Raw genomic sequence first — 57,278 nt, 5'->3', positions numbered from 1 at the left:
GCGGCAATGACCCGGCGATGTTCCAGGTGGCCGGGTTGTCGATTGCCATGGGGCAGGCCGAGGAGGCCGTCAAGCGTCAGGCCAGCGTGGTCACCGGCAGTCATGTCGAGGATGGCGCTGCCGAAGCCTTCGAGCGTTTCATCTTGTCTGCCGGCCTGCGATAGACAGCTACCACAGGCCCTCTGCGTTGTACCTCGATACTGCTGGCCGCCCTTGGCGCCCTGATCGACGGGGCGCCACGACACGACAAGGAGTCGTCCCGTGGCCACGCACGCATCCTCTGCCCTCAATGGGCTCTCGCTGTAGCCGATACCACAAATCAGGCGCCATTTTCTTTCCTGCCCCACGCTGCAAGAAGTGGCAATTGCCGTCTTGCAGCAAAGCTTGGGCAATCAATATCGGTGGTTGGTTATCAACCCGTCTCACCCGGTGCTGATGGAGCCGGTCTACATCTTTGACGGCAAGGCCTTCAAGCTGGCCGGCCACAACAGCCTGACATTGGTCGATGCGTTGATCGAACGATGTGCCACCGGGACATTCGTCGACTATTCCGACGGGACGTTCCTGGCACAAAGTGCGCAGCCGAATTCATCGCTTCCACTGCATGTCAAAAGCAGTGACGTGGAAGCCTTGATCAATGATCGTGGCCCGCAGTTGCTCGAGCGCTATCAAGAGGCATTGGTCAACTATTGGATGGAATCAGGCACCCACGGCACGGCGCGCTTTCTGTGGGGTGATAGGCAACCGTCGCAGTGTCGTGGAGGAGGGTGAAGTGCAAGCCTATGTCGACGTGCTTGAACCCTTTGACCACCGCAGTATCTGGCCTTTCAAGCAGCAAGGTACGCAGGAGGAACCGATGTGGCGGGAAGTGCCTGCACCGCTTGTGAAGGCTGCGGATGAGCTTGCTGCCCATGAGCAACTGGCGAATATCGGCGGTGAAGCCAATCGCTTGTGGCGCGGCGCGGGAAACCAGTTTACCCAGCTCCTCCAGATGGAGGCATTCGCTCGGTTCTCACCACGGCTGGTGCGCAGAGAGTGGTTGAACTATGCGAACAAGATGGTCCGGCAACGAGATTTGCTGATCGATGCACTGAAAGTACCTGCTGCCTCGCCGAAGCATCAGGAACTACTGGAGTTTTTCAAAAACACACCCAGTGCCCTGTATGACGAAGTCATACGCTTTCAGGAGCAGGCGTCGCTGGCCCGTAATCGCATGATCCTTCACGGGGCCCCCACATCGGAGGGCCTTTTGACGTTGTACAAGGCGTGGTTGATCGACGTGGTGGAACTGGACAGCCATGACCCGTTGATTCGCCCATTTGTGGTGCGGGAGCGTTCCTCAGGGCGCGAACTCTGGTTTGCACGTTTTTTCTATGAAGATCAGAGTGCGCGCAACATTGGTTACCACTTTTCCCGAGGACTGCTACTTCGATATGCTGATCGAAATGCCAGCTACCACAAGTTGAAACAACGCACCTCGAACAACCAGCTTCTGATCAATGTTTTACGTTCCAACATTGATCGAGAAGTTGCCGAAACGGTGTTCTTTGGCGAGGACGTCAACCCCGCCGACCAGTAATTACTTCGGCATGGCCCAGGACTGAAGCTGATAGCCACTTTTGTCGAGTTCGGCGCGGGCTTGCAACAGCAGGTCTTCCAGTTGCGCCGGGTCGGTATAGGCGCTGGACGACAGTTGCTTGCTGCCGATACGCGTGTTGGTGCGGTCGATGACGCTCAGGCTGAGGGCGCCATTGCCGTCATGCCAGGCCACGCATTGAAAGGGTTGGAAGGCACGGTCTGCGATCAAAAGAGCTTCGTTGATGCGGAGCGGGGCGTTCATGTGGGTCGTCTCTCTAAATGCCCAATCAAGTGGAGTGCCGTCGGTTGGGCGGGCCGTACGGCGAGTTACTTGTACTGATGCACGATGGCGGGGTACGGGTCACATGTTAGTGTAAGAAAAATCCAACTTTCGTGATGAGTGTCATGTAAGCGGCTGTTTTGAAAGCCCAATGAAAGTTTTCCGGGATGGTAACTTTTTAGCCGTTGGCGTTGGGAGCTGGCTTTTTGCCAACACTTATAGCGAAACGGTACAAGGTGTGCGTCAATATCTTGCTACTGTTGCTATCAGAAGCCACAAACCATTGTTTCTAAATAACTTTAACAATTTTGGCGTCAAGGAATAGTCATGGTTGTTACACCTGTGCAACGTCGCTTGCTGGTGGTTGACCCTTGTGAGGATTGTCATGGGTTGTTGCCCGGTTTACGAACGGCCGGGTGGGAGGTCGACAGCTGTGCCCTGGAAGCCGTCGGAGACCGCTCGTGTGATGTCGGCTTGCTGCGTTTGCAGCCTTATCACCTGGAGCGGCCCGAGGCAGTCAAGGAGCTGATCAGTCGCAGCGGCACTGAATGGATCGCCGTGCTCAGCCAGGACGTGCTGCGCCTGCAAAACGTCGGTGATTTTGTCTGCGAATGGTTTTTCGACTTCCATACCTTGCCTTTCGACGTGGCCCGGGTGCAGGTCACGCTGGGGCGCGCGTTTGGCATGGCGCGGTTGCGTGGTCAGGCCACCACCCCGGTGGACGGGCCTGAACATGAGCTGCTGGGTGACAGCCGTCCCATACGCGAGTTGCGCAAATTGCTCGCCAAGCTGGCGCCCACGGAGTCTCCGGTGCTGATCCGCGGCGATAGCGGCACAGGCAAGGAACTCGCGGCCAAGACCCTGCACCGTCAATCCCAACGCCACGCCAAACCGTTTGTCGCGATAAATTGCGGGGCGATCCCGGAGCACCTGATCCAGTCCGAGTTGTTCGGGCACGAGAAAGGTGCGTTCACCGGCGCCCATCAACGCAAGGTCGGGCGCATCGAAGCGGCGAATGGCGGCACGCTGTTTCTCGATGAGATCGGTGATTTGCCGATGGAGCTGCAAGCCAACCTGCTGCGTTTTCTCCAGGAAAAACAGATCGAACGTGTCGGCGGCAGCCAGCCCATCCCCGTGGATGTGCGGGTCTTGGCCGCGACCCACGTCGACCTGGAGGCGGCGGTGGAGAAGGGCACTTTTCGCGAAGACTTGTATTACCGGCTCAACGTTCTGCAAGTGGTGACCGCGCCGTTGCGCGAGCGCCACGGTGATGTGCCGATGCTGGCCAACCATTTTTCCCGGTTCTACAGCCAGGAAACCGGACGCCGCCCGCGCAGCTTCAGCGAAAACGCATTGGTCGCACTGGGCCAGCACCCATGGCCGGGCAATGTGCGCGAGTTGGCCAACCGCGTGCGACGCGGCCTGGTACTGGCCGAAGGGCGCCAGATCGAAGCCGCTGATCTGGGATTGCAAAGCGAGCAGGCAATTGTTTCACCGATGGCTACACTGGAGGACTACAAGCACCGCGCCGAACATCAGGCGCTGTGCGATGTGCTCAACCGGCACAGCGACAACCTGAGTGTCGCCGCCCGTGTGCTGGGGGTTTCCCGGCCGACGTTCTACCGGTTGCTGCACAAACACCAGATCCGCTAGGGCGGGTAAACGAAAAGCCCCGCAACGACCCTTATCGTTGCGGGGCTTTTTTTGTCGTGAGCGGTCAGAAGTAATACGGGAATTTCAGGCTGAACGTAAAGTCCGGTGCATCATCCGTCATGCCGATCGCCAGGTTCGGCACGATCGTCAGGTTATCCGACGCGGCAATCGTCATCCCCACGTTGAAGTAGCCGGCGTTGGCATCGCTGGACACTACCGACTGCCAGTCTCCACCGTTGGGCTTGAGCCTGCTCTTGCGCTGGATCAGGTCGGAGACCGAGAACGACATACTCATCTTCTCGTTCAACGCAAACGCTACGCCAACCCCGAGCTGGAAGCTGTCGCCAAGGCTGACCTTGCCGCCGACTTTCTGATTGACGTCACTGCTGATGTCGTCAAACGAGCCCTGGAAGTTGTGGGTGTAGGACAACGAGCCAAACAACACGGCTGGGTCGAAGGTCTTGACCAGGGAAATGCCCGGCGTAACCGACCAGACACCGTTACCCGTCGGCAGGTTCTCCGGCACATACAGGTTGTCGTTGTTGGCCGACTTGACCAGCTTGATCCCGAACGGCTCTTTGCCCGTAGGCGCCTTGACCCGCAACGACACCACCGCATCCGGCAGGCTGGGCGTTTCGTCGAGGAATTTGTAGGCCACGCCAAAGTTGACGTCACCGATGGTTGGGTCGCGGGTCACCGACTCTTCCGACGTGGCGGTGGCATTGTTGCCGGCGCCGGCCGACTGATAAGTCGACTCGCGGTACACCACAGGTACGTTTATGTCGAACTGCCAACGGTTGTCGACGTTGTAGCGCCCGGTCAGGTCCAGCGTCCAGTTGTCGGCCTTGATCCGGTCCAGGTTGATATTGCCGAGGAAGATCGAGTCCAGCGCCAGGAAACCGTTGAGGGTCAACTGGCGCGCATCGTAACGTGCATAGGTGACACCGGTTTCAAAGCTGAACTTGCCATTGCCAAAGAAGCCACTGGCTTCGTTGTAGAGGTTGCTCACACTTTGTGCGGGCGCCGAATCGTCCTTGAGCGACTGGCCATAGGAACTGCCACCGCCGCCCGCGCCACCGGATGCGGCTGCCGCGCCCGTGCCTGCCACGGTAGCGCCGCTGGCTTTCTGGAAGTCCGCGGGGGACTTGGCCAGGCGCCTCGGTGCCGGTGTGGCCGGCTGATCCTCCACTTGGCGTACGCGCTGTTCGAGCACGGCCAAGGCTTTTTGTTGCACTTCGTACCGCTGTTTAAGTTGCAGAAGCTCCTGTTTGAGGGTCTCGATATCGGCATCTGGCGCTGCATACAAAACGGATGCGGGCAAGAGCGTACTTAAGCAGACCACCGCACGTAGCGATAACGATCGATGCATGAAAAAGCCGTCCTTTCTGAATGCTAAAGTGTCGAGGGTCAGCGTAGTTCAATAACCGAGCGTGCGTAGGCCTTTGAGTTGTTCAAGATTGCAGTTCAAGGCTGGGTTGTTCAGGCTGTTATTGTTCATCACGACGTTAAGTTGGGTCATGTTATTGACGAAGTTGGTATTGCCGGTCAGTACCGTGCCTTGCAGCACAGTGCCGCCACCAATACTCTGGAGGCTGTTGCCCTGGTTGTGATTGGCCTGGATCGCCATCTGCAAGCCGCCATTGTTGGCCGAGACGCTCACCTGACCGGCTGCACTGGCCCCTGTCACCGTGCCGCCCGCCGCCAGTACTTGCCCGGATTGCGCCATGTTGGCGGGGGCGAAGCCGTTGTCGCTGATAGTGATGCCGACGTTGTTGTAGGCGGTGTTGCCATCACCTGCCGAGCGTACGCTCTGCGTCACGCCTTGGCCGCTGCCCAGGCCAGCGCCGCCGGTTACCGTGCCGGTGCCGGTGTTCTGGTTGGTACCAGTGCCAGACGAGCCAGTGGTTTGCACATAAAATTGCGGGGTAATGGTGGTTTTGTCGATCTGCATGCTGGCCTTGCCGGTGATGGTGTCACCGATGGCGTTGGTCCAGGTGCTGCTCATGACAATGCCAAAGCTGATGATTCGCCCTGGCATCACATAACGGCCGCGAAGTTCGGACATCTCCGAATCCTTGAGTTCAATAGGCTTGAACGCCGATGAAGCATAAGCGGGCATTGAGGCTGCCAGGCACATGACCGTCAGCCAACGGTAAGTGTTCATCTTTTGCTCCTGGAGCGTCCTGCTCCTTATTGCGCTTCGTTAAAAGAAGTCGCTTTGGATGAAACCGAAGTCCATCAGCTCGGCGTCGCCGACAGGCCTGAACTCATTCAACTGGTTCTTGGCGGTCAGCGGCAGGGGCGGGTCGAGCAAGACGTTGGCCTTGTCGTAACCTTCGCCCAGTACGGCGAAGACGATGCCGTTCCAGCCTTTGACGAAGTCGTCGTGTGAGTAGCGTTTGTGGCCCAGTACCGGGTCGCCGATGTAGACCCAGTCCTTGTCGGCCCGCTGCATCACCACAAAGTGCTTGTAGCCACGAATTTCCAGCAGGACCACCACGGGGATCTTCACGGTCACCAGGGTCTCTGGTGCAATTTTGTAGCCCCGCGCACGCATGCCGATGCTTTCGAGGTAGCGCTTCATGTCCAGCATCGAAAAGCCCTGGGTACGGACCAGATCCTGGTCGGCGTTGACCAACATGCCTTTGATGACGTGATCTTCGTCTACGTCGAGCCAATAGCCCTGGCGCAGGATGGTGGCGAGTGCCGCGGCACCGCAGCTGAAATCGGTTTTCTGTTCCACCAGGTTGGCGAACCGGCGCTCACGGATGCTCTCGACCTTCTTGAAGATGACTGCACCGCCAGGCATGGCGGAAATCGCCATGTTGCCTGCCCAGGCCGGGCCGGTGAGCAACATCAGGAGGCTGAGGGTCGCGAGGCGCATGATCGTATGACCTGTTGGACACTGGAATAAAAAAGGGCCTTGTTTCCAAGGCCCCGTTGCATCAGAAGCGCACGCCGCTTTGGCAGACGCTGCAACCTTGGCCAACAGACAGGCTGTTGCTGCCTTGGTTACCCGAACCCGATTGCAGGTTCACACCCACGTTGCCGGAGTTGCGGTTGATCGAGTTGTCGGCACTGGAGTTGTTAGATACGTATTGAGCCTTGTTGCCCCAACCGTACCCGTGGCTGGTAGCGGCAGCATTCAGGTAGTTGTTGCCGAGCGAGTTTTGCTCGGTGTTGGCAGCTGCAGCGATGTTTTTGCCATCAGCCGTGGTGATTGCCAGGTTGTTTTTGCCTTGGTTGCCTTGGCCGGACTGACCGTTGTAGCCCACGTTGCCGGAGTTATGGTTAACGGCGTTGTCCAGCGAGGTGTTGTTTTGCGTGCCTTTGTTGACGAAGTTGTTCAACCCGCTGTTTTGGTTCACATCGACTACAGCGAACACGGTGGCAAAGTCGCCTTTGGCACTGGAGATCGCGCCAGAGTTGTCTGCTTGGTTGCCGCTGCCAGCCTGGACGTTAACCCCGGTGTTACCGCTGTTGTCGTTTACCGAGTTATCGGCAGAGGCGTTGTTTTCGGTCTTGGTGTCGTCAAACTTGTTACCGATGCTGTTTTGCACATCGGTCACCACGGAGGCAACCACGCCAGTGGGTTGCGGAGCTGGGTGCCAGCCACCACCACCTGCTTGAGCAGCTGCTGCCATCAGTGCGGCGAGAGCGAAAACCATTGGTTTCAGAGCCATTTGAGGTTTCATGGTGTTTCTCCTTGCTTCTAATTAGTTGGTTAAGTGTTGGTACGGTCTAACTAGTGCTATCAAGCAGTTACTTGATAGTGATGCCCAGGGTGTTAGCCACTCGGTTCCCCACCCCGGCACTCTGGTTCACCTGTATCACTCCTCGGCTGCCGGTGAAGGCCTGGTCGCTTGTCACGACCTGGCGGCTGCCAGTGGTGGGGGTGAGCCCTGAGTCGGTCGCCAGCGTCGTGGTGTTCTGTTGCACCAGGACGCTGTCGTCGATGCTTTGCGGGGCAGGGTTTACGCTGATCCGCACGGCATTGACTTGTTGGTTATTGGCCCCGGCCGACTGGTTGACGCCCAGTACACCGTTGCCGTTGGTAAAAGAGTTGCCCTGAATCGCCGCCTTGGCGTTCGTGGACGGGTCAACACTGCCATCCATTCTCTGGATATTGAGTGTGCTGGCCTGGCCACCGAGCGTGATCGCCCGGTTGTTGGCCTGTTGCTGCTGATTACCGGCCGCTTGGTTGACCGATAAATTGCCGGTGTAGTCAGTGCCGCTGTTGTTGATCACGGCGCTGTTGTCGGCCATGGCGCAGGCACTGCCCAGCAGCGCGAGAAGGAGCAGGGAACGGTTCATTGTTTGCCCCCCAGCATGTTGCCGAGATTGTTCAAGGGCGCCATGCCGCGCTGGATCGAATCGCTGATCTGCCCGCCCATGCTGCTGCCCGAGCCGTGGCCGGAGGAAGCGCCGGCGCCGAGGGTGGACATGCTGTTCTGCGTCGCACTGACACCGGAGAAATTGCCGGTTGGCTGCAGTGCCGTGCGAGTGATGCCCAAGCCGCTGTTGACGCCGCCAAAGTCACGGTCAGTCAATTCGCCGGACATGGCGTTCAGAATGTCTTTGCTGGGATTGGCATTCGCCGTGTTGGGATAAGGATCGGGCCCGAAGGACGCGCGGCCATACATGTGCGCCTGGACATCGCGGCCGGTCACGATCACACCGTCACCCGCATAGCTCGGAACACTGATACCAACGCTGAGTACGCAGCTGATCAGCAGAACGTTCATCGAACCTTGAGTGAATGTGATCACGGCGATATTCCTTGTTCTTCGCGCTGACCCTAAACAGCGCTGTAAGGGATAGAGCAGAAGGCGTGCCGCTTTTTAATTGTTGTTGTTATTCAATGGCTTGCGTATTTCACGCAGCAAAGTGCTATCGGCGCTGTTTCACGGATGAGACACCTGCCCGCCAGGTGCCCACCGCCGGCCACACCGTAAACGTTTCACCCAGCTGTATCAGCGCTGTAACAGCACACATGACAAAACCGTGAATCCGCGCTGCATGGGCGGTTCAGGGCAGGGAGGTGTTTCAAAAATGGACACTGCAGACGCAAGGGCGCCCGGTCCTGCAGGCAGGGCTCAGCCTTTCGGCGCTTTACGCGGGATGGAATTGAGTACGGGATTGCCGTCCTGGTTCTGGGTCAGGTAGACCGGCAGGACCTTGGGCAGCGAGGGGATGAGATTGTTGACTTCATTGATGTTGTAGATACCGCCGATGCGGATCGCGCCAGTGTTGGCATCGGCCAGCATCACCGCCTTGTTGAGGTAGCGGTTGATCAGCGGCAACGCGTCGGCCAACGCCAGGTTGTCGAGCACCAGCTTGCCCTGGCGCCAGGCCAGGGCCGTGTCATTGGCGTTGAACGCCTGGACCTGCGGTGTCGCGTCGCCCAGGCGATAACTGGCCTGCATGCCCGGCGTCAGCGGTACGCTGCCGTGCACCTGATCGCTGGCGATCTGTACCGAGCCTTCGAGTAGCATCACCCGCACCTGATCTTCGTACTTCCAGACGTTGAACTGCGTGCCGGTTACGCGTACCTGACCTTCGCCAGCGCGTACGATGAATGGATGGGTGCTGTCATGGCTGACCTTGAAAAACGCCTCGCCTTTTTTCAGGACGACCCGGCGCTGATCCTTGTAATTGCTGAAGACCAGCTCGGTGCCCAGGTTCAACTCCACCTGGCTGCCGTCACCCAAGGTCACTTGGCGCAAGCCGGTGGACGCCTCGAAGCGTTCGTAGGAACTCGGCAGCCAGCCGGCTTCCCAGCCGGTGAACGCCGCCACGGGCAGCGCCGCCAGGCAGATTGCCGCGGCTATCGCGTACTGGCGCAGACGCCTGCGGGGCTTGAACGGCACTACCGCTGCCAAGGCTTCGTTGCGCGGCAGGTGGTCGGCAACGTCCCAGATCTCCAGCATGGCCGCGTATTCAAAGGCGTGCAGCGGATCAGCATCGTGCCACTGTTCAAAAGCCTGACGCTCGGCGGGCGTGCAATCGTGCGCGTGCAAACGCATGCACCAATGCGCGGCGGCGTCGGTGATCGCGTCATATTCGGCTTCTGAAAGAGACTTTTCTGTCATTTAAACGTCCTGATTTCCCACATTCTAACCTCCCAGGCATGGGCCGAGAACTGCCATCATGGTGATTGCACGCCAATTGGAACTTATTCTCGTTTGTGGCTGCCTAAAAATCTCAGGACATTCTTACAATGGAGAACGAATATGCTGAAGAAAACCTTAGTCGCCCTGTGTGCAACCTCCGCGCTGCTCAGCGCTGGCGCCGCCTTGGCGGACAAGCCGGGGGCGGGCTGGATCCCGATTGAAAAGGCGATCGAAGTCGCCAAGACAAAGGCCGGTTATATCGAGGTCTATGCGGCCGAAGCCGATGACAATGGCTACTGGGAAGTCAAAGGCCGCAAATCCGATGGCACCGTCTATGAAGCGCGCATCGATGGCGCCTCCGGCAATATCCTGCGCGACCAGAAAGACTGACGCCCTCCAGGGGGCCGTTTCAGGCCCCCTGATCCAACTCGCGCCCCAAGTGACTGATCAGGTACGTCAGCGAATCGGCATTGGCCAGGATCGTATCGATACGCTTGTCCGCGTCACTCATGAAGATATGCCGCGCATCATCCAGCGTCTTCGCGCCGGTCAGTTTGAACACCCGGTCGCGCCCGTGCACCCCGCCAAATCGACCCAGGTCTTCCCAGCGTTGCGACAGACTGTCCCAGGTCTTGAATAACAGGCTCGCTGGCGTCAGCGTCGACAAGGCGGTGGTGCGCAAGTCCGACAGGTCGGTGTACAGCAACTGGCCGTGCAGGGTACCGACGTTGATCAGGTCGTGGAACGGACGCATGCTGTCCAGGTAGGCCAGGTCTTCGGTGTTGCATTTGAAGTGCGAGATCTCATGCATGATGATCGTCGCGCGGGCGTGGGCAGAGATGTTGAATGGTGTTTTCAAGCGGTTCTCATACACGTCCATCTGCGGGTCGAAAAAGCGATCCAGCAGGTAGATTTTTTTCTGCACATCATCTGGCAGGGTGAATGCGTAGGTGTCCCGTGGGCTCCAGCGTGCGGTGCCGGTGACAAATCGACCTGAGTCGAGGTTGGTCAGGGTCGGGTCTACCAGCGCATCGAGTATCTCGTCCACGCGCTGCTCGATTTTTTGCAGTTGCGAGGGGCTGAAGCTCAGCACCCCGAACATCTCGGTCAGGAACAAGCCGACGCGCGAGCCCGGTTTAGGGTCCGTGGCGAACTGCACGATATTGCGCTTGCAGGTCACCGCGTAATACGTCGCGACGTTGAGGCCTTCGTTGATGCACTGGGCCTTCCACGGCGAGAGCGCGGTGATGGCCGGTAGCCCGACGGCCTCGATATTGATGGCATCGCGCTCAGCCGAACGGGTTTGCCTGCGGCCGATGTAACGCGACAACGTCGGGCCGAGGCGTGGATGGTGTTGGGATAGGTCGAACACCCATTCACCTCGTGCGTTGCGTTCGACATACGGGCCTATTTCTTCGTCGAGGACAATCCGCCAACGCGCGCCGGCTTTCGTCACCGGGTACACCTTGCCCGCCACTGGTACGTAGGTTCGCTTGCTCACAGGGTGCGAGTACGGTTGCTGCGGGGCGCGACGTTGCAGGTCTATCAGTGAAATATCGACATTTTCAAAGTGCCGCAATCGGGTGCGCAAAGGGTCGGTGATGTCCAGGGTCTCCAGGGTGGTTGCTGCGCCAGGGCCGGCTTCATCCGGCATCTCGGGCGCGGGGCCGGCGGGAGTATGGCGTGGCTTGAACGGCTGGTCGAGGCGACTGCGCAGTGAGGCCAGGGTCGCCACGCCCTGGATGAAGGGTCTCATGCCTTCGGCCCAGCGTTGGTTTTGCAAGCTTTCCGCTGACGCCTTGAACAGCTTGTAGCTGCGCCACACCGCAAGCGGGTACTGAAGCTTGCCGCTGATAAATTGCAGGGCCATGGGTATACCCTTGCCGAACAGGCTGGTGACAGCGTCCCAGGCACTCTTGCCGTTGGGGTCAAATTGGCTGCCAAGCATTCTTGCCAGCTGTTGCGTGTTGTCATCGAACAGCAGCGGCAGCAGGTTGCCGCGCACCGGCGACGAGGCCAGGCCCAGATCGCTGGAAGGGCTGCGCGCGTGCGCCTGCATCAAATGCCGATAGGTGGCGCGCTGGGGATCGTCCAGTTGGCGAATTACCCAGTCCTGCAAAGGTCCCGGACGGTTGAGTTGGTCGAGCAGGTCCTCCTCGCGGGGGAACTCTGTCAATGTCTGCGTCGGGCAGTAGGGGGCGTACAGCACCTGGGGCCCGGAGGCCCCGGTGTGTGGGCCGATCAGGTAAATGCCCCGGGCCCTGGCCGGCGTCGCGCCAGGCGTGGCCACCAGTTCCAGTGGCCGAATCATCGCGGTCACCCCGCTGACACTCGCCCGTGCTATGGCATCCGGCATATCAAAGACCTGTTGCACAAAGCTCCAGGCCGTCGCACTCAAGCGTTCTTCGAGTTTTTCTTCGTGGGCATGGCTCAACAGCTGCCACGGTAGCTGCTGGCAGAACAACGCTTTGCGCTTACGGGCATCTTCGGTGTCTGCGCTCAGGTGGGTATCGAGCAAGGCGCGGTAAGTCTTGGCGATGTCCAACTGGCGAATCAACTGCACCAGCGCCGCACCGTCCAGGGTCGGGGGCAGGGGTGTACGGGTGCGCGAAAACGGTTTGAGCGTGTCGGCCAGCAGGTTTGGCAGATGGCGTTGGGCAAAATCGGTGAGGCTCTGGCTATGGCCGTTGAGCATGACTCGCGTGGGGATCAGGATGTCATCCGGGTCCAGCCCGAAGCCGTCAAACCGAGCGTTGAGCAGGGCGCGCAAGGCGCTGGCGACGTGGTCGCGCAGGGGCGGCAGGGCGTGCAGGTAATCCCGGTCATCGGGGGCACTGAGGCGGTATTGCTCAAGCAGCTCGGCATGCCGCAGTTGCTCCTGGGCTGACGCCATGCCCAGCCAGACGGGCAATGCTTGTTGCAGAACCATCGCACGGGCGATGTCGGTGGCGCGGCCCAGGTTGGAAGGTGCTGCACGCAGCATTTGGTTGTCCAGGCAGTCCTGTAACTGTCGGGGCCCCAGCGGCGCGGCGAGCCAGTAGTCGATGGCGTTGAGGCTGTAATCGAGGTAGCTCTGCTGGCGATTGTCCAGGAAGTGTTCGTCGATACGTTGCAGCGGGCCGAGCTGGAAGGTTTGATGAGGCCAGCGCAGGCCGATCGGCAGGTTATCCAGCAGCATCAAACGGTCATCGGCGGTTGACAGGCGCACCGCGAGACTGTCGCGCAGGGCCTGCACCGATACGAACGCTTCATGTCCCAGTTGCGGGGTCCAGAGCACGGCTTGCCCCGAATGGTCCGGGTCCAGGCCACCGCGTTCCGTGAGTACAAAGCAGTTGGCCAGGGCGTGCGCACGCTCGTCGGTGCCGACCTTGAGGGTCAAGCCAAACGCATCCGGCAGAAAGCCCTTGAGGCCGTGCCGTTTGACGCGGGTCATGCTATCGGGGCGCAACACCGTGTCGACAATCGCCTGGCTCGCCGGGCTCAGGGTTTTGTTCAGCAGCCGCAGCTCGGCTTCACTGCGCAAGCCCAGCATCAGCGCGTCGTTCAAGGCATCCTGATGGCTTCGCAGGAACAGGCGCGGCAGCATGCGGATGTCGTGATTGCTGAACGGCGCCAGGGTCTGTTCGATCACCGCATTGAAGGTTGTACCGTTCAAGCTGTTCCAGCGGCTGGAGAAGCCGGCGCGGTGTTTGCCATAGAACCCTAACTGCGGCGTCTCTTCCACAGGTGGGGCTGCATGACTCAAACGCTGGATAAAGTGATCGACCATGCTCACAGAGGTCAGGGGCTTGCGGTCTTCCTTTTGCCGGGCTTCGGTGGCGTAGGTGTTCACGTAGACGTCATCGGCGTGCAAGGCCAGCGAGCGCTCGTCTAACTCTTTGTCCAACGCCTGTGTCGCCAGCGTGCGTAACGTGGGGTGCTCGCGCCGGCGCATCGCCAGTGCCGCGTCGGCGGCGCGCAAAGTGAGCAACTGTTGTTTGGCACGTTCGGCTTGCACCGTGGAAGGGCGGCCGTTGTCGCTGGAGACAGGATGTGCGCTCCAGCGTCCCTGCGCGTCCAGCGCCAGCAAGCGACTGTCGAGCATGTGGCGCAGGTCCAGCGCACAGTCGAGCAACGCCGCCAGGTCCACCGCCCCTTCACTGCGTCGATATACCGCGAGGGCGTGCTCCAGGTTGCTCAATTGTTTGGCGGCGATGTCCTGAACCATTTCGCCGAACACGTCTGCGAGTACCGGCACGCCGCTGATCTGCACTTGATCCATGCCGATGTACACGCTGCGTTCGTCCAGCGACAGAAAGTTGAGCAGTTCATCCTGATGCCCGGCGGCCTTGAGCATCTCGAGCAGCGTATCGTTGAGGTCGGCGAGGTCCTTGAGCAGCTGCAACCCGCGCGACTGGGTGTACAGGTAGGCGTGGGTGTCATTGATCAACAACGTGGCAGCCAGTTCCACGTAATGTTGATAAGGCGCGTGGATCTTCACCTTGTCGATGTTCAGGTGTGCGTGCCAGGCGCTGCGTTCAGCCTGGTCCGGAAGAAAGGTGGCGAGCAGTTGGTGGCTTTCCTCGGCCGACAGGATGCCGTTCTGGCGCTTGAGCAGCAGGTCGACGCGGAACTTGTCACTCATCACCTGGGCAAACAGCCCCAGCCGTGAGCGGCCGCCGCCGATGTCTTCATTCCACCACGTCAGCAACAGGCTGCTCAGCAGTTTGGACAGAATCCCGGCGGTTTGTTCGATCAGGCTTTCCCACTGCCGCTGATCGGCTGCCAGCTGCGCGGCGGTGAAGGCGCGAGTGTCATGCCGTGGGTTGGTGAATGTGCGCGTTTGGCTGCCGGGCCACGCCTGCTTGAGGTAGAACTGCAACAACACCTCACTCAAAGGGACAGAACTGGTCCACTGCGAAGCGTCTTGGTGGCGTGTGTTGACGCGTGTATCGCGCTGATCCAGGCCGGAGAAGTACGAGCGCGCCATGATGCCGAGCAGCGTATCGAGCATCCATGACAGGGTTGGCGTGGTGCGCAATTGCGCCAGCATGTCCTGCGCATTCTGATGCTGGCAGGCCTGCAGGGTATGCTCCTGATCCTGCATGACGGCGCCGTCGATGATCGAAGATGTCAGGGTGCAGGGCTGGTCTGGGGTGAATTTGGCACGCTGAGATATTGATAAAAAAATAATTAAATCAGTACGTTGGCTTTGTATATTGATGCGTTTGTTTAACTCTGCAAGTAGCTCGTCGCGGCTGTCGAACACCTCAATCCCACCATAGGGCGTGTACAGCAATGCCTTCTGGCCATCGGGGCTGGGGCTCATGATGAATGCCCCGGCCAGTGGGAGCGCGGGCTGGTCCTTCATGCTGACCTGCAATTTCTCCACTTGCATGGGGTACTTGCGCAGTTCGGTGTTCTGGCGGGCGTGATCGGTGGCGTAGTACAGCGTGTGCAGCCAGTCGAGGTCGTTGAGTGTCAAACCCAGGGCTTGTTCGCGCTCGGTTGGCTGTTTCCTCCTGACTGGCTGCAGGAACTCGTTGAAAAAATAGGGTGGGGTTACGCGCGCCATCGTTTGCTCCGTGTCGGTCAGCGTCTGGAGCGGCAGGGTAGGAGCCTCGGCTTGGCATACGGCGGTAGATAACTGCTGCAAATCCCGATGGGTTATCAAACGGCGATTGACAGCCTGTGCTGTCGGCGTTGTTTAATCCCAGGCCTGGGTTTCCAGTCTTGTCGCCCCTTCCAATCATAAAATCGGAGCTACAGATGTCTGCGCAGTCCTCGCAACTTGGCAGTTCCCATGCTCGTATCCGCTTCACCGACCTGGTGGCACTGCTGCAACGCATTTTCGAACGCCATGGCACCTCGCCCCACGTGGCGGCCGTGCTGGCGCACAACTGCGCGATGGCCGAGCGCGACGGCGCGCACAGCCACGGCATTTTCCGTATCCCCGGCTACCTCAGTACCCTGGCCAGCGGCTGGGTGAACGGCAAGGCCGAGCCCGTCGTTACCGATGTGGCCTCGGGGTTTGTCAGGGTCGACGCCGGCAACGGGTTTGCCCAGCCGGCGCTGGAAGCGGCGAGGGCACTGCTGGTGGCGAAGGCCCGCAGTGCCGGGATCGCGTTGCTGGCGATTCATAACTCCCATCACTTTGCGGCCTTGTGGCCGGACGTCGAACCGTTCGCCGAAGAAGGCCTGGTGGCATTGAGCGTGGTCAACAGCATGACCTGCGTGGTGCCCCACGGCGCCGACCGTCCGCTGTTCGGCACCAACCCCATCGCCTTTGCCGCGCCGCGTGCCGACGGTCTGCCGATTGTGTTCGACCTGGCCACCAGTGCGATCGCCCATGGCGACGTGCAGATCGCCGCACGCAAGGGCGAACGCCTGCCGCCGGGCATGGGCGTGGATGGCCTTGGCCAGCCGACCCAGGACCCCAGAGCCATTCTTGAAGGGGGCGCCTTGCTGCCGTTCGGTGGCCACAAGGGCTCGGCGTTGTCGATGATGGTGGAGTTGCTCGCGGCAGCGTTGACCGGCGGCAATTTTTCCTTCGAGTTCGATTGGTCCGATCACCCCGGCGCACGTACGCCCTGGACCGGCCAACTGTTGATCGTGATCGATCCGAGCAAAACCAGCGGCCAGGCGTTCGCCGAGCGCAGCCAGGAACTGGTGCGGCAGATGCATGCGGCGGGGTTGCGGCGGTTGCCGGGGGATCGGCGCCATCGCACGCGGGCGAAGTCGCTGGAGCAGGGGATCGAGATCGAGGCGCAGCAATTGCACGAGTTGCAGGCGCTGGCCGAAGCGTGAAAGCGGGCTGCGCCAGTGGCGCAGCCCGGCGTACTCAGTTGCGGCGACCGAGCAACAGGCCGACCACCAGGCCAAAGCCTGCGGAAATGGCCACGGTCTGCCAAGGGTGGCCACCGATGTAGGTTTCGGTGGCATCGACCACCGGCTTGCTGCGTTCACGCACGCTGGACACCGAGTCCAGCGCCTGCTTGAGCTTGATGGCAACCTGCTCGCGCAGGGTTTCGCCTTCTTCGCCCACCAGGGATGCGCTGCTTTTGAGCAGTTTGTCCGATTCTTCGATCAGCGCGGTCAGTTCGCTGAAGGCTTGGTCCTTGATTTGGTCTTCGACGGCTTGGGCAGCGGTTTTGCGGGCCATTGTGTGACTCCTTGCGAGTGAATGTGACAGTGAACAATGGAGTATCGGGCGGCGGCAAAAGTTGCGTTTTTTTTGCCGCCGCCGGGTCTTGGGCAAAATCCGAATCAGGAAATTTGGACCTACAGTGTAAGATGTCGCCTATTTGTGCAGCAGGTATTTCAACATGAGCTTCAATCTGGCCAACAAGACCCTCGCCGAACGTGCCGAGCTGGAAGATGAAAAGTCGCGCCTCTACGACCTGTGGCAAACCAACCTGGGCAAGGCCAAGGGCGAAGCGGCGCGCTTGTTCGGCGAGCGTGCCAAGCGCAAGGGTAAATGGGCCGAGTGGGTCCGCGCCGAACTCGACGGCATGTCGCCGCCGGAGTTTTCCAACATGGTGCGCAGTGAGGTCAACAAGTTGATGGCAGCGGCTAAATAAAGCTCGCCACGATCGCTTCACGCACTTTCAGTAACATCGGATCCAGCTGTGCCTGGGTGCGCCAGCCCAGTTCCACCGGGTAGCGCGGCAACGCCAGCGGGCACGGCAGCATACGCAGGCCGCTCATCTGCGCGATGGCCTGCGCCGCATGCCCCGGAATGGTCGCTACCGCCTGGCTGCCCTTGAGCAGAAACGGCAGCGCGGCAAAGTGGCTGGTGGACGCACACACCTGGCGGCTCAAACCCTGGGCCGCCAAGCCCTCGTCGGTAATCCCGATAAACCCGCCGGATGACACCAGCACATGCTCGCGGCTGACGAACTCGTCCAGGCTGATGTCCGCCTGGTCCGAGTCCAGCAGGCAGCGGTAATCACCTTCTCCCAACACCTGGCGGCTCAGCCTGCCCTGGGCAAAGCCGCCCGCCGTGATCGCCAGGTCCAGGCTGCGGTCGAGCAGGGCGCCGGCGACGATCTGGCTGTGGGTCTGACGGAAAATCACCCGCAGTTTCGGCGCCCGTTGTGCGATGGCTTGTATCAGCCGGCGGCCGTAAGCGATTTCGAAGTCATCGGACAAACCCAGCACCACCGAGCGCCCCTGATATTGCTGGTTATCCGGGTTGACCATGGCCAGGCTTTGCCGGCAGCGTTCCAGGGCCTCGCTGATCAGCGGTTTCAGTTGATTGGCGCGCAAGGTCGGCGCCAACCCACGGCCGGTGCGCACGAATAACTGATCCTCATACACCTCACGCAAGCGCCGCAGCCCGGCGCTGACGGCCGATTGCGTGACGCCCAGGCGCAATGCCGCACGGCTGGCGCTGGATTCGTCGTACAGGGCTTCGAAGGTTTTCAGTAGGTTCAGATCGACCTTGGCGATATTCATTTGGCTCATATCATTCAGCAGTGAACTGGGCTTTATTCATGATCGAGGCTGGCGGGAGAATGGGCAACCCCATTTTCCGGAGTGATCGTGATGCCTGTTTCGACTGTAGCTGCTTTGCAAATCGGTTCTTTGCCCGGCGGCAAGGCTGACACCCTTGCGCAAATCCTCGGTTACGAGGACGAGATCCAGCGCAGTGGCGCGCAACTGGTGGTGATGCCCGAGGCGTTGCTCGGTGGCTATCCCAAGGGCGAAAGCTTCGGCACGCAATTGGGCTACCGGCTGCCGGAGGGGCGCGAGGCCTTTGCGCGCTATTTTGCCAATGCCATCGACGTGCCCGGCGCCGAGACTGACGCGCTGGCGGGCTTGTCGGCGCGTACCGGCGCCAGCCTGGTCCTTGGTGTGATCGAGCGCAGTGGCAATACCCTGTATTGCACCGTGTTGTACTTCGAACCGGCAGGCGGCCTGGTGGCCAAGCACCGCAAGCTGATGCCCACCGGCACCGAGCGGTTGATCTGGGGCAAGGGCGATGGCTCGACGTTACCCGTGATCGACACGGCGGTCGGACGTGTTGGCGGTGCGGTGTGCTGGGAAAACATGATGCCGCTGCTGCGCACGGCGATGTACGCCAAGGGCGTGGAGGTGTGGTGCGCACCGACGGTGGACGAGCGTGAGATGTGGCAGGTCAGCATGCGTCATGTCGCCCATGAGGGACGCTGCTTTGTGGTCAGTGCGTGTCAGGTGCAGGCATCGCCCGAGGCGTTAGGTGTGCAGATCGCCAACTGGCCGGCGCAGCGGCCGTTGATTGCCGGTGGCAGCGTGATTGTCGGGCCGATGGGGGATGTGCTGGCAGGGCCATTGCTGGGCGAGGCGGGGTTGCTCACGGCGCAGATCGATACCGATGAGCTGGTGCGTGCGCGGTATGACTACGACGTGGTGGGGCACTATGCCCGCCCGGACGTGTTCGAGTTGGTCGTGGATGAACGGGCCAGGCCGGGGGTGCGCTTTATCACTGACTGACATGCACCCGCTGAAAACCTGTAGTGAGCGGGCTTGCCCCGCGCTGGGGGGCGAAGCCGCCCCAAATCCAGACGCCTCGGTCTTTCTGATATACCGCGGCGGACCGTTTGGGGCGGCCCCCCAGCGCGGGCAAGCCCGCTCACTACAGGTCCAGGGTTCCGCGGTCAACGAAGCGCATGGTGCCAAACAGCCCGCCCGCCAGCTTGCCCCGCAGCACGTAGGGCAGGTTGTTCAAACTCTGGGTCTGGCTCAGGCCCAGGGTCTGGCGCAACACCGAGAACGCCGAAACACTCACCGGCACCTTCAGCACCGTCTCGGAAAAGCGTGGGATGCTCCCGGCCTGATCGCTCACTCCCGATGCCAACGGGTGGCCATTGACTTCCAGGTCCAGGGCCACGCCGTTGTAGTCGATCGCCGTTTCATTGGGGTTCTGCACCCGCAGCTTCACCAAGAACCGCACTTCCAGCTCCTGGCTTTGCAGCGGTTCGATGCCCACCACGTTGATGGTCACCGGGTCACGGTGCGGGAACAGCGCGCAGGCGCTCAAGGTCAGCAGCATTAGCGTTACAACCATGAGCTTGCGCATGCAAAGGTGCTCCTATTTAGTGACGTCCGGGTCTTGCATTACCTTGAGGGTAGAGGACTCCGGATCAAATTCATCTTCTTCCAGCTCTATGAACTCTTCCGGCAGGAAAATGTTCAGCACGATTGCACAGAACGCACCCACGGTAATCGGCGATTCGAAGATGTTGTGCAGCGCCTTGGGCAGGTCGCGCAGCACTTCCGGTACGGCGGCGACGCCCAGGCCCATGCCGAGGGAGATCGCCACGATCAGCACGTTGCGGCGGTGCAGCCCGGCTTCGGCGAGGATCTTGATGCCGGCCACGGCCACAGTGCCAAACATGATCAGGGTGGCGCCGCCCAGAACCGGCTTGGGCATCAGCTGCAGCACCGCGCCGATCATCGGGAACAGCCCCAACAGCACCAGCAGGCCGGCGATAAAGTACGCCACGTAGCGGCTGGCCACGCCGGTCAACTGGATCACGCCGTTGTTCTGGGCAAAGGTCACCATTGGCAGGCTGTTGAAGGTCGCGGCCATCGCCGAGTTGAGACCGTCGGCCAGCAGGCCCGATTTGATGCGCTTGATGTACAGCGGGCCCTTGACCGGCTGTTGGGAAATCATCGAGTTGGCCGTCAGGTCGCCGGCCGCTTCCAACGGCGAAATCAGGAAGATCACCGCCACCGGGATAAACGCCACCCAGTCGAACGAGAAGCCGTATTTGAACGGCACCGGCACGCTGATCAACGGCACCTGGGGCAGCGCCGCCAGGTCCACGCGGCCCATCATCCAGGCCACCACGAAGCCCAGGGTCAGGCCGATGACGATGGAACCCAGGCGCAGGAACGGATTGCTGAAGCGGTTGAGGACCACAATGGTCAGCAGCACCAGTGCCGCCAGGCCCATGTTGCCGGCGGCGCCCAGGTCCGGGGCGCCAAAACCGCCGGCCATGTCGGTGACCGCTACCTTGATCAGCGACAACCCCATCAAGGTAATGATGGTGCCGGTGACCACCGGGGTGATCAATTTGCGCAGTTTGCCGATGAACTGGCTGAGCACCACTTCGATAAACGCCGCAAAAAAGCAGATGCCGAAGATTGTCGACAGAATCTCATCGGTGCCGCCGCCCCGGGCCTTGACCATGAACCCCGCACTGAGGATCACGCTGATAAACGAGAAACTGGTGCCTTGCAGGCACAGTAAGCCGGAGCCGATGGGGCCGAACTTGCGCGCCTGCACAAAGGTGCCAAGGCCCGACACGAACAACGCCATGCTCACGAGATAGGGCACTTCGCTTTCCAGGCCCAGTACGCCGCCGACAATCAGGGTGGGCGTGATGATCCCGACAAAACTCGCCAACACGTGCTGCAGTGCGGCAAAAATCGCGGCAGTGAAGTGCGGACGGTCTTCGAGGCCGTAGATCAGGTCGGATTTATAGCGGGGGCGCGGGGCTTGAGCGTCAGACAAAATGATGGCTCGGGTCAGAAAATGGAGGCGCAGGATGCCAGAAACTGCCCAACGCCAGAAGTGTAAAAAAATATTTATAAAGACCCTGCATATAACGCGGTTGCTTGCCGATAACGTGGATAGGCCCACCTATCAATTACAACAGTGGTGACCAAGGTCTGAGCAGCGCGTTGTCGCTGACGGATCGTTTCGCGGCAGGGACGCGCGCAAACATTCCATCTGAGAGCATCCTCTATGTCACTTCGCCAACTGAACATTGCCCCTCGCGCGTTTCTCGGTTTCGCCTTTATTGCGTTGTTAGTGATCCTATTGGGGGTGTTCGCGGTCAACCGCATGACGCAGATCCGCCAGTCCTCGGTGGACATGAGCGCCAACCAACTGCCCAGCGTGACGTACCTGGGCAACATCACCGAAAACGTGTTGCGTTTGCGCATCCTGTCATTTCGCGTATTGGTCAACCGCGAGCCGGCCAGCCTGCAGGAAGCGGAAACCCGCATGGCGGCACTGGCCGACAAGGTAAAAACCGCCCAGGCGGGTTATGCGGCGCTGCCTGCCAGCGCAGATGAGGCCGCGCTGTACAAGACCTTTGTGACCACCCTGGACAACTACAGCAAGGCCCAGGCCGACATGCTGGCCTTGTCGCGACAGGGCCAGGTCGAGGAAATGCGCGCCCTGATCAACACGCGGATCAAGGAAGGCACCGACCAGATGGGCGAGCAGTTGAACAAGCTCATCGCGATGAACGCGGCGAATGCCAAGCAAGCCGACGCGGATGCCGGGCAGAGTTACCAAGGCGCAATCATGGGGGTGATTGTGGTCGCGGTCGCCGCCGCGCTGCTCACTGTACTGCTGGCCTGGCTATTGACCCGTAGCATCGTCACGCCGCTGCGCAAGGCTGTGGAAGTGGCCGAGACCATCGCCGCCGGCAATCTCAGCAAAACCATCGAGGACGACGGCAAGGACGAACCGGCCCGGCTGCTCAGCGCCCTGGCGACGATGCAGGCCAACCTGCGCCAGACCATCCAGCACATCGCCGGTTCGGCCACGCAGTTGGCGTCTGCCGCTGAAGAGCTGAGCGCGGTCACCGAAGAAGCCTCCAAAGGCCTGCAACAACAAAACAACGAAATCGATCAGGCCGCTACGGCGGTCAACGAGATGACGGCGGCCGTGGAAGAGGTGGCGCGTAATGCGGTGTCCACGTCCGAAGCATCCGGCCAGTCCAACCAGGCGGCGCGGGCAGGCCGCGACCGTGTGGTGGAAACCGTCGAGGCGATCCAGACCATGACCCACGACGTGCAAAACACGGCCGTATTGATCGAAGGCCTGGCGACCCAGGGCCGGGACATCGGCAAAGTGCTCGACGTGATCCGCGCCATTGCCGAGCAGACCAACCTGCTGGCGCTCAATGCCGCCATCGAGGCCGCCCGTGCCGGTGAGGCCGGACGCGGTTTTGCCGTAGTGGCGGACGAAGTGCGCGCCCTGGCCCATCGCACTGCGCAGTCGACCCAGGAAATTGAGAAGATGGTCGCCGGCATCCAGAACGGCACAGGTGAAGCGGTGCAATCGATGCAGCAAAGTAACCAGCGCACGCAAAACACCCTGGAAATGGCCCGCGCCGCCGGTGTGGCGCTGGAGCAGATTACCCAGTCCATCAGCCTGATCAACGAACGCAATCTGGTGATCGCCAGCGCTTCGGAAGAACAGGCGCAGGTGTCCCGTGAGGTGGACCGCAACCTGGTGAACATCCGCGACCTGGCAACCCAGTCGGCAGCGGGCGCCAACCAGACCAGCGCGGCCAGCCATGAGCTGTCGCGCCTGGCGGTGGATTTGAATGGGATGGTGGCCAGGTTCGTTATCTGACTTGGCGTGAAATGAGATCAATAGGGTGGGAGTGGGCTTGTGTGGGAGCGGGCTCCCACATGGGTTTTGTAGGGTGCGAGGGGTTACTGTCTCCAGGCGGCTGAGTTCACCAGATTTTTTGGCTTTTCACCCGCCAATGCCTGCAGCAGATTATCCACCGCACACTTGGCCATCGCCTCCCGCGTCTCATGGGTCGCCGAGCCGATATGCGGGGTTGCCACCACATTGTTCAGGCGCAGCAACGGTGAGTCGTGACTCAGCGGCTCACGCTCAAACACATCCAACCCCGCCGCGCGAATCGTGCGTTGTTGCAACGCCTGCACCAGCGCCGCTTCGTCCACCACCTTGCCCCGCGAGATGTTGATAAAGATCGTGTCCGGGCCCATCAAGGCGAACTCCTCGGCGCCGATCAGCTTTTCGGTTTCAGCGGTGAGCGGCAATGTCAGGCAGACAAAGTCGGCTTGCTGCAACAGGTCCTGCAAGCTGCGGTACTGCGCGCCAAACCGTGCTTCCACCAGCGGCTTGGGCGAATGGCTGTGATAGAGCACTGGCATGCCAAAGCCGAAGTGCCCGCGCTGGGCCAAGGCTTCACCGATGCGCCCCATGCCAATGATGCCCAGGGTCTTGCCGTGCACGTCGCTGCCAAAGTGCGCCGGGCCGATGTTCTTGTGCCACTGCCCGGCGCGCACCATGTCGGCCAGTTCGACCACGCGCCGGGCGGTGGCGAGGATCAGCGCGAAGCCGGTGTCGGCGGTGGTTTCGGTGAGCACGTCGGGGGTGTTGCTGAGCAGGATGCCGCGCGCGGTCAGGTAGTCGATGTCGTAGTTGTCGACCCCCACGGACACGCTCGCCACCGCTTCCAGGTACGGCGCGAGGTCCAGCAGTTGCGCGTCCAGGCGCAGGCTGGCACCGAGCAGGCCGTGGGCGGTCGGCAGGGCGTCGCGCAGCTTGGCCAAGCCCGGTTCGTCGAGGGCGTCGATCAACGTGACCTCGGCCTGTTCATGCAGGCGCGCCATCAGCGGCGCGGAGAGTTTTTTGTACAGCACAACGGACTTTTTCATGCGGTCTTTACCTTCAAATCCAGGGTTGGCGCCGGCACGCGATCGCTGGCGCCGGGCTTGAGGAAAATCGTCAGCACCACCGACAGCAGCAACGCACCGCTCATCAGCAGGTACGAGGCACCGGGCGAGCCGGTGCTGCTATTGAGGTAACCCACCAGGTACGAACCGCCGAACGAGCCAAGGGCGCCCATGCTGTTGATCAGCGCCATGGCGCCCCCGGCGACGTTGGCCGGCAGGATCTCCGGAACGATGGCGAAAAACGGCCCATACGGCGCGTACATGCAGGCCCCGGCGATCACTAGCAAGGTGTAGGACCACCAGAAATGTTCGGCGCCGAGCACGTAGGACGCGTAGAACGCGATGGACGCGATCAGCAGCGGCGGCCAGACGAAGCGTTTGCGTTTTTGCAGCTTGTCCGAGCCCCAGGACACCACGAGCATGCCAATCACCGCTGCCAGATAAGGCAGCGCCGACAGCCAGCCGGCCTCGACCATGTCCATCTGCAAACCGGCCTTGAGGATTGACGGCAGCCACAGCACAAAACCGTACACGCCAATGCTCCAGCAAAAGAACTGCAGCGCGAGGATGATCACCTTCGGCGAGCGGAACGCCTCGGCGTAATTCTTCACCGCCTTGATGCCCACCTGTTCGGCGGCGAGGGCGCTTTGCAGGCTGTGTTTTTCGCTGTCGCTCAGCCATTTCGCATCGTTTGGTCGCTCATCGGCCAGGCGCCACCAGATAAATGCCCACAACACGGCGGGCAGGCCTTCGATGATAAACATCCAGCGCCAGCTGAAATGCTGCACCAGGTAGCCCGACACCACCGACATCCACAGCATGGTCACCGGGTTGCCAAGGATCAGGAAGGTGTTGGCCCGCGAGCGTTCGGCACGGGTAAACCAGTGGCACAGGTACACCAGCATCGCCGGCATCACTGCCGCTTCGACCACGCCGAGGGTGAAGCGGATCACGATCAGCATGTAGGCGTTGGACACCACGCCGGTCAGGGTGGCCAGGCCGCCCCAGAGGATCAGGCTGACAAAAATCAGTTTTTTGACGCTGCGTTTTTGCGCATAGATCGCCCCTGGCACCTGGAAGAAAAAGTAGCCGAGGAAAAACAATGCACCCAGCAGCGAGGACATGCCCGGCGTGATCATCAGGTCTTCGGCCATCCCGGAGGCAGCGGCGAAGCCGTAGTTGGCGCGGTCCAGGTAGGCCAGGCTGTAGGTGATAAAAACGATGGGCATGATGTACCACCAACGGCGGGTGGCGAGTTTCACGGTTTCCATGGGGTTGCTCCTGAGCTTGTTGTAGTTGTGGCAACAGGTTGTGGGTCAAGCAACGGATTTGACGGTTAACTCTTCACGGGTGGGCAAACCCTCCATGTCACCGCGACTCTGTACGGCCCGGCTGCCGATCCAGTTGCCGCGCTGCACTGCCTCGGGGAAGCTGAGGTTTTCCAGCAGGGCGCTGATCATGCCGACGGCAAAACCATCGCCGGCGCCGACGGTGTCGACCACTTTTTCCACGGGTACGGCGGTGACAAAGCCCTGGTCCAGGTGGGTGCGGTAGTAGGCGCCGTCCGCACCGAGCTTGATCGCCACGGCTTCGGCGCCCCGGTCGAGGTAGAACGCGGCGATGTCGGCCGGGTCGTCGAAACCGCTGAGCAGGCGGCCTTCGCCCAGGCCCGGCAAGACCCAGTCGGCCAGGCCGGCGAGGGCATTGATTTCACGGATCATCGTCTGCTGGTTGGGCCACAGCGACGGGCGCAGGTTGGGGTCGAACGACACGCTGCGCCCGGCTTTGCGCATCTGTGTCATCAACTCGACGGACAACTCGCGGGTGGCCTCGGACAACGCCGGCGGAATTCCCGTGGCGTGCAGATGGCGGGCGTTGAGCAAGCCAGGGCTCATCGCCGCGAGCGACAGGTGACTGGCCGCCGAGCCTTTGCGGAAATACTCCACCTGGGGATCGGCACCGGCTTCTTCGCGGGACTTGAACTGAAAGCCGGTCGGATGCAGGGGATCGACGGCCACGTGCCGGCAATCCAGCCCTTCGTGTTTCAACGTATCGACCACAAAGCGGCCAAGGCAATCGTTGCCCACCCGACTCAGCCACGCCACCTTGAAACCCAGGCGCGACAGACCGATGGCGACGTTGCTGTCGGCCCCGGCGATGCGTTTATGAAACTGCGCCACTTGGGCCAGGTCGCCGGTCTGCTCGGCGACAAACATCGCCATGGTTTCGCCAAAAGACAGAATATCGATCTCAGACATGGGCGTTCTCCACGCGAGGTTGGCCCAGCAGGGCGAGGGTGGCGACCTGGTGTGCGGTAACCGCGATCAGGTCGTCGCCTTGCAGCGGGAATTCCACTGCCCGGGCAATTCCTTGGGTCATGTGCTTGAGCAGTTGTTCCCACAGTTGCAGGTCGGTGGCGCCGGGTGGCAGGGCCACGAGTTTGCCGTCCGGGCGGCGCGCCACCGCTTTGCAGTGCAGGTAATCCACATGTCGCCCGAGCAGGCGCGCGGCAGTCAGGGCAGATTGGTCCTGCCACTGCCAGTTGCCGATATCGAAGGTCATCTTGACCGGCAGGCCGAGGCGTTCGACTTCGGTGAAAAAGCGTTGCATCGGCTCGATACGCCCGCCGTGCAGGGTCTGGTCGTTTTCCACCAGCAACTGCACCGGGTGGCGGCTGAGCAGGGCGTGCAGGCTTTCGAGGTCGTTGGTGTCGGTGAAGTAGCCGAGGGAGACTTTCAGCCAGCGCGCACCGAAGGCCTGGGCACGGTCGAGGGTGGCGGCGAGTTCGGCGTTGGGCTGGGCGCGGCCGGCGACCCACAGCTCCAGCGGCGATGAAAACACCGATTCCAAATCGTGTTGCGCCGCGGCCTGAGCCAACTCGGCGGGGTGTTCGTGCGTCAGTAATTCCTCACGCCATTCGATGCGTTGTGCACCGGCAGAGGCGAGCAATTCGACGAAACTCAATTGGCCTTGCTCACGGACCCGGTCGGCGCCGTAGCTGGAGAGGCTGATGGAAACGGGGTATTTATGCATTGTTGTTTACCTCTGAAACCGGTTTCATTTTTATTCACAAAACAAACTGCAGGAGCCGGCAAGCCGGCTCCTACGAGGGGCGGGTCGAGCCTCGAATGATGAGTTGGGGCAGGAAACCCAGGGTGCGCGTGGGATCGGTATCACCGCGCAGGCGCTTGAGCAAGCAGTCGAATGCGCTGGCGCCGATGGCCTCGGTGGGTTGGGCGAGGGCAGTGATGCCGTTGCCGACCAAGGGATACCAGTCCAGGTCATCCAGGGCGATCAGGCCGACGTCGCCGAACAGGTCACAACCTAGTTGCTTGAGCGCACGGGTGCAGGCCAGCGCGGCAACACCGTTGGCACAAAACAGCGCTTTGGGGCCGGGCTTGGCGAGGAAGGTTTGCAGGTTGGCGTGCAGTTTGTCGTCCAGTTCCAGCACCGCGCCGTTCAAGTCGGGACGGGCCGCGATCTCGGCCTTGAAGCTTTCCAATCGCTCCAGCCGCGAGCTGGTGCCGTCGGTGGCTTCACTCACCAGCAACAGATCGCGGTAACCCTGTTGTTGCAGGTGCTCAATGGCCATGCGCACCGCCGCCGGGTTGTCCAACCCGACCAGGTCGCTGTGCAACGGCGCGACCTTGCGGTCTACCAGCACCAGGGGCATTTCCCGTTGCAGTTCCAGCAATTGGTCAAGGTGATGGCCGAGGGTGTTCACGATCAGCCCTTCGATGTTGTACGAACGCAGCGCGGCCAGGTGTTGGCGCTCCTGCTCGTCATCGCGGTCGGTGTTGCACACCACCAGGCTGTAGCCGTGCTGGCGGCAGGCGGTTTCGACGCCATGCATCACGGCAATGGAATAGGGGTTGCGGATGTCGGCGACGAGCATGCCGATCAGGCGTGTGCGCCCACGTTTGAGGCCACGGGCCATCTGGTTGGGGCGGTAGCCGAGTTGCTCGATGGCTTGCTCGATACGCAACGCGATAGCGTCGGAGAGCAGGGCGCGGTCGTCGCCGATGAAGCGCGAGACACTGGCTTTGGACACGCCGGCGTGTTGGGCCACATCTAGCATGGTCACGCGGCTGCGCTGAGCGGCGGAAAATGAAGTCACGGTTGCGCCTTTCTTATTCGATTTGGGATACGACTGAAACCGGTTTCAGAAAACACCAGTCCGCAGGCATCGTCAAGCAAATATTCGCCCAGCCCGCCAATGAAGTGGCGGGTGAAAACGACGAACGGAGTGTGAACCTGTTAGTTCTGACAGTAGTTGCAGACAGGTGAATGGAGTTCAATCGACCTCGTAAAACGTTTATTCGAATCGCCTGAGAGTCAGGCGTGTTTGTATTCTGGGAGGCCTTTATGAACACTGTAGGTTCTGGGCAGTCAAGGGCGAGTGGACCCTCGGGGCCGGCTGGGCCGCTCATTCTGGACGCAGCGGATTTCGTCGACGCGGAGTCGGATGGCTTGATACCCGCCCGATTTTACTTCGCGGACCTTGAGGTCGATCTTCCAACACCCTGGGCGTTTTTACCGACTCCGGGCCGCGACCAGTATGTGGTGTTCGAGTGGGCTGTGCGAGGTGCCCGACCTACTGATGCACCGCCTATTTTGTTGCCAAATCCGCTGACCGCTGCGGATTTTCCTCTGCGTGTGCAAATACCGCAGGCTTTTTTGTTGAGCAGCGCAATTGTTGATGTTCGGTATCGCGTGCATAACCGTACGCCGGACGGCCCGAGTTTTGATATTTCCAGCATCGTAACCATCCGAATCGATCGTGATGCACCAGGTAGCGGAGCGTTGCTACCTCCGGCCATTTATCCTAGAGACCCGATTACCACCTCCTATCTGGACGCCAATCCCCTGGTGCCCATGGAAATTCCAGATGGGTATCTGGACCGTGAGGTGGGCGACGTAGTGCTACTTTATTTTTCTGATATGAATCTGCTGCCAACCGGTGCTCCGACGCTTGTCTCCCCCCCGCTTAGCAGTGCCACTGGCCGGATATTCGTTGATGTGCCCCGCGAGGTTTTCCGCAGTTTTCCAGGGGCTTTGTTCCTCTTCTGTTTCTATCGTCTGATGGACCGCGCGGGCAATGTCAATCCGTTGTTCTCGCAGGTGGCCCGAGTAAGGCTAGAGACGGATCTTCCTGCGCCAATCTACACGCGGCCCAGTTTCCCTCAATCTGAGTCGCATCCAAATCGATATATGACCTGCAGTACTACGCCTGCGATTTGGTTTTATGTCGAAGTGTTCATTCCACCTGATCCAAACCTGCAGGATGGGGACCTGGTTACGTTGCGGTTCCAGGGTTATGGCCAATACCCTGATGTCAACCCGGACCCTTCTGTCGTTGAGACCTTGACGCATTTTTGGGACGGTGTTGCGGATGCCTTGGGGTACAACTTCAGGATTACAGACGTCGAGCGGGTGATCCGACCCTTGAAGAAAAATGCGGGCGGCGAGGCAAGCTATACGGTGTCCAGATTGGGCGTGCCGATGGGTCGTTCTGCTTCCCGGTTCGTGCAGTTCGATCGGGTTGTGCCGACCTCGCCAATACCACCAGATCCTATCTACTGCTGGCTTGGCGGTAATGGTCCTGAACCCTAGGCTCTGCTGTTCTCCCCCTTGAGCGCTTAAGCACTGGGCGCTCGAGGGGGGAGTGTGTAACGAATTTTTCACCAGCGTTGTTTGGCCGAAAGTCAGTCGGACGGAAGGGGCGTGCCCGGGTTTTGGTCTGCCGGTTGTAATGCTCTGGCGGGGCGCGGACCTGTTCTGACGGCTTAGGCGGAGATATGCGGTATCTACATCAACAGCAAGGAGAGTTTGAAATGAGCAGCAATCCGAATACCTCTGCACCAGCGCCGCTCGTCATCAATGCACCCACGATCGCCGAAGCACTGGATGATGCCACTGGTCTTATTCCGGCGATCGTTGCGCCGGTCGGGATAACCGTGGAACTGAGCACTGGGGGGATTTCACGGCCAACCGATTGGATGAGCATCGAAATTCGCGATGTCGCGGCGACGCCGCCCACCTGGAGCACGCTGGTGGCGCCCTTCCAGATCAACACCAATCCAGTTCCAGCCATTATCGACCGGTTTGTTGCTGCGCCAGTGCCTGAATTTCGACACGGCTTTTATGAACTCAAAAACACTCAGTACCGTAACGCGGCAGGGGGTATCCCTGGACCTGCCTTTGATGAATCCAACCCCGGCGCATTCCGTGTCGATACCATTGCGCCGTATGCCGTAGCGACCTCGCGCGAACAACCGACAGTCCCGACGTTCAACAATGTGGCGCCGGGGGAGGTTATCGATAATGCGTTTCTGATCCGTGAAGGCGGTGTGGAAATTGGTATCCCTGCGAATACCTTTGGTCCGCAGCCAGGACGCTATGAAGCGGGAGATATGATTAACGTTTATTTCAGCCCGGTCATGGACCCCCGACCAGAGTATTTAGTAAGCGGTCCCGGCGTGCCGATGTTGCCAACCGGCGCCACCTTCTTCCTGTCAGCCGCGCAAATAGTGTTAAGCGGTTTGTACTATATTTTCTACACCATCACGGATCGGGCGGGGAATGTCAGTCGTCCATCTTTTGTTGATTTTCGCACCGTTTCCTTGTTGGCCGACCCCGTGCCGTTGGCGCCTGTACTTCCGCTTGCGCCTGACGATATTGGCGGTGCGGATGATTTGCTCGATATTCCAGATTTTCTGGCAGGCATTGAGCTGCATATTGAGGAGTACCTGAATTTTGCCACCGGGCTGGACCAGTTCGAGTGGCAATGGCAGGCGCAACCCTTTGGCCCGCAATCCCCTCCGCTCGTTGACTTTGACGTAATCTTCGACAACATGAATGATGCGATCCGGGCCGCCTACACTGCGACCCTGGGCCCGCAGACGGTGATGGTACGTTATCGGATCGAACGCAATGGCCTATTCTTCCCATCTCCAGACAAATCAGTGCGCCTCGATTTGTCAGTAGAGGGGCCAGTGTTGCCGATTACGCTTCCGCCAGGCAGCGAAAATCCGGGGCTTGAGCTGGCTCGGGTGTTTGGCGCGGTCACGGCCACCGAGCTGAATACTTTGCGGATTGCCGACGCTGATCAGCCTGTGACCATCAGGATTGAGCTCTGGAATATTCCCGCTCTGCCTCATCCATTGAATGACATTTATCTGTTATGGGGTGTCACCAAAGAACGCGTGGGTCCTTTCAATATCGGAGCAACTGCCCCCGGCACCGACTTTGTATTCACCATTCCATGGGATGTAGTCGCCCGACACGGCAACGGCCCGCAACCTGTCAGCTACGTTGTTACCGGCCCCGGTACCACCAATGAGAACCCATCGGGTGTCACCACAGTCAACGTGATTGACGCCGTAACGGTGGTATTGCCGCCTGCACAGTTCTTGCGCCTTGATGGTCTGGGCGAATGGTCTTGTGCGTCGTTGCTGACCCGTATGCCCGGTTCGCCACCGGTTCTCTATGGGGAGTTGTTCATTCCAGGGGACCCGAGGCTGGTGGCAGGCAATACCGTGGATGTCACGATCACGATCACTAACGATTTCCCAGGGTTGCCATCAGGGCCATTCATGCTTTCGATTACGACGCCACCATTGACTCCCGCACAGGTGACCAGTGGTTTTAACGTTGAAGTGACGTACCGACCCTTCCTGGCACAGGTGCCGTTCGGGCCTTGTGAGGTGACTTACTCCACGATCACATCGACGGGAGCAACCGGTCACGGTGAATTGGCCGATGTGTACACCGGCTTCTCCAACCCTGACTCTTTCTGCGATCGGGAGCCCTTTGTACCCACACCTTGAAATGCGTTGAAAACTGATAGCACAAAAGGGAAGCCCGGCTTCCCTTTTGTGCATCTTTCCGTTGCTGTTTCAGGCTCTTTGCTCGTTTCGCTATCGCTCAATTGATATGTAGCGCTGACTGTTCAGATTAATCCTACATCAAAGGGTACGTTCACTACGTAATCTCTGCGCCGCACAGGTAAGGCTCCATTCCTAGGGAACGAGTCATACCGTTTTAGAGGCTCTATCCCAGAGAGTGAACCACCATGTCTACGTTAGTTAATTTTGAACTCAAGCCACTGAACAAGATGATGAAACTTCCTGCGGTTGCTTTTTTAATGTTTGCAGCCTCTCAAACAACTGTTGAAGCCGGTCAATTGGTCGGTGAGTCAAAAGTTATTGATTCCAGTGAATTGAAGAATGATTGGCAATTGGATAAGAAATCCGATCTGACGCTTAACGGCGCACGGGCCGGTAATATCCTGGTCAACGATTCAGAACTTACTGTCAATGCGGGCAGCCAGGTCGATGACATTCGTGCAACCCAAGGCTCCACCGTCAGGATCAATGACGCTACGGTTGAATCCAACCACTCGACGTTTGGCGCCGTTCGCCTGGATGACAGTTCTGCTCTTATTCAAGGCAGCACCATCACCAGTAACACAACTGTTGGCCTGCAAGCTTTCCAGAATTTCAACTCGGAAAAAGGCGGTGTTGCTGAGGTCTATAACAGTACCATCCGTGGTCTTCTTGGCGGCGCCATGGCGTATGGGAACAGTGAATTGCACTTCAAGCAGAACACGTTGGTGGAAGGTACGGGCGCCGACAGCTACGGCGTATTGCTTGACGGCGCGACGGCCACGGCCAGCCAAAGTACCATCGTGGGTGGCAAGAATGGCGTGGTATTCAGCAATGATTTCGGTAAAGGTGATATCGGCAAACTGGCGCTGGACAACTCCCATGTCGAAGGTCGTACGGGTTCTGCCCTTGTCGTCAATGGTTATCCTGGCGAGGCTATGAACGTTGAGATCGACGTGCGCAACGGCTCGACCCTGACCGGTGGCAACGGTACGTTGCTGGAAGTCAACGGTGGTGCAACGGCCAGCATGAACGTCGATCACAGTCGCTTGAACGGCAACGTGATTGTCGAGAATGGCAGCACTGCGCACTTGAACCTGCAGAACAATGCGGGTCTCACTGGCCAACTGAAGAATGTCACCAGCCTGAACGTTGGCGACGCGTCGTTCTGGGAGTTGACCGGCGACAGCCAGGTCGGCGCCTTGAGCCTGGCGGGTGGTACGGTGAAATTTGGCGACACCAACGCCTTCTATCAATTGGACCTGGACAGCCTGGAAGGCAATGGCACCTTTGTCATGGGCACTGATTTTGCCCGTGGCGTTACGGATTTCCTGAACATCGAAGGCGAGGCCAAGGGCAACCACAGCCTGTTGCTCGCAGCCAGCGGTGCAGAACCGGTGAAGCCTGAAGAGATCCGCGTGGTACACACCGGAGGTGGTGACGCCAACTTCTCCCTGGTGGGCGACGTGGTCGACGTAGGTGCTTATTCCTACGGGCTGAAGAAGGAAGGCACCGATTGGTTCCTTGACCCAAACAATCGTGTGATCAGCCCTGGTACTCGCTCGGTGCTGGCGCTGTTCAACACCGCACCGACCGTGTGGTATGGCGAGGCCACTTCACTGCGTACGCGTATGGGTGAATTGCGATTTGAGCCAGGTCAGGCGGGTGTTTGGATTCGTGGTTATGGCAATAAATACAAGGTGGCCGAGAGCACGGGCGTGGGCTACGACCAAACCCAGCAGGGCTTTACTCTGGGTGCCGACACGCCGCTGGCCGATAGCCAGTGGTTGGTAGGTGTGATGGCTGGCCACAGTTCGTCCGACCTGAACCTCAAACGCGGCACTTCCGGTAACGTGAAGAGCTACTACCTGGGGGCATATGCCACCTGGCTGGATGATGAAAGCGGCCTGTATTTCGACGCAGTTGCCAAGGTCAACCGCTTCCACAACGAGTCCAAGGTCGGTTTGAGCGACGGCACCTCGTCCAAGGGCAAGTACAACAACACCGGTGGTGGTTTGTCGGCCGAGTTCGGTCGCAACATCAAGCTGGATGATGGCTTCTTTGTCGAGCCGTATGCCCAAATGTCGACCGTGGTGATCCAGGGCGCCAACTACAACTTGGATAATGGCCTCAAAGCCGAGGGCGAGCGTACTCGCTCAATCATGGCCAAGGCCGGTGCAACGGTTGGGCGTGATATTCAACTCGACAGTGGCAGCGTGGTCCAGCCTTACTTGCGCGCGGCGATGGTGCACGAGTTTGCCAACAACAATAAGGTGTCGGTGAACAATAATGTGTTCAACAACGACCTGTCAGGTTCGCGTGCTGAGTTCGGTGCGGGTGTTGCGGTGAAGCTGTCGAAGAACCTGCAACTGCATGCCGATCTTGAACACAGCAGCGGCGGCAAGGTCGAGCAGCCTTGGGGTGCCAACGTAGGCGTACGTTATATGTGGTAAGCGCCGGTCAATGAAAAACGCCCGTATCGCAAGATACGGGCGTTTTTTTGTGCCCGCAGAAGGGTCAACTGCTCAGATCGAAATCTACATCCAAAACGAAAGCGTTACCGCTGGGGTTGGTGTCAGTGGTACCTCTCAACTGGCCACTGATTTTAATGATGCCTGCACTCAAGCTCAGGATGGTCAATGTTCCGGCGATGCAAGTTACCGTGTAATGTTCCGTGGGCGACTTGACCGCATACCATACTTTGACCTCGGTAAACTCCTGCTTGGACAAGTCGATAACGCTGCCTGTGCGAACATTGTCGGGCAGTTGGATATGTATTTCCTTAATGGTTACGGAGTTGTCCGCATGTCGTGCGTCAATGCTGTAGGTTGCCCGCTCGAAGTTATGTTTTAGTGTCAGTGTCTGAAAAATAACGGGTGACAAATTGATCTTTGCATCGAATTGCCCGGTGGCCATAAGGCGCTTTGGACGTAACAGCTTTTGTTGTGCGGGCGTTAAAGCTTGCTGTTGTGCGGACATGATAGCTTCTCCATCGCTGATGAATGTGCGTGTAACAGAGGTGTCAGCGGCTCTGTCATGAAGCATGAGATAGGAGAGTGTAGGCGCTGTAAACTGTCAACACTAACAGTATACGAATGCAACAGTGTATGAGCGCCTGAGAGTTCAACGACTCTTTGCTACAGAAGTACGTGTTAGCGGCTGCCTGCTGTTAAGGGATACATCTAAGTGGTGACGTTTTAATCAGCTTTTGTACTAATGGACTGTGCGTCAAGTGACAGCGCTGAACCAGACCGTGCCGCTTTTGCGGCGAATGTGCATTAATGGCTAGGGACGCTGTGCGACTCAGCCAAACAGCCCCGCCGCGATATTGATCGAGAAACCGAGGATCGCGGTGTTGAACAGAAACCCGATCAACGACTGCCCCAGCACTACCTTGCGCATGCCCCGCGTGGCCACACCCACATCCGAAGTTTGCACCGCCACGCCGATGGTGAACGAGAAGTACAGGAAGTCCCAGTAATTGGGCGTCGTCAGGCCTTCGGCAAAACGTAGCGCCGGTTCCTTGCCGTCCCAGGTGTAATACAGGCGGGCGTAATGCACGCTGAAAATCACCCCGATCAGCAACCACGAACCCATGACCGTCAAGCCAGTAAAACCGTAATGCAGCAGACGTTCGGTGGTGGCCAGGTCCTTGCTGCCGACCAGTTCGAAAGTGATGGTCGCCAGGCTAGCGATAGCGGCAATGCACACCGTGAACAGCACCAGCCCGGCGTTTTCATCTTCGATTTCGGCGATGCGTTTGACGTCCGGGGCCTTGGCGCGGATGGTCAGCCACAGCATCAGTATCAGGTAGGTCCAGACACCGGCGTTCCAGCCGATGAGGGTTTTGCTGATGAGGCTGCCGGCGGGGACCAGGATGCCGACGGCAAGGCCGAGCAGGGCGGCGGCGGAGAGGCGAGGGTGGGTGCGGGCGAGGAAGGGCATAGGGACTCACAGCTGACGGCGTGTGAGCAGACTGTACAGGAACGAGAATGCGGTAACTAACCCCCTGTGGGAGCGGGCTTGCTCGCGAAGGAGGTGTGTCAGTCAACTCATTCATTGGCTGACCCACCGCCTTCGCGAGCAAGCCCGCTCCCACACAAGCCAGCTCCCACAAGGGGAGCTGCGGTGTTGGGGCTATCGAGGCTTTTTCTTCACGAGTTTCATGACCACCACAAAGAACACCGGCACAAACACCACCGCCAGCGTCGCCGTGATCATCCCGCCAATCACCCCCGTACCAATCGCCTGCTGGCTCGCGGAGCTGGCCCCGGTGGCAATCGCCAGCGGCACCACGCCAAGGATGAACGCCAGCGAGGTCATGATGATCGGCCGCAAACGCAGGCGCGCGGCCTTCAATGTCGCGCTGATCAAGTCTTCACCTTGGTCGTACAAGTCCTTGGCAAACTCGATGATCAAAATCGCGTTCTTCGCCGACAGGCCGATGATGGTGATCAAGCCCACTTTGAAAAACACATCGTTGGGCATGCCGCGCAAGGTCACTGCCAACACCGCGCCAAGCACGCCCAGCGGCACCACCAGCAGCACCGACGTTGGAATCGACCAGCTTTCATACAGCGCCGCCAGGCACAAGAACACGATCAACAACGACAGGCCCAACAGCAACGGTGCCTGGGCGCCGGACAAACGTTCCTGCAACGACAGCCCGGTCCATTCCTGACCCAGGCCAGCGGGCAACTGGCTGACCAGTCGCTGGATTTCATCCATCGCTTCGCCCGTACTGTGCCCTGGCGCCGCTTCACCGCTGATCGCAATTGCCGGGTAGCCGTTATACCGCGTCAACTGCGCCGGGCCTTGGGTCCACTTGGCTTCGACAAATGCCGACAGCGGTACCATCTTGCCGGCGTTGTTGCGCACGTGGATCTTCATCACGTCTGCCACCTGGCTGCGCTGGTCGCCTTCGGCCTGCACCACCACGCGCTGCATGCGGCCCTGGTTGGGGAAGTCGTTGATATAGGCCGAGCCGATCGCCGACGACAACACATTGCCCACGTCCGCAAAGGACACGCCCAACGCATTGGCTTGCTTGCGGTCCACCACCAGTTGCACCTGCGGCGCCTCGGCCAGGGCGCTTTCGCGCACGTTGGCGAGGATCGGGCTTTTCTCGGCGGCCGCCAGCAACTCGGTACGCGCCGCCATCAAGGCCGCATGGCCGACGCCACCACGGTCCTGCAAGCGGAATTCGAACCCGCTCGACGTACCCAGCCCATCCACCGGCGGCGGCAGGATCGCGTAGGCAATCGCATCCTTAAGTTCGCTGAAGGCCATGTTGGCGCGGTCGGCAATCGACGCCGCGGAGTCGTCGCTGCCGCGCTCGGACCAATCCTTGAGCGTGGTAAACGCCAGCGCCGCGTTCTGCCCCGAACCGGAGAAACTGAAGCCCATGATCATGGTGGTATCGCCCACCCCAGGCTCGCCGGTGTTATGCGCTTCGATCTGCTCGGCCACCTGCACCGTGCGGTTCTTGCTCGCGCCGGGCGGCAGCTGGATGTCGGTGATGGTGTAGCCCTGGTCCTCCACCGGCAGGAACGAGGAGGGCAGGCGCATAAACATCAGCCCCAGGCCCACCAGTAGCACGGCATAGATCAACAGGTAGCGGCCGCTGCGTTTGAGGGCATAGGCCACCCAGCCTTCGTAGCGGTCGGTGAGCTGTTCAAAACGCCGGTTGAACCAGCCGAAAAAGCCGCCCTTGGCGTGGTGTTCATCCTTGGCAATCGGTTTGAGCAAGGTGGCGCACAGCGCCGGCGTCAAGGTCAGGGCGAGGAACGCCGAGAACAGGATCGAGGTGGCCATCGACAGCGAGAACTGCTGATAGATCACCCCCACCGAACCGGCCATGAACGCCATCGGCAGGAACACCGCCACCAGCACCAGGGTGATGCCGACAATGGCCCCGGTGATCTGGCCCATGGCTTTACGCGTGGCTTCCTTGGGCGACAGGCCTTCGGTGACCATGATCCGCTCGACGTTCTCCACCACCACGATTGCATCGTCCACCAGGATGCCGATCGCTAGCACCATGCCAAACATGGTCAGCACGTTGATCGAGAACCCCAGCAGCAACATGGTGGCAAAGGTGCCCATCAACGCAATCGGCACCACCAGTGTCGGGATCAGCGTGTAGCGCACGTTCTGCAAGAACAGGAACATCACCGCAAACACCAGCGCCATGGCCTCGAGCAAGGTGTAGACCACCTTGGTGATCGAGACTTTGACGAACGGCGAGGTGTCGTACGGAATCTTGTACTCCACGTTCGCCGGGAAGTAGCGCGACAGCTCATCCATCTTTGCCCGCACCAGGGTCGCGGTGTTCAACGCGTTGGCGCCCGGCGCCAGTTGCACGCTGACGGCGGTGGACGGCTTGCCGTTCAGGCGCGTGGAGAACTGGTATTCCTGGCTGCCGATTTCCACCCGCGCCACATCGCCGATGCGCACGGTAGAGCCGTCGGGGTTGGCCTTGAGCACGATGTCGGCGAATTCTGCCGGTGTCGACAGCTGGCCCTTGACCAGGATCGCAGCCGTGATTTCCTGGGTGTTTGTCCCCGGCAGATCACCGATGCTGCCCGCTGAAACCTGGGCGTTCTGCGCGCTGATCGCCGCATTCACATCGGCGGGCGTGAGGTTGAAACCGATCAGCTTCTGCGGGTCGACCCAGATGCGCATCGCGCGTTCGGCACCGTACAGCTGGGCCTTGCCCACACCGTCCAGGCGCTTGAGCTCGTTCATCACGTTGCGCGCCAGGTAATCGCTGAGCGCCACGTCATCAAGCTTGCCGTCGTTAGACGTGAGGGTCACCAACAGCAGGAAGCCGGCGGAGACTTTCTCCACCTGCAAACCCTGCTGGGTCACGGCTTGCGGCAAGCGCGGCTCTACCGCTTTGAGGCGGTTTTGCACATCGACCTGGGCCATTTCCGGGTTGGTGCCCGGCTGGAAGGTGGCGGTGATGGTGGCCGAACCGAGGCTGCTCTGGGACTCGAAATACAGCAGGTGATCGGCGCCGTTGAGCTCCTGCTCGATCAGGCTGACCACGCTTTGATCCAGGGTCTGCGCCGAGGCGCCGGGGTACACCGCGTAGATTTCCACCTTGGGCGGCGCGACGTTGGGGTACTGCGCCACCGGCAACTGCGGGATCGCCAGCAAACCGGCGAGCAGGATGAACAGGGCGACCACCCAGGCGAAGATCGGGCGGTCAATAAAGAACTGCGGCATGTCGGATTATTCCTTTGCGAGCTGGCCGGAGGTTGGGCTGTCGTCCACCTCGACTTTTTCCCCGGGGCGGGCGTGTTGCAGGCCTTCGACGATGATGCGGTCACCGGGCTTGAGGCCGTGGCTGACCACCCAGCGATCGTTGATCACCGCACCCAGCTCCACGGGTTGCTGGCTGACGGTCTGCTCGGCGTCCAATAGCAACACCATGGGGATGCCTGCGCTGTCACGGGTGATGGCGCGTTGCGGAACGCTGATGCCTTGGCTGTCGACGGCCTGCTCCAGGCGCACCCGCACAAAGCTGCCGGGCAACAGGTCGAGGTCCGGGTTGGGGAACTCGCTGCGCAGGATGATCTGGCCGGTGCCGGGGTCGACGCTGATCTCGGCGAACAGCAACTTGCCTGGCAACGGGTAGAGGCTGCCATCGTCCTGGACCAGCGTGGCCTTGGCCTGGTCCTGGCCAACCTGCTTCAAGCTGCCGGCACGGAAGGCGCGGCGCAGATCATTCAGCTCACGGGTGGATTGGGTCAGGTCGGCGTGGATCGGGTCCAACTGCTGGATGATCGCCAGCGGCGTGGCTTCGTTCTGGCCCACCAGGGCGCCTTCGGTGACCAGCGCCCGGCCGATACGCCCGGAAATCGGCGCGGTCACGGTGGCGTAGCCCAGGTTCAACCTGGCGCGCTCGACGGCGGCCTTGTTGGCGGCGACTTCGGCGTTGGTCTGGCGCACGGCGGCGCGGGCGTTGTCGTAGTCCTGGCCGCTGATGGCGTTGCCTTCCACCAATTGGCTGTAGCGCTGCTCCTGCAGGCGCGCCTTGAAGGCGTCTGCCTCGGCCTTGCTCAAGTTGGCCAGGGCACTGTCGAGGTCGGCCTTGAACGGGGCCGGGTCGATACGGAACAGCACGTCGCCCTGTTTGACGTCATGGCCTTCCTTGAACACCCGCTGCATCACCACGCCGGCGACCCGTGCGCGCACTTCAGCGATGCGCGGCGCGGCAATGCGCCCGCTCAGCTCGCTGCTGATCGACAGGGGCTTGGCTTCCAGGGTTTCGATGCGCACTTTGGCCAGGGGCATTTGCGGCGCTTGGGCGCCAGAGTCGCCACACGCGCTCAGGGCCAGGGTGAGGGCCAGCAGGCAAAATGGCGCAAACAGATTCTTCGACATGCTCTTATCCCAATAATGAGAGGTGCATCCTAAGGTCACGGGTGGGGGAGTGCTGTGAAGCTATGTAGGGGGTGTGTGAAGAAATGTAAGGTGCCGCCCATAGTCGGCAGAGGACGTATATCCTTGCACAATCCTGCAAACACCAAAGATCGAATAATGTGGGAGCGGGCTTGCTCGCGAATGCGGTGGGTCAGTCACCTGATGAGTTGGCTGGCCCACCGCATTCGCGAGCAAGCCCGCTCCCACATTGGATTTGTGTATGACTTTTAACCGTATCTACTGGAAACACCATGCCCAACATCCTCCTGGTGGAAGACGACGCCGCACTTTCCGAGCTGATTGCCAGCTACCTGGAACGCAATGGCTACCACGTCAGTGTGCTCAGCCGTGGCGATCATGTCCGTGAACGCGCACGCCTGAACCCGCCGGACCTGGTGATCCTCGACCTGATGCTGCCCGGCCTCGACGGCCTGCAAGTGTGCCGCCTGCTGCGCGCCGACTCGGCGGGCCTGCCGATCCTGATGCTGACCGCCCGCGACGACAGCCACGATCAGGTGCTGGGCCTGGAAATGGGCGCCGACGACTACGTCACCAAACCCTGCGAACCTCGCGTGCTGCTGGCCCGCGTGCGCACCTTGCTGCGCCGCAGCAGCCTGTCCGAGCCGCAGGTGGCCAACGACCAGATCATCATGGGCAACCTGTGCATCGATCTGTCGGAGCGCACCGTGACCTGGCGCGAACAGGTGGTGGAGCTGTCCAGCGGCGAATACAACCTGCTGGTGGTGCTGGCCCGGCATGCCGGTGAAGTGCTCAGCCGCGACCAGATCCTGCAACGCCTGCGCGGCATCGAGTTCAACGGCACCGACCGCTCGGTGGACGTGGCTATCTCCAAGCTGCGCCGCAAGTTCGACGACCACGCCGGCGAAGCCCGCAAGATCAAGACGGTGTGGGGCAAGGGCTACCTGTTCAGCCGTTCCGAGTGGGAATGCTAAGCGATGTTTCGTGTACTCCTCAGGCTGTACCTGATCATCATCGTCACCTACAGCGCAGCGACGTTCCTGATTCCCAAGCTGGTGATCCAACTGTTCGAACACCGCTACATGGACTACAACGTCGAGCAGTCGCGGGGCATGCAGAAGCTGATCGTCAAGCAATACCTGCGCGCGCCGGTGGAGCGCTGGTCCCAGGTCACTGAACACCTCAACGCCGATTTCGCGCCGCTCAAAGTGCAATTGCTGTTGCGCCAGGACGCCAGCTACACACCAGAAGAAGAGCAACAACTGGCGGCCGGCAAACCGGTGATCCGCCTGGGCGAATGGGGTTGGATGGAGGACATCAGTTCGCCGATCAACCAACAGTTCGTGGTCAAGCTGACCATCCCGCCCGACCCACTGGACATGAACCTGCTGTATTGGTCGATGAACGTGCTGATCGGCGCCGCGCTGCTGGCGTGCCTGCTGGTCTGGCTGCGCCCGCACTGGCGAGACCTGGAGCGCCTGAAAAGCACTGCCGCACAACTGGGGCGGGGCAATTTGGCGGAGCGTACGCGGATTCCATCAAGCTCCAACATCGGCAGCCTCGCGGCGGTGTTCGACACCATGGCCGATGACATCGAGCACCTGCTCAACCAGCAACGCGATTTGCTCAACGCCGTCTCCCATGAACTGCGCACACCGCTTACGCGCCTGGATTTCGGCCTGGCCCTAGCGCTGTCCGATGACTTGCCCGAGGCCAGCCGCGCACGCCTGCAAAGCCTGGTGGCGCATATCCGCGAGCTGGATGAACTGGTGCTGGAACTGCTTTCCTACAGCCGCCTGCAAAACCCGGCGCAGTTGCCGGAGCGGGTCGACGTGGTGCTCGATGAGTTTATCGACAGCGTGCTCGGCAGCGTCGATGACGAACTGGAGAATCCCGACATCGTCATCGATGTGGCCCTGGACTGCGCCGTCGAACGCTTCAACCTCGACCCGCGTCTCACCGCCCGCGTGCTGCAAAACCTGCTGCGCAACGCCACGCGCTACTGCGATGGACGCATTCAAGTGGGGGTCAAGGTCGGGGCCGACGGCTGCGAGATCTGGGTCGACGACGATGGCATCGGCATCCCGCTGGACCAGCGTGAGCGTATCTTCGAGCCGTTCTACCGCCTCGACCGCAGCCGCGACCGCGCCACCGGCGGTTTCGGCCTGGGGTTGGCGATCAGCCGACGCGCCATGGAGGCCCAAGGCGGTACATTGATCGCCCAGGCCTCGCCGCTGGGCGGCGCGCGCTTTCGCCTGTGGTTGCCCAGCGTGCCTTGACCCCACGATCCCCCAAGGGCTGAACCAGCAGGGCGGTGGGATGCAGGGGGTAAAAACACAAAATGATCTAAAGTCAGATCATATTGATATAAGTCGTTATAAGAAAAATCGCTATCCTGCCGCCAGAAATTTATATGGCCGCAGGTAGCTGTAATGGATGTGGGTAATTTTGGTTTTGTCGTTGCCGGCCTGATCGTGGGTTTTATCGTGGGCATGACCGGTGTGGGCGGGGGCTCGTTGATGACCCCGATCCTGTTGTGGTTCGGCATCAACCCGGCCACCGCCGTGGGCACCGACCTGTTGTACGCGGCAATCACCAAGTCCGGTGGCGTGCTGGTGCATGGCAAGAACAAGAACATCGACTGGACCATCACCGGCTGGCTGACCCTGGGCAGCGTGCCCGCGGTGTTGCTGACCCTGTGGTTCCTCGCCAGCCTGCACACCGACCCCAGTTCGATGAACGCGGTGATCAAGCAGGCCCTCGGCGTGGTGCTGCTGCTGACCGCCCTGGCGATCCTGTTCAAGAGGCAGCTGTTGGCCTTCGCCCAGCGCCATGCCGGCGACAGCTACCACATGAGCCCGCGCAACCTGAACCTGTTGACGGTGGTTACCGGGGCTATCCTGGGCACCATGGTCGCGCTGACGTCCATCGGCGCTGGCGCCCTCGGCACCGTGGCGCTGTTTATCCTCTATCCGTTCCTTGCCACGCGGCGCCTGGTCGGCACCGAGATCGCCCACGCCGTGCCGCTGACGCTGGTCGCGGGCCTGGGCCACGCCAGCATGGGCAACATGGATTGGCACTTACTGGGCTTCCTGTTGATGGGTTCGCTGCCGGGGATCTACATCGGCAGCCATATGACCGGCAAACTCCCGGACGGCGTACTGCGCCCGTGCCTGGCGGTGATGCTGATGGCCATCGGCTACAAACTCGCCTTCTAAGACCGTACGCCATTGAACCTGTGGGGCGGGCTTGTGTGGGAGCCCGCTCCCACAGGTTTCACCGAGGCTGGCCTCAGGCTCTCGCCGGCCCGTTGCCGATCTGCCACACAAACGGCGGCTCAGTTCCATTGATCTGCCAATCCCCGACAATCCGCGCCTTGTAGATCACCGGATTGTGCGACGACACTGTGCGCGCATTGCGCCAATGCCGATCCAGGGCCTTGCCCTGGCGGACATCCGATGCCCCCAGTGCATTGAATAATTGGCTGGTGGCGCGCTGGATCAAGTCCGACACCACCACCTGCGCGGTCGCCGATTCAATCTCGGCCGCCACATTGGCTTCGCGCTCCACCGCAGCATCCCCGCCAAACCGCGCCACATAGGCCCGTTGTGCCGGTAGCGTGGCCTTCAACGCGCTGGCCTCGGCGGCGTAGACCAGTGCTGCGACTTCGCCCACCACTTGTTGGATCTGCGCATCCCCGCTGACATGGGGCGCGTTGCCATGGCTGTAGATGCGCTTGCGGCTGCGCACCTGCTCGGCCACGTCAACCAGCGCGGCACGGCCGATCCCGGCCAGGCTGGCTAAGAGGACAAGCTGATAGAACGCGGTCTGGTATTTGAAGCGCGTGGCAAAGTCGATGACGTTTTCAGCCTCTACCACCGCATCGGTAAACCGCGAGGTGCCGCTGCCGGTGGTGCGCTGACCAAAGCCGTCCCAGTCATCGCTGTGCTCCACGCCGGGCTGGCGTGCGCGGGTGGCGGCGATCACATCGCCACCGGTGTCGCTGCGCTGGGCATACACGTCGATCCAGTCGGCGAAAATGCTGCCGGTGCTGTAGAACTTTTCACCGTTGAGTTTCCACTGGTCGCCGTCAGGGCTGACCTGGGTCACCACATCACCAATGGCGACGTTGCCGATTTCGGTCCAGGCGCAGCCAACGATATCGCCGTCGACAAAACGCTTGAACCATAGGTCGCGACCGGCACTCGGCGGCGCGTTGAGGCGGTCTTCGGCAAATGCGAAGTGCCCGCGCAGGGCCTGGGGCACGTTGGAATCGGCGGCGGCCAGTTCGATCAACAGTTCAAACAGCTGCGGCAGGGACGCGCCGCCGCCGCCGTATTCCACTGGCACGCGTACTGCGCCGAAACCCGCCTCCTTGAGCCATTGGATCGGCTCATGGGGCAGGGTGCGGGCCTGTTCGCGCTGCACGGCGCCTGCGGCGATACGCGCGAAGATCGGCCGGAAGCGGGCGGCCAGCGTGGGGTAATCGACGCCGGTGGACAGCGGGTTGATGACGTGGTGTTCGGTCATGGCAAGGGTTCCTGGGCTGTGATCAATGCAAGGGCGATTGCACAGTCCGTGCCGGGTGCGCGGGCCCGTGTTTGCGGGGGCAAGGCCGCCGTGACTGTTGCCCTGGCAACAGCGAATCGACAAACCGGCGTAATCCAGTGCAGTGACGGTTTGGCCCGCCAAGCGCCGCAACCCCCTTGCCACGGGCGTTTGCCCCGGCTGGCACGCTTGCTGCTCAAGCCTTGGGTACATCCCATTTGTACGAGGTAGTGTTCGATGAGTCAGAAGCCTGTGAAATTTGCCTACTGGGTGCCCAACGTCAGCGGCGGGTTGGTGGTCAGCAAGATCGAGCAACGCACCCACTGGGGCATCGACTACAACCGCAAACTGGCGCAGCTGGCGGAAGCGGCCGGCTTTGAATATGGCTTGACCCAGATCCGCTTTACCGCCGGCTACGGTGCTGAGAACCAGCATGAATCCGTGGCGTTCAGCCATGCGCTGCTGGCAGCGACCACCACCCTCAAAGTGATCGCCGCGATCCTGCCCGGCCCGTGGCAACCGGCGTTGGCGGCCAAGCAACTGGCGACCATCGACCAGCTCACCAACGGCCGTATCGCGGTCAATATCGTCAGCGGCTGGTTCAAGGGCGAGTTCCAGGCTATTGGCGAACACTGGCTGGAGCACGATGAGCGTTATCGCCGCTCCGAAGAATTTATCCGCGCGCTCAAGGGCATCTGGACCGAGGACGATTTCACCTTTAAAGGCGATTTCTACCGTTTCAACAACTACACGCTCAAACCAAAACCGTTGGGCCAGCCGGAAGTGTTCCAGGGCGGCAGCTCACGGGCTGCGCGGGACATGGCGGCGCGGGTGTCGGACTGGTATTTCACCAATGGCAACACCCCGCAGGGCATCAAGGCCCAGGTCGATGACATCCGCGCCAAGGCGGCGGCGAATAACCATTCGGTCAAAATCGGCGTGAACGCCTTTGTGATCGCCCGCGACACCGAAGAAGAAGCCCGCGCCGTGCTCGCCGAGATCATCGACAAGGCCGACCCGGAAGCGGTGAATGCCTTTGGCGACGCGGCCAGGCAGGCGGGCAAGGCGTCGCCGGAAGGCGAGGGCAATTGGGCCAAGTCCAGCTTTGAGGACCTGGTGCAGTACAACGACGGCTTCAAGACAAACCTGATCGGCACCCCGCAGCAGATTGCCGAACGCATCGTCGCGCTCAAGGCCGTGGGGGTGGATTTGGTGCTCGCCGGGTTCCTGCACTTCCAGGAAGAGGTCGAATACTTCGGCAAGCGCGTGTTGCCGCTGGTGCGTGAGCTGGAAGCCAACGCCGCGATCAATGTAGTGAGCGAGCTTGCAGTGTAAGGACTTCGAAGCCGTCCGCCGTGACGGCCACGGTGTGTTCCCATTGCGCCGACAGGCTGTTGTCCTTGGTCACTACCGTCCAGCCATCCTTGAGGCTGCGTGTCTTGGCGCCGCCCTGGTTGAGCATCGGCTCCACGGTAAACACCATGCCTTCGCGCAGTTCCAGCCCGGTGCCGGGGCGGCCGAAGTGCAGAACCTGCGGTTCTTCATGCATCTGCCGGCCGATGCCGTGCCCGCAGTATTCGCGCACCACGCTGTAGCCATTGGCCTGGGCGTGGCTCTGGATCGCGTGGCCGATGTCGCCCAGGCGCGCGCCAGGCTTGACCTGGCGGATGCCGGCCCACATCGCTTCGAAGGTCTGCTCGACCAGGCGCCGGGCCTTGGGGGCGACGCTGCCAATCATGTACATCTTGCTGGAATCGGCGATGTAGCCGCCTTTTTCCAGGGTGATGTCGATATTGATGATGTCGCCGTCCTTCAACACGGCTTTGGCGCTGGGCATGCCGTGGCACACCACTTCGTTGATCGAGGTGTTGATCGAGAACGGATAGTCATATTGGCCGAGGCTGGCCGGGCGGGCCTGCAGGTCGTTGCGGATGAAGGCTTCGACGGCGGCATCCAGCTCCAGGGTGGAGCGGCCAGCGGCGACAAAACCGTCGAGCATGTCGAACACTTGCGCCAGCAGGCGCCCGGATTCACGCATCACAGCCAGTTGTGCGGCGGTCTTGATCATCAACTGCGCCCCCGGATCAGGTCGGGTTTATCCAGCAGCAGCTTGTTGATCAGCGCGTTGTAGGGCAGGTCGGGATTGAGTTCGGCGAGCAGGCCGATCTTGATCCAGAACTCGGCCTGGGCGTTGATGGAGCGATCCATCGCGGCGCTGGCCACGCGCAGTTGTTCGTGCAGTTGGTCGGTGATCTTGACGATGCCCATGGGGTTCACTGTGATTGAGTAATATACAAAGCGTATACGTTTCGTATGTTGTGAGTAAACCTTTTGTTGACTCATCCGGCGCCGGCGGTTAATTTCAGGGCATGACCTATCAAGCCTTCCGTACCCAGCCGAGCATGATTATTACCGCCATTCCTCATTTGGCGGGATAGCGCACGGCTGTACCCAAACCCGCCCTAGAGGCGGGTTTTGTTTATCCGTCTCCAGGGCCTTCGACACAACGCCAGGAGACCCCCATGAGCACCTTGCTTGAGCACTATGTGAAAAAGATCCTCGCCGCCCCGGTGTACGACCTGGCGGTGCGCACGCCCCTGCAAGCGGCGCCGGCCTTGTCGGCGTTGCTCGGCAATACCCTGCTGCTCAAGCGCGAAGACCTGCAGCCGACGTTTTCCTTCAAGATCCGCGGCGCCTACAACAAACTGGTGCAGCTCAGTGACGAGCAAAAGGCCCGGGGCGTGGTGACTGCGTCGGCGGGCAACCATGCCCAGGGCGTGGCACTGGCGGCGCGGGAGTTGGGGATCGCGGCGCGTATCGTGATGCCGGCCACCACGCCGGAACTGAAGGTGCTCGGCGTACGCTCCCGGGGGGCCGAAGCGGTGCTGCACGGCACGAGTTTCCCGTTGGCCCTGGCCCATGCGTTGCAACTGGCCGAAGCGTCGGGGTGCACCTTTGTTTCGCCGTTCGATGATCCGGATGTGATTGCCGGCCAGGGTACGGTCGCCATGGAAATCCTGCGCCAGCAGCAAGGTCCGTTGGACGCGATCTTCGTGCCGGTGGGCGGTGGCGGGCTGATCGCCGGGATCGCGGCCTACGTCAAATACCTGCGCCCCGAGGTGCGCATCATCGGCGTTGAGCCCGAAGGTTCCAGTTGCCTGCTGGCGGCCCTGCGCGCGGGTGAGCGGGTGGTGTTGCCCGGTGTCGACGGTTTTGCCGACGGCACGGCGGTGGCGCAGGTCGGCGCCTATGGTTTTGAAATCTGCCAGGACTGGGTGGACGAGGTCATCACCGTCAGCAATGACCAACTGTGCAGCGCCATCAAGCTGATCTACGACGACACGCGCTCGATCACCGAACCGTCGGGGGCATTGGCCGTGGCAGGCATTTGCCAGTACGTCGCGCGCAGCGGCGTCCGTGGGCAGACCTTGGTGGCGGTGAATTCCGGGGCGAATATCAACTTCGATAGTTTGCGACATGTTGCAGAAAGAGTGGCTGCGCAAGCTGTGGCTTGAATCGGGGCGCCGGGTTAAACGTTTAATCGCGGCGGTTCGACGATGTTTTAAACGGCACCGTCCAACTTATATAACCGTGCTGCGCGCTTATGAGGAAAGGTTACAACAAGGTCGGATTTTGCCGAGTAGGCTTATTGACTGTAAACGTCTGCCAGGGTCGGCAAGACGCGGCAGGCCAGTGCCTGCCGGACTCACAACAATCGATTGGCAGTCTCATGAAAGGAGAGGTTGACCATGCTTTCGGAATTGGAACTTCGCAGCATCATTGAAACGAGTTTCCTGCCCAAACGGTGCGAATGCACCAAAGCCGAAGATGCTTCGCTGACGATCAAGGTCTATGACGACCGCGACCGTGACCGGGTGGATTTGGAAGTCAAAGGCATCAACGCCGACAAGCTCGACAGCAGTCGCGCCATTTGCAGCCTGATCACCGGGTTGCGCGAAGACCTCAAGCACAGCCACGCACCCACCCTGCAACGGGTGGCAGCGCGCGGCTACTGATCAGGCTGTGGTTTGAGGGTGAATCACCGAGGATCTATGGGCCTGGATAAACGCCAGGCCCAGCACGATTTCTGTCACCACTGCCAGCAGGATACCCGGGCCGGCATTGCCATTGATCCACTCACTCAGGCCCAAGGCGGCCAGCACAAAGCAGCCGCAGATAAAACCGGTGGTGATGGCGCGGCGTGTGTCGGACGCAGGTGCGTGACGGACGCGGTAAAACATGATGCCAAGGGCCAGGAACAGCGCGGCGTTACGCCGGCAGACCAGCCCCGTGGCACTTGAATACTCGACGTTCCACAACCACAGCAGCCAGTCGGGGCGCAGGCCCCACGTCAATGCAAGGGCGAAGCAGAGCAGGGCGGTAAACAGGGCGAGCGTATGAAAGCGCAGCGGCATGATGAGTCCTTTCGGCCGTGGGGGCAGCGCGCAAGGATAACCTGTCGGCACAGCTAACGCCGCCCTTTGTCAGCACGCTGTTCAATTCTGGGACATGCAGGCATCGGAGAGTTTTTTGTAGCTCACATATTGCTCTGTGCCGGCCTTGTCCAGGAACTTGATATTGGCCTTGATCACCTTGCATTCGCTGGTCTGCGGTTCGTTCATCGAAATGACTTTCTGCACATCCATGGGCATGCCGTAGCGATACGGCACGGGTTCGGCATCGGCGTGTGCCACGCCCGACACGGCGGCCAGCGTGAGGCTAAGGGCGATCAGCAGGGATTGGCTTTTCATGACAGTTCTCCAACAGCAGTTCATTGGCCCATCGAGCTGATGGGCGGACGAGCTCACTGTTGGCCCCAAGCATTAACCATGGATTAATGCCGGGGGTTACTGACAAAAGCTTCATGTTTAAAAAGCGATTACCTACATGATCGCCGACTTTGTCCTACATTTTCGTGGTATTTAGCCCAGTTGATGACGGTAAGGCAGGTCCGGACCGGTCTTGGTGCAGGTCATCGCCGCAGCCCGGATGGCAAAGCCCAGCATGCTATCGATCTGCTCGCGGGACAGCTGTTGCAGGCCCTCTACCGAGTCCATCCCATGCTCGGTCAGCCAAGTGATCAGCGCCGCCTGGAAAGTATCCCCGGCCCCGACGGTGTCGGCCATCACCACCTTGACCGCAGGGGCGGACCAATGGCCGTGCTGGCGGCTGAACACGCTGGCGCCGTCGCCACCGCGGGTCAGGAATACCAGTTGGCAACGGTGTTGCAGCCAGCCTTGCAGGACGCTCTCCGGCGACTGGTCTGGGTAAAGCAGGTGCAGGTCTTCGTCGCTGACCTTGATCAGGTCCGCATGCTGCACCAGCTCGGCGATGCGTGCGCGCCACAGCTGGATGTCCGGCTGCGGGTTGAGGCGTACGTTGGGGTCGAGGCTGATCAGGCGCTTGCCGCTTTCGCGGCGGACCAGGCTGAGCAAAGTGTCGCCAACCGGCTGCACCACCAGGGAGTAGGAGCCGATATGCAGGCCACGGATGTCAGCGCCGAGTGGCGGTAGATGGTGGGCCTCCAGCAGGCGGTCGGCGCAGCCCTCGCCACGGAAGTTGTACTGCGGCGAACCATCGGTGCCCACCGCGACCATCGACAACGTGGTCGGCGCGGCAAACTGCACCAGGAACTGCTCGCTCACACCTTCATCCCTGAGCACCTGCACCAGGCGCCTGCCGAGGAAGTCGCTCGACACGCCGCCCAACAATCCCGACTCGACCCCCAGCCGACGCAAACCCACCGCCACGTTGAACGGTGAACCGCCGGCAATCGCCTTGTAATTGACCTTGGACGCCTGCCCACTGGCATCTTCCTCGCTGAAAAAATCGAACAGCGCTTCACCACACACCAGATACATAGTCGTTCGCTCTTAAAGGGTTGCCACGAGCTGCTGGTAGCGCTCGTAAGCCTGTTGATAGGCGCTCACATTGGCCGGTACCGGCACGGTACGGCTGGCCGGGTCGATACTGACGCATCTGTCGCACAGGCTGGCCAGGGATTCGCCGGACTGGCACCAGGCTGCCTGGATCGCCGCGCCCAGGGCGGCGGCTTCGCTTTGTTCGGTACAGATCACCTCGGTGTGCATGATGTCGGCGACTATCTGCCGCCACAACGGGCTTTTCGAACCACCGCCGATCAAGCGGATGCTCTGGCTTTGCAGGCCGGTCTGGCGCAGCAGGTCGAGGCCGTAGCGCAGGCCGAACGTGGTGCCCTCGACCACCGCGCGGCACAGGTTGGCGCGGCTCAGGTTACTCATGGTCAAGCCGTGCAGGCTGCCGCTGGCATGGGGCAGGGCGGGCACGCGCTCGCCGTTGAGGAACGGCAGCATGCTCACGCCATCGGCACCAATCGGTGCCTCGGCTACCTGGGCGTTGAAGGCGGCGAGGTCAAGCTCGAACAGCTCGCGGATCGCCCCGGTGGCATTGGTCAGGTTCATCGTGCAGATCAGCGGCAGCCAGCCGCCGCTGGAGGAACAGAAGGTCGCGACCGAGGCCTGGGGACTCACGTTGGGCTGATCGGCAAAGGCGTAGACCGTGCCCGAAGAACCTAGGCTCATGGTGATTACGCCAGGGGCGATATTGCCGGTGCCGATGGCGCCCATCATGTTGTCGCCGCCGCCGCTGGACACGATGGCGCTGGGGTTGATACCCAGGCGTTCGGCGATGTGCGGCAGGATCGTACCGACGCTCTGGTCGGCCTTGATCAGTTGCGGCAACGCGTTGACCAGGCGCCCGCTGGGGTCGATATGCTGGAGCAGCGCCACATCCCATGCGCGGCTGCGCACGTTGAAATAACCGGTACCCGATGCATCGCCGTATTCCGCGACGGCGCGCCCGGTGAGCCAGTAGTTGAGGTAGTCGTGGGGCAGCAGGATGTGGGCGATGCGCGCGAACAGGTCGGGGTGTTGCTCGCGGGTCCAGAGCAGTTTGGACACGGTGTAGCCCGGCGCGATCGCCACGCCGAGCCGTTCCAGCGAGCCGCTTTCGCCGCCCAGGTGCTGCAACAGGCGGTCGTTTTGCGCGCTGGTTTCGGTGTCGCACCACAGCTTGGCCGGGCGCAGGACCTGGCCCTGCTCGTCGAGCAACACCAGGCCGTGCTGTTGCCCGGAAACGCCGATGCCGAGGATGGCCTGGCCGTCCACGCCGGCCTGTTGCAAGGCACGGTGGGTAGCCTCGGTAAAGGCGTCGAGCCACTCCTGGGTGTGCTGTTCACGGCGACCATTGGCGCCGCTGATCAGGGTGTGGGCCGCCGCGCCGAGGCCCAGCACTTTGCCGCTGGTGGCGTCGAGGACGATGGCCTTGGTGCCTTGGGTGCCGCAGTCGATGCCGAGGAACAGGTTTTGCTGGGTCATGATGATTTGCTCAGCAGTTTTATTGTTTGGAGTGTTAACCCGCTGCCACATTTTTTAATTCGGTTTCTTCTGGAGTTGCTTCAGTGTTGCAGTCACGCCATTGTCGCGCAGGCTCGCATAACACTTCTCGAACGCTGCCACAAACTCAGGCGAGTTGGGAATAGTCGTACCGAAAATCTCCTCCACTCCCAACAACCGTTGGCTGATCAACGCCTCGTCACGCACCAGCCCCTGGCAAAACTGCGCACGCGGGTCCGGGATCTTGTAGCTCGCGCCATTTTCATCCACGCCCTTCAAATACAAGGCCCAGGCGGCAACCACCAGCGCCGCACGTTCCGTCTCGCGGCCATCGGCGATCAAGCGGTTGATGGTCGGCACGGTGAACTTGGGAAACTTCGACGACCCATCGGAACACACGCGTTCCAACTGGTCGGCAATCGCCTGGTTGGAGAAGCGGTCCACCAGGGTCTGCTTGTACTGCGTAAGGTCGATGCCGGGCACCGGCGCCAGGTTGGGCGTGACGTCCAGGTCCATGTAGGCGCGCATGTAGGCGACAAACAGCGGGTCATTCATGGTCTCGTGCACAAACCGGTAACCCTTGAGAAACCCCAGGTACGTGAGGGCCAGGTGGCTGCCGTTGAGCAGGCCGATCTTCATCTCTTCGTAGGGCGTGACGTCATGGGTGAACTGCACGCCGACCTTTTCCCAGGCCGGGCGGCCGTTGACGAACTTGTCTTCCAGCACCCACTGCACAAACGGCTCGCACACCACCGGCCAGGCATCGTCGATGCCGTGTTCATCGTGCAATTGCAGACGGTGGGTGGCGCTGGTCATCGGCGTGATGCGGTCGACCATGGCATTGGGGAAGCTCACATTGGCGGCGATCCAGTCACGCAGCTCGGCGTTGTGCAACGCGGCGAACGCCAGCAGCGCCTTGCGCGTGACGGCGCCGTTGTGCGGCAGGTTATCGCAGGACATCACGGTAAATGCCGGGATGCCGGCGGCGCGGCGTTGGGTCAGGGCCGCGCAGAGAAAGCCGAACACGGTCGTCGGCGCCTTGGGATGCGCCAGGTCATGTCTGATCTGCGGCAGGTGGGCCATGAACTCGCCGTTGCTGTCATCGATGCAGTAGCCGCCTTCGGTGATGGTCAACGAGACGATGCGGATCTCGGGGCTGGCGAGCTTGTCGATCAGCGCCTGGGCGCCGTCTTCGGCCAGCAGCATGTGGCTGAGGGAGCCGATCACGCGCACTTGGGTGTCGTCGCTGTCGCCCAGTTCATACAGGGTGAACAGGTAGTCCTGGCCGGCGAGGTCGTCGCGGGCCTTGCGGTCCTCGGCACGCAGGCCGACGCCGCAGATGCTCCAGTCCAGGCCTTCGCCGGTATTCATCAGCGCATCGGTGTAATACGCCTGATGCGCCCGGTGGAAACCGCCGACGCCGATGTGGGCAATGCCCTGGGAGGTATGGGTGTAAGTCGGCAGTTGTACGTCTGGCGCCAAGCGGGTGAGGTTTTGCTTATTCAGTTTCATCACAAATCTCGCGAAATCAGGCGGCAGCGCGCAGTGGACGTGCCACGGCCACGCCATCGGAGTCGAACAGGTGACAGTGCGCCGGGTCGAGGTGCAGGTGCAGGGTTTCGCCGTATTGGCTGGCCATGTCCCCGCGAATCCGCATGGTCAACGGCTCGCCGTTGGCCGTATTGACGTGGCAGAAGGTGTCGCTGCCCAGGCGTTCGCCGACGTCGGCGGTGACGGTCAGGGTGGTCTGGCCGGGGGTGGCGATTTCCAGGTGTTCCGGGCGGATACCCAGGGTCACGGCGCTGCCGACGCTCAGGCTGGCAGCGCTGAGTGGCAGGCTGATGATGGTGCCGGCGTCCAGTTGCACTTCGCAACTCTGGCTGTCGACGCGGGTGACCTTGCCCTTGAGGAAGCCCATCTTCGGCGTGCCCAGGAACCCCGCGACAAATAGGTTGGCCGGTTGGTGATAGAGCTCCAGCGGCGAGCCGACCTGTTCGATGCGGCCGCTGTTGAGCACCACCACTTTGTCGGCCAGGGTCATGGCTTCGACCTGGTCGTGGGTCACGTAGATCATCGTCGCTTGCAGCTCTTTATGCAGGCGCGCCAGTTCCAGGCGCATCTGTACGCGCAGCGCGGCGTCGAGGTTGGACAGCGGTTCATCGAACAGAAAGATCTTCGGGTTGCGTACGATCGCACGGCCGATGGCGACACGCTGGCGTTGGCCGCCGGACAATTGCTTGGGCTTGCGCTCCAGCAACGGCCCCAGTTCGAGGATGCGTGCGGCTTCGCTGACCTTGCTCTCCACCAGCTGCTTGTCGACGCCGGCCAGGTCCAGGGCAAACGACATGTTTTTGCGCACGCTCATGTGCGGGTACAGCGCATAGGTCTGGAACACCATCGCCAGGTCACGCTTGGCCGGGGTCACTTCGGTGATGTCGCGCCCGTCCAGTTCGATGGTGCCATCGCTGACTTCTTCCAGCCCGGCGATCAGGCGTAGCAGGGTGGATTTGCCGCAGCCCGAGGGGCCGACGAAGACCACGAATTCCTTGTCGTTCACTTCCAGGTCGATGCCTTTGATGATCGAGAAACCTTCGAAGCCTTTTTGCAGATTCTTGATTTTCAGGTTGGCCATGATGGGCCTCCGCTAGGAATTGTTATTTGACGGCGCCGAAGGACAGGCCGCGCACCAATTGCTTCTGGCTGATCCAGCCAAAGATCAGGATCGGCGCACAGGCCAGGGTCGAGACGGCAGACAATTTGGCCCAGAACAAGCCTTCGGGGCTGGAGTAGGAGGCGATCAACGCAGTCAGCGGCGCGGCCGCGGACGACGTCAGGTTCAGCGACCAGAACGCCTCGTTCCAGCATAGGATCAGCGACAGCAGTACCGTGGATGCCAGGCCACCCTTGGCAATCGGCAGCAGCACGCGGACCATTTCCTGCCACAGGGTGGCGCCGTCGAGGCGGGCGGCTTCGAGGATGTCCTTGGGGATGTCCTTGAAGTAGGTGTAAACCATCCACACCACGATCGGCAGGTTGATCAGGGTGTAGATGATGATCAGCGCAATGCGCGTATCCAGCAGGCCAAAGCTCTTGGCCAACAGGTAGATCGGCATCAGCACGCCCACGGGTGGCAGCATCTTGGTGGACAGCATCCACAGCAGCGTGCCCTTGGTGCGCTGGGTTTCGTAGAACGCCATGGAGTAGGCCGCCGGCACCGAGATCAGCAGGCACAAGGCCGTAGCGCTGAAGGAAATCAGCACCGAGTTCCATGCGTAGCTGAAGTAATTGCTGCGCTCGTTGATGTGCAGGTAGTTCTCCAGCGTCGGTGTGAAGATGAACTGCGGCGGCGTGGCGAACGCGTCGATTTCGGTCTTGAAGCTGGTCAGCACCATCCAGAAGATCGGGAAGAAAATCAGGATTGCGATGGCCCAGGCCAGGGTGCCAAGCAACAGGCTTTGCAGGCGACGGGATTGTTGAAGCGTCATGGCGCGGCCCTCAAGGCTTGTCAGTCAGGTTTTTGCCGATCATCCGCACCAGGATGATCGCCGCGATATTGGCGATGACCACGGCAATCAGGCCGCCGGCCGAGGCCATGCCCACGTCGAACTGCACCAGCGCCTGGTTGTAGATCAGGTAGGCGAGGTTGGTTGACGCATAGCCGGGGCCACCGTTGGTGGTGGTGAAGATTTCGGCGAAAACCGAGAGCAAAAAGATCGTCTCGATCATCACCACCACGGCAATCGGGCGGGCCAGGTGGGGCAGGGTCAGGTGCCAGAAGATCGCGATGGCGCCGGCACCGTCCAGGCGCGCGGCTTCCTTTTGTTCCTGGTCGAGGGATTGCATGGCGGTCATCAGCAGCAGGATGGCGAAGGGCAGCCATTGCCACGACACGATGATGATGATCGACAGCAACGGGTAGTGCGCCAGCCAGTCCACCGGCTCGGCGCCGAAGAACTTCCACACGGCGGCGAGAATCCCCGACACCGGGTGGAAAATCAGGTTCTTCCAGATCAGCGCACCGACGGTGGGCATGATGAAGAAGGGCGAGATCAGCAACACCCGCACCAGGCCGCGACCGAGGAACTCACTGGCCTCCAGCAGGGCGCTGATCAATACGCCGAACACCACGCTGATCAGCAGCACGCTGCCCACCAGCAATAGGGTGTTGGTGGCGCCGGGCAAGAAGCCCGAATCGGTGATGAAGTAGGTAAAGTTTTCCAGCCCGACGAACTGATTTTCGCCGGGGTAGAGCAGGTTGTAGCGGATCAGCGAAAAGTACAGGGTCATGCCCAGCGGCACGATCATCCACAGCAGCAGCAGGGCTACCGAGGGGCTGACAAGGAACCAGCCGGGGTTGGCCAGGCGGTTTTTGCGCGGCTTGTCCGGCACGGCGGTTTGCACTTGGGCAGTGTTGGTATTCATAGGATCAGAACCAGTCAGGTACATGCAGAACTAGAATCGAAGCGCGGTCAGTGTGGGAGCGGGCTTGCTCGCGAATACGGAGTGTCAGTCACTGAAGTATTCACTGGAAGAACGCATTCGCGAGCAAGCCCGCTCCCACATTTACCGCGGTGTACCCACTTTATTTGGGATACCCGGCCCGCTTCATTTCGCGCTCGGTGGTGGTCTGCGCGGCGGTCAGTGCGGCATCAACGGTTTGCTGGCCGGTCAGTGCCCCCGAGAAGAACTTGCCCACCTGCGTCCCAATCGCCTGGAACTCAGGAATGGTCACCAACTGGATGCCGATATAGGGCACTGGCTTGAGCGTCGGTTGGGTTGGGTCTGCAACTTTCAGCGATTCCAGGGTCACCTTGGCAAACGGCGCCGCCTTCATGTATTCATCGCTGTAGGTGGATTTACGGGTGCCTGGCGGTACGTTGGCCACACCGTCGGTCTTGGCCACCAACTCGCCATATTCCTTGGAGGTCGCCCAGCTGGTGAACACCTTGGCGGCGTCCTTGGCCTTGGAGCTGGTGGGAATCGCCAGGCTCCAGGAGTACAGCCACGAGGTGCCTTTATC

50 protein-coding genes and 2 pseudogenes (2 of these 52 only partly in view) are annotated in these 57,278 nt (G+C 60.7%); 18 read left to right on the top strand and 34 right to left on the bottom strand.

Features of this window, described 5'->3' with window-relative positions:
* The 3 genes from OPU96_RS02255 to OPU96_RS02245 form a co-directional block, all read left to right on the top strand.
* Positions 1 to 164: the end of an HAD family hydrolase gene (locus tag OPU96_RS02255; protein WP_226457154.1), read on the top strand. The gene continues 667 nt to the left of window position 1, outside the view; only the last 164 of its 831 coding nucleotides appear in the window; the start codon falls outside the window, past its left edge; its stop codon occupies positions 162 to 164.
* Between the two features lie 193 nt (positions 165 to 357).
* The gene (locus tag OPU96_RS02250; RefSeq protein ID WP_498558575.1) at positions 358 to 771 is read left to right on the top strand and encodes a hypothetical protein; all 414 of its coding nucleotides are present in this window, start codon (positions 358 to 360) and stop codon (positions 769 to 771) included.
* A 1-nt stretch (position 772) separates the two neighbouring features.
* Complete coding sequence (locus OPU96_RS02245; protein WP_498558574.1) at positions 773 to 1,579, top strand: hypothetical protein; 807 nt, start codon at positions 773 to 775, stop codon at positions 1,577 to 1,579.
* On the opposite strand, the gene OPU96_RS02240 is transcribed toward OPU96_RS02245, so the two are convergent.
* Positions 1,580 to 1,840, bottom strand: coding sequence for a hypothetical protein (locus tag OPU96_RS02240; RefSeq protein ID WP_010210845.1), 261 nt, complete (start codon positions 1,838 to 1,840; stop codon positions 1,580 to 1,582).
* A 345-nt stretch (positions 1,841 to 2,185) separates the two neighbouring features.
* Between OPU96_RS02240 and OPU96_RS02235 the strand changes: the two genes are divergently transcribed.
* Entirely contained in the window at positions 2,186 to 3,511 is a 1,326-nt protein-coding gene (locus OPU96_RS02235) for a sigma-54 dependent transcriptional regulator (protein ID WP_192299662.1), read from the top strand.
* Positions 3,512 to 3,575: 64 nt separating this feature from the next.
* Here the strand turns inward: OPU96_RS02235 and fapF are convergent, their stop codons facing one another.
* From fapF to OPU96_RS02200, 7 genes are all read right to left on the bottom strand, one after another.
* Entirely contained in the window at positions 3,576 to 4,880 is a 1,305-nt protein-coding gene (fapF, locus tag OPU96_RS02230; RefSeq protein ID WP_192299661.1) for a fibril amyloid transporter FapF, read from the bottom strand.
* A gap of 48 nt (positions 4,881 to 4,928) precedes the next feature.
* Positions 4,929 to 5,675, bottom strand: coding sequence for a fibril amyloid subunit FapE (gene fapE, locus OPU96_RS02225; protein ID WP_226457151.1), 747 nt, complete (start codon positions 5,673 to 5,675; stop codon positions 4,929 to 4,931).
* 39 nt (positions 5,676 to 5,714) lie between these two features.
* The gene (gene fapD, locus OPU96_RS02220) at positions 5,715 to 6,395 is read right to left on the bottom strand and encodes a fibril amyloid maturation endopeptidase FapD (protein ID WP_226457150.1); all 681 of its coding nucleotides are present in this window, start codon (positions 6,393 to 6,395) and stop codon (positions 5,715 to 5,717) included.
* A gap of 61 nt (positions 6,396 to 6,456) precedes the next feature.
* Complete coding sequence (gene fapC, locus OPU96_RS02215; protein ID WP_226457149.1) at positions 6,457 to 7,206, bottom strand: amyloid-like fimbrin subunit FapC; 750 nt, start codon at positions 7,204 to 7,206, stop codon at positions 6,457 to 6,459.
* A 67-nt stretch (positions 7,207 to 7,273) separates the two neighbouring features.
* A complete protein-coding gene (gene fapB, locus OPU96_RS02210) occupies positions 7,274 to 7,825 on the bottom strand; it encodes a fibril amyloid subunit FapB (protein ID WP_226457148.1) in 552 nt (183 codons plus the stop codon).
* On the bottom strand, positions 7,822 to 8,280 hold the full coding sequence (gene fapA, locus OPU96_RS02205) for a fibril amyloid chaperone protein FapA (protein WP_489324765.1): 459 nt from the start codon (positions 8,278 to 8,280) through the stop codon (positions 7,822 to 7,824). Before fapA ends, fapB begins: the two co-directional genes overlap by 4 nt.
* A 327-nt stretch (positions 8,281 to 8,607) precedes the next feature.
* Positions 8,608 to 9,603 carry a FecR family protein gene (locus OPU96_RS02200; RefSeq protein WP_305392564.1) on the bottom strand — a complete coding sequence of 332 codons (996 nt, stop codon included), beginning with the start codon at positions 9,601 to 9,603 and terminating at the stop codon, positions 8,608 to 8,610.
* Between the two features lie 141 nt (positions 9,604 to 9,744).
* On the opposite strand from OPU96_RS02200, the gene OPU96_RS02195 reads away from it, so the two are divergent.
* Positions 9,745 to 10,014, top strand: coding sequence for a PepSY domain-containing protein (locus OPU96_RS02195; protein ID WP_192299655.1), 270 nt, complete (start codon positions 9,745 to 9,747; stop codon positions 10,012 to 10,014).
* Between the two features lie 19 nt (positions 10,015 to 10,033).
* Here OPU96_RS02195 and OPU96_RS02190 read toward each other — a convergent pair whose 3' ends face one another.
* Positions 10,034 to 15,178, bottom strand: coding sequence for a dermonecrotic toxin domain-containing protein (locus tag OPU96_RS02190; protein WP_498558573.1), 5,145 nt, complete (start codon positions 15,176 to 15,178; stop codon positions 10,034 to 10,036).
* Positions 15,179 to 15,372: 194 nt separating this feature from the next.
* Here OPU96_RS02190 and OPU96_RS02185 point away from each other — a divergent pair, with 194 nt between their 5' ends.
* Complete coding sequence (locus OPU96_RS02185) at positions 15,373 to 16,410, top strand: Ldh family oxidoreductase (RefSeq protein ID WP_192299653.1); 1,038 nt, start codon at positions 15,373 to 15,375, stop codon at positions 16,408 to 16,410.
* Between the two features lie 34 nt (positions 16,411 to 16,444).
* Here OPU96_RS02185 and OPU96_RS02180 read toward each other — a convergent pair whose 3' ends face one another.
* On the bottom strand, positions 16,445 to 16,765 hold the full coding sequence (locus tag OPU96_RS02180) for an ElaB/YgaM/YqjD family protein (protein ID WP_095015928.1): 321 nt from the start codon (positions 16,763 to 16,765) through the stop codon (positions 16,445 to 16,447).
* Positions 16,766 to 16,928: 163 nt separating this feature from the next.
* On the opposite strand from OPU96_RS02180, the gene OPU96_RS02175 reads away from it, so the two are divergent.
* A complete protein-coding gene (locus OPU96_RS02175) occupies positions 16,929 to 17,183 on the top strand; it encodes a hypothetical protein (RefSeq protein ID WP_003190904.1) in 255 nt (84 codons plus the stop codon).
* Here OPU96_RS02175 and OPU96_RS02170 read toward each other — a convergent pair.
* Positions 17,176 to 18,069 carry a LysR family transcriptional regulator gene (locus OPU96_RS02170; protein ID WP_498558572.1) on the bottom strand — a complete coding sequence of 298 codons (894 nt, stop codon included), beginning with the start codon at positions 18,067 to 18,069 and terminating at the stop codon, positions 17,176 to 17,178. The two genes, OPU96_RS02175 and OPU96_RS02170, sit on opposite strands and share 8 nt — an antisense overlap.
* A gap of 81 nt (positions 18,070 to 18,150) precedes the next feature.
* On the opposite strand from OPU96_RS02170, the gene OPU96_RS02165 reads away from it, so the two are divergent.
* Positions 18,151 to 19,077, top strand: a complete 927-nt coding sequence (locus OPU96_RS02165) for a carbon-nitrogen hydrolase family protein (RefSeq protein WP_192299651.1) — start codon at positions 18,151 to 18,153, stop codon at positions 19,075 to 19,077.
* A gap of 142 nt (positions 19,078 to 19,219) precedes the next feature.
* Here OPU96_RS02165 and OPU96_RS02160 read toward each other — a convergent pair whose 3' ends face one another.
* Entirely contained in the window at positions 19,220 to 19,663 is a 444-nt protein-coding gene (locus tag OPU96_RS02160) for an LEA/WHy family protein (protein ID WP_192299650.1), read from the bottom strand.
* A gap of 12 nt (positions 19,664 to 19,675) precedes the next feature.
* Complete coding sequence (locus OPU96_RS02155; protein WP_305392566.1) at positions 19,676 to 21,103, bottom strand: nucleobase:cation symporter-2 family protein; 1,428 nt, start codon at positions 21,101 to 21,103, stop codon at positions 19,676 to 19,678.
* 234 nt (positions 21,104 to 21,337) lie between these two features.
* Between OPU96_RS02155 and OPU96_RS02150 the strand changes: the two genes are divergently transcribed.
* Positions 21,338 to 22,963 carry a methyl-accepting chemotaxis protein gene (locus OPU96_RS02150; RefSeq protein WP_226457143.1) on the top strand — a complete coding sequence of 542 codons (1,626 nt, stop codon included), beginning with the start codon at positions 21,338 to 21,340 and terminating at the stop codon, positions 22,961 to 22,963.
* An 83-nt stretch (positions 22,964 to 23,046) separates the two neighbouring features.
* On the opposite strand, the gene OPU96_RS02145 is transcribed toward OPU96_RS02150, so the two are convergent.
* The 5 genes and pseudogenes from OPU96_RS02145 to OPU96_RS02125 all read right to left on the bottom strand — a co-directional run.
* Positions 23,047 to 24,024 (bottom strand): 2-hydroxyacid dehydrogenase, encoded by a 978-nt coding sequence (locus tag OPU96_RS02145; protein ID WP_498558571.1) that lies wholly within the window; start codon positions 24,022 to 24,024, stop codon positions 23,047 to 23,049.
* A complete protein-coding gene (locus OPU96_RS02140; RefSeq protein ID WP_226457141.1) occupies positions 24,021 to 25,313 on the bottom strand; it encodes an MFS transporter in 1,293 nt (430 codons plus the stop codon). Before OPU96_RS02140 ends, OPU96_RS02145 begins: the two co-directional genes overlap by 4 nt.
* Before the next feature lie 45 nt (positions 25,314 to 25,358).
* Positions 25,359 to 26,300: a sugar kinase gene (locus OPU96_RS02135; RefSeq protein ID WP_498558570.1), complete on the bottom strand. Its 942-nt coding sequence runs from the start codon at positions 26,298 to 26,300 to the stop codon at positions 25,359 to 25,361.
* A complete protein-coding gene (locus OPU96_RS02130) occupies positions 26,293 to 27,075 on the bottom strand; it encodes a sugar phosphate isomerase/epimerase family protein (RefSeq protein WP_498558569.1) in 783 nt (260 codons plus the stop codon). Before OPU96_RS02130 ends, OPU96_RS02135 begins: the two co-directional genes overlap by 8 nt.
* Positions 27,076 to 27,119: 44 nt before the next feature.
* A pseudogene (locus tag OPU96_RS02125) lies at positions 27,120 to 28,159 on the bottom strand (LacI family DNA-binding transcriptional regulator); the annotation flags it as partial.
* Between the two features lie 248 nt (positions 28,160 to 28,407).
* On the opposite strand from OPU96_RS02125, the gene OPU96_RS02120 reads away from it, so the two are divergent.
* From OPU96_RS02120 to OPU96_RS02110, 3 genes are all read left to right on the top strand, one after another.
* Positions 28,408 to 29,655, top strand: coding sequence for a hypothetical protein (locus OPU96_RS02120; RefSeq protein WP_498558568.1), 1,248 nt, complete (start codon positions 28,408 to 28,410; stop codon positions 29,653 to 29,655).
* A 221-nt stretch (positions 29,656 to 29,876) separates the two neighbouring features.
* Entirely contained in the window at positions 29,877 to 31,871 is a 1,995-nt protein-coding gene (locus OPU96_RS02115) for a hypothetical protein (protein WP_498558567.1), read from the top strand.
* Positions 31,872 to 32,116: 245 nt separating this feature from the next.
* On the top strand, positions 32,117 to 34,381 hold the full coding sequence (locus OPU96_RS02110; RefSeq protein ID WP_498558566.1) for an autotransporter outer membrane beta-barrel domain-containing protein: 2,265 nt from the start codon (positions 32,117 to 32,119) through the stop codon (positions 34,379 to 34,381).
* 64 nt (positions 34,382 to 34,445) lie between these two features.
* Here OPU96_RS02110 and OPU96_RS02105 read toward each other — a convergent pair whose 3' ends face one another.
* The 4 genes from OPU96_RS02105 to OPU96_RS02090 form a co-directional block, all read right to left on the bottom strand.
* Positions 34,446 to 34,907 carry a hypothetical protein gene (locus OPU96_RS02105; protein WP_498558565.1) on the bottom strand — a complete coding sequence of 154 codons (462 nt, stop codon included), beginning with the start codon at positions 34,905 to 34,907 and terminating at the stop codon, positions 34,446 to 34,448.
* Positions 34,908 to 35,231: 324 nt separating this feature from the next.
* Positions 35,232 to 35,873, bottom strand: coding sequence for a DUF1345 domain-containing protein (locus OPU96_RS02100; RefSeq protein ID WP_226457134.1), 642 nt, complete (start codon positions 35,871 to 35,873; stop codon positions 35,232 to 35,234).
* A 192-nt stretch (positions 35,874 to 36,065) separates the two neighbouring features.
* Entirely contained in the window at positions 36,066 to 39,158 is a 3,093-nt protein-coding gene (locus tag OPU96_RS02095; RefSeq protein WP_226457133.1) for a multidrug efflux RND transporter permease subunit, read from the bottom strand.
* A 6-nt stretch (positions 39,159 to 39,164) separates the two neighbouring features.
* Complete coding sequence (locus OPU96_RS02090) at positions 39,165 to 40,319, bottom strand: efflux RND transporter periplasmic adaptor subunit (protein WP_226457132.1); 1,155 nt, start codon at positions 40,317 to 40,319, stop codon at positions 39,165 to 39,167.
* Positions 40,320 to 40,609: 290 nt separating this feature from the next.
* Here OPU96_RS02090 and OPU96_RS02085 point away from each other — a divergent pair, with 290 nt between their 5' ends.
* The 3 genes from OPU96_RS02085 to OPU96_RS02075 all read left to right on the top strand — a co-directional run bounded on the left by OPU96_RS02085 (position 40,610) and on the right by OPU96_RS02075 (position 43,555).
* Positions 40,610 to 41,311, top strand: coding sequence for a response regulator (locus OPU96_RS02085; RefSeq protein ID WP_192299634.1), 702 nt, complete (start codon positions 40,610 to 40,612; stop codon positions 41,309 to 41,311).
* Between the two features lie 3 nt (positions 41,312 to 41,314).
* On the top strand, positions 41,315 to 42,616 hold the full coding sequence (locus tag OPU96_RS02080; protein ID WP_226457131.1) for an ATP-binding protein: 1,302 nt from the start codon (positions 41,315 to 41,317) through the stop codon (positions 42,614 to 42,616).
* Between the two features lie 153 nt (positions 42,617 to 42,769).
* On the top strand, positions 42,770 to 43,555 hold the full coding sequence (locus OPU96_RS02075; RefSeq protein WP_226457130.1) for a sulfite exporter TauE/SafE family protein: 786 nt from the start codon (positions 42,770 to 42,772) through the stop codon (positions 43,553 to 43,555).
* Between the two features lie 73 nt (positions 43,556 to 43,628).
* On the opposite strand, the gene OPU96_RS02070 is transcribed toward OPU96_RS02075, so the two are convergent.
* Entirely contained in the window at positions 43,629 to 44,867 is a 1,239-nt protein-coding gene (locus OPU96_RS02070) for an acyl-CoA dehydrogenase family protein (protein ID WP_192299631.1), read from the bottom strand.
* A 255-nt stretch (positions 44,868 to 45,122) separates the two neighbouring features.
* Here OPU96_RS02070 and sfnG point away from each other — a divergent pair, with 255 nt between their 5' ends.
* Complete coding sequence (sfnG, locus tag OPU96_RS02065) at positions 45,123 to 46,220, top strand: dimethylsulfone monooxygenase SfnG (RefSeq protein WP_463983946.1); 1,098 nt, start codon at positions 45,123 to 45,125, stop codon at positions 46,218 to 46,220.
* Here sfnG and map read toward each other — a convergent pair.
* Positions 46,192 to 46,953, bottom strand: coding sequence for a type I methionyl aminopeptidase (map, locus tag OPU96_RS02060; RefSeq protein ID WP_192299629.1), 762 nt, complete (start codon positions 46,951 to 46,953; stop codon positions 46,192 to 46,194). The genes sfnG and map overlap by 29 nt on opposite strands.
* Positions 46,953 to 47,153, bottom strand: a complete 201-nt coding sequence (locus OPU96_RS02055) for a ParD-like family protein (protein ID WP_226457126.1) — start codon at positions 47,151 to 47,153, stop codon at positions 46,953 to 46,955. The genes map and OPU96_RS02055 overlap by 1 nt, the downstream gene beginning before the upstream one ends.
* A gap of 254 nt (positions 47,154 to 47,407) precedes the next feature.
* Here OPU96_RS02055 and ilvA point away from each other — a divergent pair.
* A pseudogene (gene ilvA / locus OPU96_RS02050) lies at positions 47,408 to 48,376 on the top strand (threonine ammonia-lyase, biosynthetic); the annotation flags it as partial.
* A gap of 258 nt (positions 48,377 to 48,634) precedes the next feature.
* On the top strand, positions 48,635 to 48,901 hold the full coding sequence (locus OPU96_RS02045; protein WP_305392573.1) for a DUF1652 domain-containing protein: 267 nt from the start codon (positions 48,635 to 48,637) through the stop codon (positions 48,899 to 48,901).
* Here OPU96_RS02045 and OPU96_RS02040 read toward each other — a convergent pair whose 3' ends face one another.
* From OPU96_RS02040 to OPU96_RS02000, 9 genes are all read right to left on the bottom strand, one after another.
* On the bottom strand, positions 48,902 to 49,300 hold the full coding sequence (locus tag OPU96_RS02040; RefSeq protein WP_226457125.1) for a hypothetical protein: 399 nt from the start codon (positions 49,298 to 49,300) through the stop codon (positions 48,902 to 48,904). It abuts the gene before it with no gap.
* Positions 49,301 to 49,381: 81 nt separating this feature from the next.
* Positions 49,382 to 49,636: a DUF2790 domain-containing protein gene (locus tag OPU96_RS02035; RefSeq protein WP_192299624.1), complete on the bottom strand. Its 255-nt coding sequence runs from the start codon at positions 49,634 to 49,636 to the stop codon at positions 49,382 to 49,384.
* 171 nt (positions 49,637 to 49,807) lie between these two features.
* Positions 49,808 to 50,746, bottom strand: coding sequence for a carbohydrate kinase family protein (locus tag OPU96_RS02030; RefSeq protein WP_192299769.1), 939 nt, complete (start codon positions 50,744 to 50,746; stop codon positions 49,808 to 49,810).
* 12 nt (positions 50,747 to 50,758) lie between these two features.
* Positions 50,759 to 52,240, bottom strand: coding sequence for a xylulokinase (xylB, locus tag OPU96_RS02025; RefSeq protein ID WP_498558564.1), 1,482 nt, complete (start codon positions 52,238 to 52,240; stop codon positions 50,759 to 50,761).
* Between the two features lie 54 nt (positions 52,241 to 52,294).
* Complete coding sequence (locus OPU96_RS02020; RefSeq protein ID WP_498558563.1) at positions 52,295 to 53,770, bottom strand: mannitol dehydrogenase family protein; 1,476 nt, start codon at positions 53,768 to 53,770, stop codon at positions 52,295 to 52,297.
* Positions 53,771 to 53,786: 16 nt separating this feature from the next.
* A complete protein-coding gene (locus OPU96_RS02015) occupies positions 53,787 to 54,890 on the bottom strand; it encodes an ABC transporter ATP-binding protein (RefSeq protein WP_498558562.1) in 1,104 nt (367 codons plus the stop codon).
* Between the two features lie 22 nt (positions 54,891 to 54,912).
* Positions 54,913 to 55,743 carry a carbohydrate ABC transporter permease gene (locus OPU96_RS02010; RefSeq protein WP_003173672.1) on the bottom strand — a complete coding sequence of 277 codons (831 nt, stop codon included), beginning with the start codon at positions 55,741 to 55,743 and terminating at the stop codon, positions 54,913 to 54,915.
* A gap of 10 nt (positions 55,744 to 55,753) precedes the next feature.
* Positions 55,754 to 56,680, bottom strand: a complete 927-nt coding sequence (locus OPU96_RS02005) for a carbohydrate ABC transporter permease (RefSeq protein WP_135288205.1) — start codon at positions 56,678 to 56,680, stop codon at positions 55,754 to 55,756.
* Positions 56,681 to 56,840: 160 nt separating this feature from the next.
* A protein-coding gene (locus OPU96_RS02000) for an ABC transporter substrate-binding protein (RefSeq protein WP_305392578.1) crosses the window boundary here: on the bottom strand, positions 56,841 to 57,278 show its 3' end. Its footprint extends 873 nt past the window's final position; the window shows 438 of its 1,311 coding nt (coding positions 874-1,311); the start codon falls outside the window, past its right edge — the gene reads right to left on this strand; it ends in the stop codon at positions 56,841 to 56,843.

Source organism: Pseudomonas sp. RP-B7, from assembly GCF_059803535.1.
The sequence above is the reverse complement of the archived record's forward strand: the minus strand, read 5'-3'. Positions and strand labels throughout refer to the sequence as shown.

Excerpts from the sequence above, each read along its gene's own strand:
- OPU96_RS02240 (WP_010210845.1), bottom strand. The coding sequence starts at position 1,840 with ATGAACGCCCCGCTCCGCATCAACGAAGCTCTTTTGATCGCAGACCGT.
- OPU96_RS02235 (WP_192299662.1), top strand. The coding sequence starts at position 2,186 with ATGGTTGTTACACCTGTGCAACGTCGCTTGCTGGTGGTTGACCCTTGT.
- fapF (WP_192299661.1), bottom strand. The coding sequence starts at position 4,880 with ATGCATCGATCGTTATCGCTACGTGCGGTGGTCTGCTTAAGTACGCTC.
- fapE (WP_226457151.1), bottom strand. The coding sequence starts at position 5,675 with ATGAACACTTACCGTTGGCTGACGGTCATGTGCCTGGCAGCCTCAATG.
- fapD (WP_226457150.1), bottom strand. The coding sequence starts at position 6,395 with ATGCGCCTCGCGACCCTCAGCCTCCTGATGTTGCTCACCGGCCCGGCC.
- fapC (WP_226457149.1), bottom strand. The coding sequence starts at position 7,206 with ATGAAACCTCAAATGGCTCTGAAACCAATGGTTTTCGCTCTCGCCGCA.
- fapB (WP_226457148.1), bottom strand. The coding sequence starts at position 7,825 with ATGAACCGTTCCCTGCTCCTTCTCGCGCTGCTGGGCAGTGCCTGCGCC.
- OPU96_RS02200 (WP_305392564.1), bottom strand. The coding sequence starts at position 9,603 with ATGACAGAAAAGTCTCTTTCAGAAGCCGAATATGACGCGATCACCGAC.
- OPU96_RS02195 (WP_192299655.1), top strand. The coding sequence starts at position 9,745 with ATGCTGAAGAAAACCTTAGTCGCCCTGTGTGCAACCTCCGCGCTGCTC.
- OPU96_RS02190 (WP_498558573.1), bottom strand. The coding sequence starts at position 15,178 with ATGGCGCGCGTAACCCCACCCTATTTTTTCAACGAGTTCCTGCAGCCA.
- OPU96_RS02185 (WP_192299653.1), top strand. The coding sequence starts at position 15,373 with ATGTCTGCGCAGTCCTCGCAACTTGGCAGTTCCCATGCTCGTATCCGC.
- OPU96_RS02180 (WP_095015928.1), bottom strand. The coding sequence starts at position 16,765 with ATGGCCCGCAAAACCGCTGCCCAAGCCGTCGAAGACCAAATCAAGGAC.
- OPU96_RS02175 (WP_003190904.1), top strand. The coding sequence starts at position 16,929 with ATGAGCTTCAATCTGGCCAACAAGACCCTCGCCGAACGTGCCGAGCTG.
- OPU96_RS02170 (WP_498558572.1), bottom strand. The coding sequence starts at position 18,069 with ATGAGCCAAATGAATATCGCCAAGGTCGATCTGAACCTACTGAAAACC.
- OPU96_RS02165 (WP_192299651.1), top strand. The coding sequence starts at position 18,151 with ATGCCTGTTTCGACTGTAGCTGCTTTGCAAATCGGTTCTTTGCCCGGC.
- OPU96_RS02160 (WP_192299650.1), bottom strand. The coding sequence starts at position 19,663 with ATGCGCAAGCTCATGGTTGTAACGCTAATGCTGCTGACCTTGAGCGCC.
- OPU96_RS02150 (WP_226457143.1), top strand. The coding sequence starts at position 21,338 with ATGTCACTTCGCCAACTGAACATTGCCCCTCGCGCGTTTCTCGGTTTC.
- OPU96_RS02145 (WP_498558571.1), bottom strand. The coding sequence starts at position 24,024 with ATGAAAAAGTCCGTTGTGCTGTACAAAAAACTCTCCGCGCCGCTGATG.
- OPU96_RS02140 (WP_226457141.1), bottom strand. The coding sequence starts at position 25,313 with ATGGAAACCGTGAAACTCGCCACCCGCCGTTGGTGGTACATCATGCCC.
- OPU96_RS02135 (WP_498558570.1), bottom strand. The coding sequence starts at position 26,300 with ATGTCTGAGATCGATATTCTGTCTTTTGGCGAAACCATGGCGATGTTT.
- OPU96_RS02130 (WP_498558569.1), bottom strand. The coding sequence starts at position 27,075 with ATGCATAAATACCCCGTTTCCATCAGCCTCTCCAGCTACGGCGCCGAC.
- OPU96_RS02120 (WP_498558568.1), top strand. The coding sequence starts at position 28,408 with ATGAACACTGTAGGTTCTGGGCAGTCAAGGGCGAGTGGACCCTCGGGG.
- OPU96_RS02115 (WP_498558567.1), top strand. The coding sequence starts at position 29,877 with ATGAGCAGCAATCCGAATACCTCTGCACCAGCGCCGCTCGTCATCAAT.
- OPU96_RS02110 (WP_498558566.1), top strand. The coding sequence starts at position 32,117 with ATGTCTACGTTAGTTAATTTTGAACTCAAGCCACTGAACAAGATGATG.
- OPU96_RS02105 (WP_498558565.1), bottom strand. The coding sequence starts at position 34,907 with ATGTCCGCACAACAGCAAGCTTTAACGCCCGCACAACAAAAGCTGTTA.
- OPU96_RS02100 (WP_226457134.1), bottom strand. The coding sequence starts at position 35,873 with ATGCCCTTCCTCGCCCGCACCCACCCTCGCCTCTCCGCCGCCGCCCTG.
- OPU96_RS02095 (WP_226457133.1), bottom strand. The coding sequence starts at position 39,158 with ATGCCGCAGTTCTTTATTGACCGCCCGATCTTCGCCTGGGTGGTCGCC.
- OPU96_RS02090 (WP_226457132.1), bottom strand. The coding sequence starts at position 40,319 with ATGTCGAAGAATCTGTTTGCGCCATTTTGCCTGCTGGCCCTCACCCTG.
- OPU96_RS02085 (WP_192299634.1), top strand. The coding sequence starts at position 40,610 with ATGCCCAACATCCTCCTGGTGGAAGACGACGCCGCACTTTCCGAGCTG.
- OPU96_RS02080 (WP_226457131.1), top strand. The coding sequence starts at position 41,315 with ATGTTTCGTGTACTCCTCAGGCTGTACCTGATCATCATCGTCACCTAC.
- OPU96_RS02075 (WP_226457130.1), top strand. The coding sequence starts at position 42,770 with ATGGATGTGGGTAATTTTGGTTTTGTCGTTGCCGGCCTGATCGTGGGT.
- OPU96_RS02070 (WP_192299631.1), bottom strand. The coding sequence starts at position 44,867 with ATGACCGAACACCACGTCATCAACCCGCTGTCCACCGGCGTCGATTAC.
- sfnG (WP_463983946.1), top strand. The coding sequence starts at position 45,123 with ATGAGTCAGAAGCCTGTGAAATTTGCCTACTGGGTGCCCAACGTCAGC.
- map (WP_192299629.1), bottom strand. The coding sequence starts at position 46,953 with ATGATCAAGACCGCCGCACAACTGGCTGTGATGCGTGAATCCGGGCGC.
- OPU96_RS02055 (WP_226457126.1), bottom strand. The coding sequence starts at position 47,153 with ATGGGCATCGTCAAGATCACCGACCAACTGCACGAACAACTGCGCGTG.
- OPU96_RS02045 (WP_305392573.1), top strand. The coding sequence starts at position 48,635 with ATGCTTTCGGAATTGGAACTTCGCAGCATCATTGAAACGAGTTTCCTG.
- OPU96_RS02040 (WP_226457125.1), bottom strand. The coding sequence starts at position 49,300 with ATGCCGCTGCGCTTTCATACGCTCGCCCTGTTTACCGCCCTGCTCTGC.
- OPU96_RS02035 (WP_192299624.1), bottom strand. The coding sequence starts at position 49,636 with ATGAAAAGCCAATCCCTGCTGATCGCCCTTAGCCTCACGCTGGCCGCC.
- OPU96_RS02030 (WP_192299769.1), bottom strand. The coding sequence starts at position 50,746 with ATGTATCTGGTGTGTGGTGAAGCGCTGTTCGATTTTTTCAGCGAGGAA.
- xylB (WP_498558564.1), bottom strand. The coding sequence starts at position 52,240 with ATGACCCAGCAAAACCTGTTCCTCGGCATCGACTGCGGCACCCAAGGC.
- OPU96_RS02020 (WP_498558563.1), bottom strand. The coding sequence starts at position 53,770 with ATGAAACTGAATAAGCAAAACCTCACCCGCTTGGCGCCAGACGTACAA.
- OPU96_RS02015 (WP_498558562.1), bottom strand. The coding sequence starts at position 54,890 with ATGGCCAACCTGAAAATCAAGAATCTGCAAAAAGGCTTCGAAGGTTTC.
- OPU96_RS02010 (WP_003173672.1), bottom strand. The coding sequence starts at position 55,743 with ATGACGCTTCAACAATCCCGTCGCCTGCAAAGCCTGTTGCTTGGCACC.
- OPU96_RS02005 (WP_135288205.1), bottom strand. The coding sequence starts at position 56,680 with ATGAATACCAACACTGCCCAAGTGCAAACCGCCGTGCCGGACAAGCCG.